This window comes from Promicromonospora sukumoe (assembly GCF_014137995.1).
Taxonomy (GTDB): domain Bacteria; phylum Actinomycetota; class Actinomycetes; order Actinomycetales; family Cellulomonadaceae; genus Promicromonospora; species Promicromonospora sukumoe.
In genome coordinates this window covers 3428118-3485156 of record NZ_JACGWV010000001.1, presented here as the reverse complement: position 1 = coordinate 3485156, position 57039 = coordinate 3428118, and the positions used below count along the sequence as shown (strand labels likewise).

The 57039-nt window shown below is 72.1% G+C and carries 53 protein-coding genes (2 of these 53 running past the window's edge); 26 read left to right on the top strand and 27 right to left on the bottom strand.

All coding sequences use genetic code 11. The annotated features are described in order from the left end of the window. Positions 1–191, bottom strand: partial view of a polyphosphate--glucose phosphotransferase gene (gene ppgK, locus FHX71_RS15425; protein ID WP_182617801.1) — the 5' end (the start) only. 556 nt of this gene lie to the left of the window's left edge; only the first 191 of its 747 coding nucleotides appear in the window; its start codon is at positions 189–191; the stop codon falls past the left edge of the window. A 14-nt stretch (positions 192–205) separates the two neighbouring features. Here ppgK and FHX71_RS15420 point away from each other — a divergent pair, with 14 nt between their 5' ends. Continuing rightward, positions 206–391, top strand: coding sequence for an SPOR domain-containing protein (locus FHX71_RS15420; RefSeq protein WP_182617799.1), 186 nt, complete (start codon positions 206–208; stop codon positions 389–391). 77 nt (positions 392–468) lie between these two features. On the opposite strand, the gene panB is transcribed toward FHX71_RS15420, so the two are convergent. After that, entirely contained in the window at positions 469–1299 is an 831-nt protein-coding gene (gene panB / locus FHX71_RS15415) for a 3-methyl-2-oxobutanoate hydroxymethyltransferase (protein ID WP_182617797.1), read from the bottom strand. 104 nt (positions 1300–1403) lie between these two features. Between panB and FHX71_RS15410 the strand changes: the two genes are divergently transcribed. From FHX71_RS15410 to FHX71_RS15370, 9 genes are all read left to right on the top strand, one after another. After that, positions 1404–2738: a glutamine synthetase family protein gene (locus tag FHX71_RS15410; RefSeq protein WP_182617795.1), complete on the top strand. Its 1335-nt coding sequence runs from the start codon at positions 1404–1406 to the stop codon at positions 2736–2738. 119 nt (positions 2739–2857) lie between these two features. Continuing rightward, positions 2858–6541, top strand: a complete 3684-nt coding sequence (locus tag FHX71_RS15405; RefSeq protein ID WP_182617792.1) for a bifunctional [glutamine synthetase] adenylyltransferase/[glutamine synthetase]-adenylyl-L-tyrosine phosphorylase — start codon at positions 2858–2860, stop codon at positions 6539–6541. Between the two features lie 314 nt (positions 6542–6855). Then, positions 6856–7728 carry an alpha/beta hydrolase gene (locus FHX71_RS15400; protein WP_182617790.1) on the top strand — a complete coding sequence of 291 codons (873 nt, stop codon included), beginning with the start codon at positions 6856–6858 and terminating at the stop codon, positions 7726–7728. Positions 7729–7846: 118 nt separating this feature from the next. Then, on the top strand, positions 7847–9784 hold the full coding sequence (locus FHX71_RS15395; RefSeq protein ID WP_182617788.1) for an elongation factor G: 1938 nt from the start codon (positions 7847–7849) through the stop codon (positions 9782–9784). Positions 9785–9942: 158 nt separating this feature from the next. Beyond that, complete coding sequence (locus tag FHX71_RS15390) at positions 9943–10713, top strand: hypothetical protein (RefSeq protein ID WP_182617786.1); 771 nt, start codon at positions 9943–9945, stop codon at positions 10711–10713. Further along, positions 10710–11252, top strand: coding sequence for a hypothetical protein (locus tag FHX71_RS15385; protein ID WP_182617784.1), 543 nt, complete (start codon positions 10710–10712; stop codon positions 11250–11252). The genes FHX71_RS15390 and FHX71_RS15385 overlap by 4 nt, the downstream gene beginning before the upstream one ends. A gap of 67 nt (positions 11253–11319) precedes the next feature. Continuing rightward, the gene (locus FHX71_RS15380) at positions 11320–12810 is read left to right on the top strand and encodes a hypothetical protein (RefSeq protein ID WP_182617782.1); all 1491 of its coding nucleotides are present in this window, start codon (positions 11320–11322) and stop codon (positions 12808–12810) included. A gap of 88 nt (positions 12811–12898) precedes the next feature. After that, positions 12899–14086: an AAA family ATPase gene (locus tag FHX71_RS15375; protein WP_182617780.1), complete on the top strand. Its 1188-nt coding sequence runs from the start codon at positions 12899–12901 to the stop codon at positions 14084–14086. Positions 14087–14091: 5 nt separating this feature from the next. After that, positions 14092–15300, top strand: coding sequence for a vWA domain-containing protein (locus FHX71_RS15370; protein ID WP_182617778.1), 1209 nt, complete (start codon positions 14092–14094; stop codon positions 15298–15300). Positions 15301–15387: 87 nt separating this feature from the next. On the opposite strand, the gene FHX71_RS15365 is transcribed toward FHX71_RS15370, so the two are convergent. Both FHX71_RS15365 and FHX71_RS15360 read right to left on the bottom strand, forming a co-directional pair. Further along, the gene (locus FHX71_RS15365; protein WP_220489695.1) at positions 15388–15945 is read right to left on the bottom strand and encodes a hypothetical protein; all 558 of its coding nucleotides are present in this window, start codon (positions 15943–15945) and stop codon (positions 15388–15390) included. Beyond that, positions 15942–16241: a hypothetical protein gene (locus tag FHX71_RS15360; RefSeq protein WP_182617776.1), complete on the bottom strand. Its 300-nt coding sequence runs from the start codon at positions 16239–16241 to the stop codon at positions 15942–15944. Before FHX71_RS15360 ends, FHX71_RS15365 begins: the two co-directional genes overlap by 4 nt. Between FHX71_RS15360 and FHX71_RS15355 the strand changes: the two genes are divergently transcribed. Next, entirely contained in the window at positions 16235–17284 is a 1050-nt protein-coding gene (locus tag FHX71_RS15355) for a carbohydrate kinase family protein (RefSeq protein ID WP_182617774.1), read from the top strand. The two genes, FHX71_RS15360 and FHX71_RS15355, sit on opposite strands and share 7 nt — an antisense overlap. Before the next feature lie 16 nt (positions 17285–17300). On the opposite strand, the gene FHX71_RS15350 is transcribed toward FHX71_RS15355, so the two are convergent. The 11 genes from FHX71_RS15350 to FHX71_RS15300 form a co-directional block, all read right to left on the bottom strand. Then, positions 17301–17735: a hypothetical protein gene (locus FHX71_RS15350; RefSeq protein ID WP_182617772.1), complete on the bottom strand. Its 435-nt coding sequence runs from the start codon at positions 17733–17735 to the stop codon at positions 17301–17303. A 42-nt stretch (positions 17736–17777) separates the two neighbouring features. Then, the gene (locus tag FHX71_RS15345; RefSeq protein ID WP_182617770.1) at positions 17778–18797 is read right to left on the bottom strand and encodes a DUF7878 domain-containing protein; all 1020 of its coding nucleotides are present in this window, start codon (positions 18795–18797) and stop codon (positions 17778–17780) included. Positions 18798–19004: 207 nt separating this feature from the next. Continuing rightward, positions 19005–21782 carry a cation-translocating P-type ATPase gene (locus tag FHX71_RS15340; RefSeq protein ID WP_182617768.1) on the bottom strand — a complete coding sequence of 926 codons (2778 nt, stop codon included), beginning with the start codon at positions 21780–21782 and terminating at the stop codon, positions 19005–19007. Between the two features lie 168 nt (positions 21783–21950). Beyond that, positions 21951–22331: a hypothetical protein gene (locus tag FHX71_RS15335; RefSeq protein ID WP_182617766.1), complete on the bottom strand. Its 381-nt coding sequence runs from the start codon at positions 22329–22331 to the stop codon at positions 21951–21953. Between the two features lie 147 nt (positions 22332–22478). Continuing rightward, complete coding sequence (locus FHX71_RS15330) at positions 22479–22664, bottom strand: hypothetical protein (RefSeq protein ID WP_182617764.1); 186 nt, start codon at positions 22662–22664, stop codon at positions 22479–22481. Positions 22665–22858: 194 nt separating this feature from the next. Beyond that, positions 22859–24283 (bottom strand): type I glutamate--ammonia ligase, encoded by a 1425-nt coding sequence (glnA, locus tag FHX71_RS15325; RefSeq protein WP_182617762.1) that lies wholly within the window; start codon positions 24281–24283, stop codon positions 22859–22861. 357 nt (positions 24284–24640) lie between these two features. Beyond that, positions 24641–25378: a DUF4191 domain-containing protein gene (locus tag FHX71_RS15320; protein ID WP_182617760.1), complete on the bottom strand. Its 738-nt coding sequence runs from the start codon at positions 25376–25378 to the stop codon at positions 24641–24643. Between the two features lie 55 nt (positions 25379–25433). Then, positions 25434–26435: a lipoyl synthase gene (gene lipA / locus FHX71_RS15315; protein WP_182617758.1), complete on the bottom strand. Its 1002-nt coding sequence runs from the start codon at positions 26433–26435 to the stop codon at positions 25434–25436. 137 nt (positions 26436–26572) lie between these two features. Further along, positions 26573–27265 carry a lipoyl(octanoyl) transferase LipB gene (gene lipB, locus FHX71_RS15310; RefSeq protein ID WP_182617756.1) on the bottom strand — a complete coding sequence of 231 codons (693 nt, stop codon included), beginning with the start codon at positions 27263–27265 and terminating at the stop codon, positions 26573–26575. 153 nt (positions 27266–27418) lie between these two features. After that, positions 27419–28414 carry a putative endonuclease domain-containing protein gene (locus tag FHX71_RS15305; RefSeq protein WP_182617754.1) on the bottom strand — a complete coding sequence of 332 codons (996 nt, stop codon included), beginning with the start codon at positions 28412–28414 and terminating at the stop codon, positions 27419–27421. Positions 28415–28655: 241 nt separating this feature from the next. After that, on the bottom strand, positions 28656–29369 hold the full coding sequence (locus tag FHX71_RS15300; RefSeq protein WP_182617752.1) for an HNH endonuclease family protein: 714 nt from the start codon (positions 29367–29369) through the stop codon (positions 28656–28658). Positions 29370–29535: 166 nt separating this feature from the next. On the opposite strand from FHX71_RS15300, the gene FHX71_RS15295 reads away from it, so the two are divergent. Together FHX71_RS15295 and FHX71_RS15290 are read left to right on the top strand one after the other, a co-directional pair. Continuing rightward, positions 29536–30624 carry a Gfo/Idh/MocA family oxidoreductase gene (locus FHX71_RS15295; protein WP_182617750.1) on the top strand — a complete coding sequence of 363 codons (1089 nt, stop codon included), beginning with the start codon at positions 29536–29538 and terminating at the stop codon, positions 30622–30624. Positions 30625–30722: 98 nt separating this feature from the next. After that, on the top strand, positions 30723–32177 hold the full coding sequence (locus FHX71_RS15290; RefSeq protein WP_182617748.1) for a serine/threonine-protein kinase: 1455 nt from the start codon (positions 30723–30725) through the stop codon (positions 32175–32177). Positions 32178–32183: 6 nt separating this feature from the next. On the opposite strand, the gene FHX71_RS15285 is transcribed toward FHX71_RS15290, so the two are convergent. From FHX71_RS15285 to lpdA, 3 genes are all read right to left on the bottom strand, one after another. Beyond that, complete coding sequence (locus tag FHX71_RS15285) at positions 32184–33179, bottom strand: TIGR01777 family oxidoreductase (RefSeq protein WP_182617746.1); 996 nt, start codon at positions 33177–33179, stop codon at positions 32184–32186. A gap of 114 nt (positions 33180–33293) precedes the next feature. Beyond that, complete coding sequence (sucB, locus tag FHX71_RS15280) at positions 33294–35105, bottom strand: 2-oxoglutarate dehydrogenase, E2 component, dihydrolipoamide succinyltransferase (protein WP_182617744.1); 1812 nt, start codon at positions 35103–35105, stop codon at positions 33294–33296. Between the two features lie 29 nt (positions 35106–35134). After that, positions 35135–36613, bottom strand: a complete 1479-nt coding sequence (gene lpdA / locus FHX71_RS15275; protein ID WP_376770131.1) for a dihydrolipoyl dehydrogenase — start codon at positions 36611–36613, stop codon at positions 35135–35137. A gap of 237 nt (positions 36614–36850) precedes the next feature. On the opposite strand from lpdA, the gene FHX71_RS15270 reads away from it, so the two are divergent. Further along, positions 36851–37201 carry an oxidoreductase gene (locus tag FHX71_RS15270; RefSeq protein ID WP_182617740.1) on the top strand — a complete coding sequence of 117 codons (351 nt, stop codon included), beginning with the start codon at positions 36851–36853 and terminating at the stop codon, positions 37199–37201. A 132-nt stretch (positions 37202–37333) separates the two neighbouring features. On the opposite strand, the gene FHX71_RS15265 is transcribed toward FHX71_RS15270, so the two are convergent. Continuing rightward, positions 37334–38881 (bottom strand): leucyl aminopeptidase, encoded by a 1548-nt coding sequence (locus tag FHX71_RS15265; RefSeq protein ID WP_182617738.1) that lies wholly within the window; start codon positions 38879–38881, stop codon positions 37334–37336. Between the two features lie 157 nt (positions 38882–39038). Here FHX71_RS15265 and FHX71_RS15260 point away from each other — a divergent pair, with 157 nt between their 5' ends. From FHX71_RS15260 to FHX71_RS15245, 4 genes are read left to right on the top strand one after another with little or no spacing between them, the layout of a single operon-like run. Continuing rightward, positions 39039–39398: a hypothetical protein gene (locus FHX71_RS15260; protein ID WP_182617736.1), complete on the top strand. Its 360-nt coding sequence runs from the start codon at positions 39039–39041 to the stop codon at positions 39396–39398. Continuing rightward, the gene (locus tag FHX71_RS15255) at positions 39398–39826 is read left to right on the top strand and encodes a hypothetical protein (RefSeq protein WP_182617734.1); all 429 of its coding nucleotides are present in this window, start codon (positions 39398–39400) and stop codon (positions 39824–39826) included. Before FHX71_RS15260 ends, FHX71_RS15255 begins: the two co-directional genes overlap by 1 nt. Further along, positions 39823–40920, top strand: coding sequence for a quinone-dependent dihydroorotate dehydrogenase (locus FHX71_RS15250; RefSeq protein ID WP_182617731.1), 1098 nt, complete (start codon positions 39823–39825; stop codon positions 40918–40920). Before FHX71_RS15255 ends, FHX71_RS15250 begins: the two co-directional genes overlap by 4 nt. Continuing rightward, positions 40917–41126, top strand: coding sequence for a hypothetical protein (locus FHX71_RS15245; RefSeq protein ID WP_182617729.1), 210 nt, complete (start codon positions 40917–40919; stop codon positions 41124–41126). The genes FHX71_RS15250 and FHX71_RS15245 overlap by 4 nt, the downstream gene beginning before the upstream one ends. Before the next feature lie 71 nt (positions 41127–41197). Here FHX71_RS15245 and FHX71_RS15240 read toward each other — a convergent pair whose 3' ends face one another. Then, positions 41198–42142 (bottom strand): DUF8817 family protein, encoded by a 945-nt coding sequence (locus tag FHX71_RS15240; RefSeq protein ID WP_182617727.1) that lies wholly within the window; start codon positions 42140–42142, stop codon positions 41198–41200. 44 nt (positions 42143–42186) lie between these two features. Further along, positions 42187–43674 carry a MocR-like transcription factor YczR gene (gene yczR, locus FHX71_RS15235; protein WP_182617725.1) on the bottom strand — a complete coding sequence of 496 codons (1488 nt, stop codon included), beginning with the start codon at positions 43672–43674 and terminating at the stop codon, positions 42187–42189. 61 nt (positions 43675–43735) lie between these two features. Here yczR and yczE point away from each other — a divergent pair, with 61 nt between their 5' ends. From yczE to FHX71_RS15220, 3 genes are all read left to right on the top strand, one after another. Next, a complete protein-coding gene (gene yczE / locus FHX71_RS15230; RefSeq protein WP_182617724.1) occupies positions 43736–44449 on the top strand; it encodes a membrane protein YczE in 714 nt (237 codons plus the stop codon). 93 nt (positions 44450–44542) lie between these two features. Next, positions 44543–45370, top strand: a complete 828-nt coding sequence (locus FHX71_RS15225) for a hypothetical protein (protein WP_182617721.1) — start codon at positions 44543–44545, stop codon at positions 45368–45370. Between the two features lie 9 nt (positions 45371–45379). Continuing rightward, positions 45380–46393 carry an aldo/keto reductase family protein gene (locus tag FHX71_RS15220; RefSeq protein WP_182617719.1) on the top strand — a complete coding sequence of 338 codons (1014 nt, stop codon included), beginning with the start codon at positions 45380–45382 and terminating at the stop codon, positions 46391–46393. A gap of 194 nt (positions 46394–46587) precedes the next feature. Here FHX71_RS15220 and FHX71_RS15215 read toward each other — a convergent pair whose 3' ends face one another. Next, positions 46588–47169: a DUF3043 domain-containing protein gene (locus FHX71_RS15215; RefSeq protein WP_182617717.1), complete on the bottom strand. Its 582-nt coding sequence runs from the start codon at positions 47167–47169 to the stop codon at positions 46588–46590. A 92-nt stretch (positions 47170–47261) separates the two neighbouring features. Here FHX71_RS15215 and FHX71_RS15210 point away from each other — a divergent pair, with 92 nt between their 5' ends. After that, positions 47262–48641: a dipeptidase gene (locus FHX71_RS15210; RefSeq protein ID WP_182617715.1), complete on the top strand. Its 1380-nt coding sequence runs from the start codon at positions 47262–47264 to the stop codon at positions 48639–48641. Between the two features lie 24 nt (positions 48642–48665). On the opposite strand, the gene FHX71_RS15205 is transcribed toward FHX71_RS15210, so the two are convergent. The 3 genes from FHX71_RS15205 to nadA are packed head-to-tail and all read right to left on the bottom strand — an operon-like array spanning position 48666 to position 51100. Then, positions 48666–49211 (bottom strand): acyl-CoA thioesterase, encoded by a 546-nt coding sequence (locus tag FHX71_RS15205; protein WP_182617713.1) that lies wholly within the window; start codon positions 49209–49211, stop codon positions 48666–48668. Between the two features lie 31 nt (positions 49212–49242). Continuing rightward, positions 49243–49872 (bottom strand): DJ-1/PfpI family protein, encoded by a 630-nt coding sequence (locus FHX71_RS15200; RefSeq protein ID WP_182617710.1) that lies wholly within the window; start codon positions 49870–49872, stop codon positions 49243–49245. Positions 49873–49885: 13 nt separating this feature from the next. After that, the gene (gene nadA / locus FHX71_RS15195; RefSeq protein WP_246403223.1) at positions 49886–51100 is read right to left on the bottom strand and encodes a quinolinate synthase NadA; all 1215 of its coding nucleotides are present in this window, start codon (positions 51098–51100) and stop codon (positions 49886–49888) included. A 41-nt stretch (positions 51101–51141) separates the two neighbouring features. Here nadA and FHX71_RS15190 point away from each other — a divergent pair, with 41 nt between their 5' ends. Further along, positions 51142–51720 (top strand): hypothetical protein, encoded by a 579-nt coding sequence (locus tag FHX71_RS15190; RefSeq protein ID WP_182617706.1) that lies wholly within the window; start codon positions 51142–51144, stop codon positions 51718–51720. Positions 51721–51891: 171 nt separating this feature from the next. After that, complete coding sequence (erpA, locus tag FHX71_RS15185) at positions 51892–52245, top strand: iron-sulfur cluster insertion protein ErpA (protein ID WP_108495706.1); 354 nt, start codon at positions 51892–51894, stop codon at positions 52243–52245. Positions 52246–52587: 342 nt separating this feature from the next. Here the strand turns inward: erpA and FHX71_RS15180 are convergent, their stop codons facing one another. After that, positions 52588–52902 (bottom strand): sulfurtransferase TusA family protein, encoded by a 315-nt coding sequence (locus FHX71_RS15180; RefSeq protein ID WP_182617704.1) that lies wholly within the window; start codon positions 52900–52902, stop codon positions 52588–52590. Between the two features lie 60 nt (positions 52903–52962). Then, a complete protein-coding gene (locus FHX71_RS15175; protein ID WP_182617702.1) occupies positions 52963–54234 on the bottom strand; it encodes a cysteine desulfurase family protein in 1272 nt (423 codons plus the stop codon). A 270-nt stretch (positions 54235–54504) separates the two neighbouring features. Between FHX71_RS15175 and ctaC the strand changes: the two genes are divergently transcribed. Together ctaC and ctaD are read left to right on the top strand one after the other, a co-directional pair. After that, positions 54505–55428, top strand: a complete 924-nt coding sequence (ctaC, locus tag FHX71_RS15170; RefSeq protein WP_182617700.1) for an aa3-type cytochrome oxidase subunit II — start codon at positions 54505–54507, stop codon at positions 55426–55428. After that, positions 55428–57039, top strand: the 5' portion of a protein-coding gene (gene ctaD / locus FHX71_RS15165) for an aa3-type cytochrome oxidase subunit I (RefSeq protein ID WP_182617698.1). Its footprint extends 203 nt past the window's final position; the window shows 1612 of its 1815 coding nt (coding positions 1–1612); its start codon is at positions 55428–55430; the stop codon falls past the right edge of the window. The genes ctaC and ctaD overlap by 1 nt, the downstream gene beginning before the upstream one ends.

Here is a 57039-nt window from a genome sequence, read left to right as displayed (position 1 = left end):
ATCGGGACGTCGTCGGGCAGGTGGTAGCCGTCGACGAGCTCCGCGAGCACGTCCGCCACCGCCTGCGGGGTGGACGGTTGCGGGGTCGGGATGCGGGTGCGCTTCTCCGCGTAGTCGCCCGCCACGAGATCGACGGGCGCACCCTTGATCCCCGAACCTCCGATGTCTATGCCGAACGCCAGGTCGCTCATGTCAGGATCGTCTCATGAGCAACGAGGAGCAGTACTGGTACAACACCGAGACCGGCGCGGTCGAGGTGGGACGCCGTTCGTCCTGGTCGCACCTGATGGGCCCGTACGGCACCCGCGCAGAGGCCGAGGCCGCGCTGCAGAGCGCCAAGTCACGCAACGAGTCCTGGGACAAGGACGACGAGGACTGGCGCAACAAGTAGTCCCGCCCGCCCCAGGCGCGGCACCACGTGTCAGACGTACAGATCACCCGGGTGACCTGTACGTCTGACACGCGCGATCACTTCTCGAACGAGTGCTCCGCGTCCGGGAACGACGCGTCCTTGACCTCGGAGACGTAGTCCTCCGCGGCCTGCTGCAGCGCCGCGCCGAGCTCGGCGTACCGCCGAGCGAACCGCGGCGACCAGTCGGTCATCCCGGCCATGTCCGTCCACACCAGGACCTGGCCGTCGCAGTGCGGCCCTGCGCCGATGCCGATGGTCGGGATGCGCACGATCTCGGTGATCCGCGCGGCGACGTCGGTGGGCACCATCTCCAGCACGACGGCGACGGCGCCGGCCTCCTCGACCGCCTTCGCGTCGTCGGCCAGCCGCTCGACGGCGTCGTCGCCCCGGCCCTGCACGCGCGGCCCGCCCAGCAGGTTCTCCGACTGCGGCGTGTAGCCGAGGTGCGCGACGACGGGGATGCCCGCGTCGGTGAGCGCCCGGATCTGCGGGGCGGAGCGGACGCCGCCCTCCAGCTTGACGGCGTCGGCGCCCGTCTCCTTGAAGATCCGCACCGACGTCTCCAGGGCCTGCTGCGGCCCGGCCTCGTAGGAGCCGAACGGGAGGTCGATCACGACGAAGGCGCGCTTCGTGGCCCGCGCGACGGCGCGGGCGGCGGGGATCATGTCGTCGACGGTCACGGGGATCGTGCTCGTGTGGCCGTGCATGACGTTCCCGATGGAGTCGCCCACGAGCAGGATGTCCATCCCGGCCGCGTCGAAGATCGCGGCGGTCACCGCGTCGTACGCGGTGAGCATGGCGAGCTTCTCACCCTTGGCCTTGGCCTCGGCCAGGTGATGCACGCGGACCCTCTTGGGACCCTGAGTGGGCGAGGTGTGGGCGGACATGGTCCTCCTGTGGTTCGAACGGCCTCGGTGCCGCTGGAAAGCCTACGACCGGTCGTCCATGCTCGGTACACGCACCTGTAACAGGTTTAGTGCAAGATGGGCCCATGGACAGGCAGCAGGAGTTCGTGCTCCGCACGGTCGAGGAGCGCGACATCCGCTTCATCCGGCTTTGGTTCACCGATGTTCTCGGCGTGCTGAAGTCGGTAGCTGTGGCACCCGCCGAGCTCGAGTCGGCGTTCAGCGAGGGCATCGGCTTCGACGGCAGCGCCATCGAAGGTCTCACCCGGGTCTTCGAGGCCGACATGGTCGCGAAGCCGGACCCGACCACCTTCCAGGTGCTCCCGTGGCGCGGCGAGCGGCACGGTACGGGCCGCATGTTCTGCGACATCCTGACGCCGGACGGGGAGCCGTCGCTCGCGGACTCGCGCAACGTGCTCAAGCGCACCCTCGCCAAGGCGAGCGACCGCGGGTTCACGTTCTACACGCACCCCGAGGTCGAGTTCTACCTGTTCAACCAGCTCACCAAGTCGGACCCGAAGCTGGAGCCGGTGGACCAGGGCGGGTACTTCGACCACCTGGCCCGGGGATCGACACACGACTTCCGCCGCGCCGCGATCACGATGCTGGAGTCCATGGGCATCTCGGTCGAGTTCTCGCACCACGAGGCCGGCCCCGGCCAGAACGAGATCGACCTGCGGTACGCCGACGCGCTGACCACCGCGGACAACCTCATGACGTTCCGCACCGTGGTCAAGGAGGTGGCGCTCGAGCAGGGCGTGTTCGCCTCCTTCATGCCCAAGCCGCTGGCCGACCAGCCCGGCTCCGGCATGCACACGCACGTCTCGCTGTTCGAGGACGACCGCAACGCGTTCTACGAGCCCGGCGCCCAGTTCGAGCTGTCCAAGACGGCGCGCCAGTTCATCGCCGGCCTGATGGTGCACGCGGGTGAGATCACCGCCGTCACCAACCAGTACGTCAACAGCTACAAGCGGCTCTGGGGCGGGCAGGAGGCCCCGAGCTACGTGAGCTGGGGCCACAACAACCGCTCCGCGCTGGTCCGCGTGCCGATGTACAAGCCGGGCAAGGGCAACTCCGCGCGCATCGAGTACCGCGCGCTGGACTCCGCCGCCAACCCGTACCTCGCGTTCGCCGTGATCCTCGCGGCCGGCCTCAAGGGCATCGAGGAGGGCTACGACCTCCTGGACCACACCGAGGACGACGTCTGGGAGCTGACGCCCGCCGAGCGCCGCGCGCTGGGCATCGCGCCGCTGCCGCGCGACCTCGACGAGGCCATCCAGTTCATGGAGAAGTCCGAGCTCGTGGCCGAGACTCTCGGCGAGCACGTCTTCGACTACTTCCTGCGCAACAAGCGCGAGGAGTGGGAGGCGTACAGCGCCCAGGTGACGCCGTTCGAGCTCAAGCGGTTCCTGCAGCTCTGACGTTCGCAGGGCCGGGCGCGCGTCGCTGGTCGAGCCTGTCGAGACCCTGGTCCCGGCCGGCTCGGCCGACGCGCGTTCAGGGGGTGCTCCGTGCCCGGCCCGCGACGTAGGGTCGGGGTGTGCAGAGCCGCCGACCCGAGACCCTGACGACCCACCTGATCCGGGCCGGTTTCGCCGACCTCACCCGGTCCGCCTCGCTCTGGCGGGACCCCGACCTGGTCGCCGTCCTGGACAGCAGCCCCCAGGGCAACGGCGGGGCGGGCCGCACCGCCGGTCCCGACCGTGGCGCCGTCGTGCTGGAGCCCGCGGCCGTGGCGCTCCTGCGGTCGCTCGCCGCCGTCGCCGACCCCGACCTCGCCCTGCTCCAGCTCGTCCGCCTCGCGGCGGCCGCACCGGACAGGCTGCGCCCGGTCCTCGCGTTCGGGCCCGACGACGCCGCCGCCGACCGGGCTGCTGCTGACCGGTCCGCGGACCGTGCCGGGGTCGGCAGCTCCGCCGACCGTTCTGGTGCCGACCGCCCGACGTCGGGCAACGGCTCCGGGAGCGGGTCTGGCAACGGCTCGGGGAACGGGTCGAGGAACGGCTCGGGGAACGGGACCGGAAACCCAGCCAACGGAGCCTCCGACAACGGCGGGTCCGAGGACGACGAGGCGCCCCGCCCGACCGCCCGCGACCGGCTGCTGCGCGTGCTCGGCTCGTCGTCGGCGCTCGGCGACGAGCTGGTCCGGCACCCCGTGCTGCTCGAGCTGATCCTCGGCCTCACCCCGGGCACCGGCGTCCCCGCCGAGTCGGTCCGCGCGGAGCTGCTGCGCGCGGTCGACGCCGACCCGGGGTCCGCCGAGCCGGTCGCGGGCACGCAGGCGTCCGCGGACCCGTCGGGGGCCGCGCCGGGCGGCACGGCCCCCGGAGGTACGGGGCCGGGCGGCACCGCGCCGGGCAGCACTGCGCTGGGCAGTACGACGCTGGGCGGCACCAGCCCCGTGGGGGGTGCCTCGCCGTCGTACACGGACCGCCTGCGGCGCGCCTACCGCGCCCGCCTGCTCCGGATCGCCGCGACCGACGTGACCGCGCCCGACCCGCGGGCTGTGCTGCCCGCCGTCGCGGCGGCGCTCGCGGACCTGGCCGCGGCCGCGCTGGAGGGCGCGCTCGCTGTCGCGCGCTCCGAGGAGGAGGACCACGCCGCCGGCGTGCGGCTGGCGGTGCTCGGCATGGGCAAGACGGGCGGCCGGGAGCTGAACTACATCTCGGACGTGGACGTGATCTACGTGGCCGAGCCGGGCGTGCTGTCCGACGGCGCGCCGGCCTGCGACGAGGACCACGCCCTGCGGGTCGCGACGCGGCTCGCGGGACGCCTCGCCCAGGTGTGCTCGGGGGCGTCGGCGGAGCCCGCGCTGTGGCAGGTCGACGCGGCGCTGCGGCCTGAGGGCAAGCAGGGGCCGCTCGTGCGCACGCTGGCCAGCCACGTCGCGTACTACGAGCGCTGGGCAGTGACCTGGGAGTTCCAGGCGCTGCTCAAGGCTCGTCCCGTCGCGGGCGACCTGGGACTGGGTGAGGCGTACACCGCCGCCGTCGGGCCGCTGGTGTGGCAGGCCGTGGAACGGCCCAACTTCGTCGAGGACGCCCGGGCGATGCGCAAGCGCGTCGAGGACAACGTGCCCGTCGCCGAGGCCGACCGGCAGATCAAGCTCGGCAAGGGCGGGCTGCGCGACGTCGAGTTCACGGTGCAGCTCCTGCAGCTCGTGCACGGGCGCGCGGACGAGGACATCCGGTCGCGGACGACGCTCGACGCCCTGGCGGCCCTGTCGCGGGGCGGGTACGTGGGGCGTGAGCACGCGCGCCGGATGGGGGAGTGCTACCGGTTCCTGCGGGCGCTGGAGCATCGCGTCCAGCTCTTCCGGCTGCGGCGCACCCACCTCATGCCGACCGCCGAGGCGGAGCTGCGCCGGCTGGCCCGCGGGCTGGGGTACGGCGGCGCGGACGACCTGGTCAAGACGTGGCGGTCCGTGCGGCGCGAGGTGCGTGACCTGCACGAGGCCGTCTACTACCGGCCGCTCCTGCCGGCCACCGCGCTGCTGTCGACGGGCGAGGCGTCGCTCGCGCCGCGCGCGGCCATGGCCCGGTTCGCGGCGATTGGCTACCGCGACCCGGCCGGCGCGATGCGGCACGTCCAGGCCCTGACCGACGGCGTCTCGCGGCGCGCGGCGATCCAGCGGCAGCTCCTCCCGGTGCTCCTGGGCTGGTTCGCCGAGGGCGCCGACCCGGACGAGGGGCTCCTCGCCTTCCGCAAGCTGTCGGACACCCTGGGCTCCACGCACTGGTACCTCCGGCTGCTGCGCGACTCCGCGGAGGCGGCCTCCCGCCTGGCCCAGGTGCTGTCGTCGTCGCGGTACCTCGCGGACGCGATCGGCAAGTCGCCGGAGTCGGTGCGCTGGCTGGCGCAGACCGAGTCGCTCGCGCCGCGCGGGGCGCGCCGGCTGGCCGCCGAGGCGGACGCGCTGCTCGGGCGGGCCCAGGAGGTGGACAACGCCACGATCGCGCTGCGCGCCCTGCGCCGGCGCGAGCTGGCCCGGACCGGCGTCGCCGAGGTGCTGGGCGAGCTCGGGCCCGTCGACGCCGCGAAGGCCATCTCGGACGCCGCCGACGTCGTCCTGGCGGGCGGGCTGCGCATCGCCGAGCACGAGGCGCGGGCCGAGCGGAAGGTGGCGCGCGGGGACGAGCCCGCCCGGCTGCTCATCGTCGCGATGGGCCGGCTCGGCGGCCAGGAGATCGGCTACGGCTCCGACGCGGACATCATGTTCGTCTACGAGGCGGTGGGCGGAGCCGGTGACAAGGAGGCCAACGACTACGCCCTGACGGTCGCGAAGGGCATGCGGCGCATCCTGACCGCCGTCGGGCCGGAGCCGGGCCTGCCCGTGGACGCCGACCTGCGGCCCGAGGGGCGCAACGGGCCGCTCGTGCGGTCCTTCGAGTCCTACGTGAAGTACTACGGCCGCTGGTCCTCGCCCTGGGAGGCGCAGGCGCTGCTGCGGGCGCGTGCCCTGTCGGGCACGCTGAGCGTGGTCGCGGCGGGCGGGCCGGACGAGGGCGCGGTCGCGGCGTCGCTGGCGGACGGTGGGGGTGCTGGTGGTGCTGCTTCTGCTGGTGGTGCTGGTGCTCCTGGCGCTGGGGTTGCTGCCGACGGGACTGATGCTGGTGCCGATGCTGTGGGAGCCGATGCCGTGGGGAGCGAGCTCGACCTGGGTCCGGGCGCCGAGGGCGGCCGGTCGCTGGGGGCGCGCTTCACCGAGCTCATCGACCCGCTGCGCTACCCGGAGGGCGGCCCCGATGCCGCGGTGCTGCGGGAGGTTCGGCGCATCAAGGCGCGCGTCGAGTCCGAGCGGCTGCCCCGCGGTGCCGACCCTGCGCGGCACCTGAAGCTGGGCCGGGGCGGGGTGTCCGACGTCGAGTGGACCGTCCAGCTCCTCCAGCTCCAGCACGCGTTCGAGGTGCCGGGCCTGCGCACCACGGGCACCGTCGCCGCGCTGACGGCGGCCAACGAGGCCGGCCTGCTGACCGACGACGACGCCGAGGTGCTGCACGAGGCCTGGGTGCTCGCGTCGCGGCTGCGGTCGGCGATCGTGCTGTGGTCCGGGCGGACGACGGGCGCCGGCATCGACATGCTGCCGCACGACAGCCACGCCCTGACCGGGATCGCGCGCCTGCTCGGCGACGTCGGCACGGGCCCGGAGCTCGAGGAGCTGTACCTCCGCGTCGCCCGCCGCGCCCGCGCGGTGATGGAGCGGGTGTTCTACGGCGCGGAGTAACGGCGGCCCCCTCTCCGCGCGGAGGAGCCGGGGCGCCGGCTGTTGACCACAGCAGTTCCTGCCACCGATCCACCGTCCGGTGTTGACCACAGCAGTTGCTGCCAAGATCGGGCCGCCGCTGGCAGCAACCGCTGTGGTCAACAGCGGCCGGTCGCCGGGGTCCGGGCTCCGGCGCCAGGTGAGCGCGGGTGTAGTTGCGCTCTGGCCGGTGATACCGCCACTGGACCCGCGCTCATCTGCTCTGCCGGGACGGCAGCCCGTCACAGGCCGGAAAAGGGTGGGACCCGAGTACGGGCGGTCGTTAGCGTGGCGGCGTGGCCGCTCCCGTTCCGTTCCGACCGCTGCCGGTCGACCTCGACGACGTCCGGTACGAGCTCGGGCCCGACTCCCGACGGCGCCCCGAGGTTCCGCCGGGCCGCACCGTCGAGCTGCGCCTGGACGACAGCGCCGTCTACCCCGGGACGACGCGCCGCGTGTGGCTCCACGTGCCCGCCGGCCTCGCTGCCGACGCAGACCCCGCCGGGCTCCTCGTGTTCCAGGACGGCTGGTGGTACCTCGACCCCGAGGGCGACGTTCGCGGCGGCATCGTGCTGGACAACCTGGTGCACGACGGCGCGATCCCGCCCACCATCGGCGTCTTCGTGGACCCCGGCGTCTTCCCGGACCTGGCGGACCCCGCCGCGCGCAAGAACCGCAACACCGAGTACGACGCCGCCGACGACCGCTACGTCACGTTCCTGCTCACCGAGGTGCTCCCCGAGGTCCGCCGCAGATATGCCGTGACCGACCACCCGGACCGCTGGGGTGTCGTGGGCGGCAGCAGCGGCGGCAACTGCGCCTTCACAGCGGCGTGGCACCGGCCCGACCGGTTCGGCGGCGTCGTCGGGTTCCTGTCCAGCTTCGCGCAGATGCCGGGCGGCAACCCGTACCCCGCCGCGCTGGCCGCCGAGCCGCGCAGACCGCTGCGGATCTTCCTCCAGGCCGGGCACCGGGACCTCGGCTGGGACCGGCCCGAACGCAACTGGCTCGCCGAGAACCTGCGGGTCGGCGCGGCGCTCGCCGTGGCCGGCTACGACTTCCGGCTCGTCCTCGGCGACGGCGGCCACAACCCGAACCACGCCGGCGTCCTGCTGCCGGACGCCCTCCGCTGGCTCTGGCGGGCGTCCCCCGCGGGACCTGCCGGATAAACCGTTGCCTTCACGCCCGTCGGGAGGGCAGGGTCGGGGGCAACCCGAGAGATTGGAACACCGATGACAGCTGTCACGCCCCGTGCCCTGACCCACCTGACCACGGACGTGACTGCCTTTGTCGTACCTCAACCTCGGGATCGTCGCCCATGTCGACGCCGGTAAGACCAGCCTGACCGAACGCCTGCTGCACCACTCGGGCGTGATCGACCGCCCGGGCAGCGTGGACCGCGGCGACACCACCACCGACTCGCTCGCGCTGGAGCGTGAGCGGGGCATCACCATCCGCGCGTCCGTGGCGTCGTTCCCCGCGGGGGACGTCACCGTCAACGTGCTCGACACCCCGGGCCACCCCGACTTCATCGCCGAAGTCGACCGCAGCCTCGCCGTGCTCGACGGCGCGGTGCTCGTGCTGTCCGCCGTCGAGGGCGTGCAGGCGCAGACCCTCGTGCTGATGCGCGCCCTGCAGCGGCTGCGGCTGCCCGTGATCGTGTTCGTCAACAAGATCGACCGGCGCGGGGCGCGCCCCGACGCGGTGGCCGACGCCGTCGCGCGCCGCCTCAGCCCCGACGTCCTGCCCGTGCAGCGGGTGCTCGGCGCGGGCACGCCCGGGGCCCGCGCGGAGCCCCTGCCCGACGACGGCCTGCGGGCCTGGCTCGCGGACGAGTCCCGCCGAGGCACCGCACATCCGGTGCTGTTCGGGTCGGCGGCGACCGGCGTCGGGGTGCCGGAGATGGTCGCCGCGCTCGGGACGTACCTTCCCGTCGTGGCTGACGGCGGGGGAGCGACGGCGCTCACGAACGAGGGTGCCTACGATGCCCACGCCGCTGACGCTGCCGAGTCCTGCTCGGACGCAGCGTCGTCTGTGGATGCTGCGGGAGCGCCGTCCGCCGTCGGACCAGGAGCCGACGCGCCGTCCGGCGTCGTCTTCGCGATCGACCGGGAGGACGGGCGCAAGCGGGCTTTCGTCCGGATGCGGTCGGGCGTCCTGCGGGTCCGCGACCGCGTCGACCTGCGGCACGGGAAGTCGGAGCGGATCACCGCCCTGCGCGTGGCGAACCGCGGCACGCTCGAACCGCGGTCGACGGCGGAGGCCGGGCAGATCGCCGTCGTGCAGGGACTGGCGACGGCGCGGGTCGGGGACGTCGTCGGGCCGGAGCGGCCGGGGGACGAGCGGGGGAGCCAGTTCCCGCCGCCGTCGTACGAGACGGTGGTGGACGCCGCGCCCGGTGAGCGCGGGCGACTGTACGCGGCGCTGTCCGAGCTGGCAGAGCAGGACCCGCTGATCCGGGTGCGACGGCGCGACGAGGAGATCACCGTGTCGCTGTACGGGGAGGTCCAGCGTGAGGTGCTGGCCGCGATCCTGCAGCGCGAGTACCGGGTGGACGCGCGGTTCGGCACGGTGCGGACGGCGCGCACGGAGCGGCTGGTCGGCGCCGGGCACGCGGTCGAGATCAAGAAGCAGGACGGGAACGAGTTCCACGCCACGATCGGGCTGCGCGTGGAGCCCGTGGCCCCGGGCAGCGGCGTGACGTTCGAGCTGGAGTGCGAGCGCGGGTCGATGCCGCCCGCGTTCTTCGACGCGACCGAGGACACCGTGCGCCGCGAGCTGGCCCGCGGGCCCCTGCACTGGCCGGTCCCGGACGCCCGCATCGTGATGACCCACTCGGGCTACTCGCCGCGGCAGAGCCACATGCACCAGAAGTTCAACAAGGCGATGTCGAGCACGGGGGCCGACTTCCGTGGCCTGGCGCCGCGGGTGCTCGCCGCCGCGATCCGCCGCGCGGGGACGGTGCTGTGCGAGCCGGTGCACCGGTTCGTGATCGAGCTGCCGGAGGACACCGTCGGCCCGGTCGCGTCGCTGGTGGGCCGGCTGGGCGGGGTGCCGTTCGAGTCGCGGGCCGGGAGCGGAGGGATCGTCGTCATGCGCGGCGAGATGCCGGCTGCGGCTGTGGCGGCCTTGCAGCGGGACCTGCCCGGCCTGACGCACGGGGAGGGCATGTGCCGCACGGAGCACGACCGCTTCGAGCCGGTCCGGGAGGCGGCGCGGGCGTGAGCCTATCTGGGTGGTACGGGCGGCGCGGGGCTGGTGCGCGGCGTCGGCGGCGCATATCGGACCATGCAGTTGCTGCCAGGATGAGCCCGGTCCTGGCAGCAACTGCATGGTCCCAAATGTCGGGCCTCGGCCGTCGACCACGTGTCACACTCACGCCCGTGAAGAACTGGGTGCGTGCCACAGATCCGCGAGCCTCGGTCGCCTGGCTCGACGGGCTGGAGGATGCGCTCACGGGCTACTGGGCGCCGCCCGGATACGCCGACTCGACGTGGATCCTCCATGCGATGTACCAGAACGAGGCGCTCGCGGGGCTCGGCACGCACGACGACGTCGAGAAGGACCTCGTAGGGCGGGGGCTCGCGCAGCCGGACGTGGTCAGTGGGATCGACCTCACCGCTTCGACGATGGATACGGGCACACCCCTCGGTTTCGTCGAGCGCCCGGGTCCGGAGTGGAGCCGATTGCGCTGGCGAGAGCGCTTCGGTCCGTCGATGGCCGAGCAGCTGGCCGAGAGAAGTTACCCGCCCAACGACCTGGCCCTCCGAACGGGCGCGTCCTGGTCCGCGTCGATTGCCGCGCCCCCGGAGGGTTCCATGGACGAAGCGAGCCTGATGGCACTGGTCGACGTCCTCGCGACGATCACGGGAGGGGCTCAGGACGCGCCGATCACCGCGTTCTACGGAGAGGTTCCGGCGAACGACTACGAGCAACCCACGGCCTTCACCGGGCCGCTCGGCGCGCTCCGTGAGCTCACGGACACGCTCGACGCGACGCCGTCGAACCTTTGGCCGGCTGACCGGTCGTGGTTCGTCCTGACAGACTGGGACATCACCTCGACCGGCATCTGGGGGACCAGGCAGACGATCGATGCGGTGCGACGGCATCCCGACCTGGAGACCATCGACTGGACGCGCGGGGCGACGTCATGACCTCCTCGCAGGGAGACGCGCAGGCCCAGACCAGGGCCGGGCTGACGCCGCGCGGCGCAGCCGTGTTCACCGACATCGCGGGGGCGGTCGGCGAGCACGGCGTCGACGTCGAGGACGAGCACGCCAGATGGTTCGTCTACTGGAAGGCGGCACCGGAGGCGAGTCTTCGCGCCTTGCTCCTCGAGGTCGTCGGCGAGGGCGAGCAGCTCCAACGCCCCGTGGTGACAGAGGTGCTCAAGTACGTGGACGACGTCGAGGGCGAGCGATGGGTCGGCCTGCTCGCCGGTGAGGACCGCGAGTTCGCCGAGCGGCGGAGACGAGAGTGGGCCCTCATTCGTGAGCTCGAGACGCGGCCGCGCACCCTTTCCGGCGAAACCGCGGCTCTCTCACCGTGGTGCCAGCGACGCCTGATCGAGCGGATCTCCGACGACGTCGTCCTTCGGGACCTCGCCGAGCACGGCGCTTCCCGGAAGATCAGGCACATGGCTCGGGAAAGGATGCGCCTCCGGAAGCTACCCGCCGAGCATCCGGCCTGCTAGCCTCCCTCCCGATGATGACCTTCACGATCGCCAGATTGGGGGTCCGGTACACCGAAGGTGAGTGCTGATGCACTCATCGAGGTCGACCGAGAACCTCCGGCTCCTTTCCTGGCAGCGGGTACGTGAGTACGCCGCCCCGCCGCCGATGATCGAGACCGCGACAGCCCGCCGCCTGGTGGGTGACTGGGCAGGCGCGTGCGCGGCCGCACGCGTGGACGTCGACGTGGACCTGCGTCGCCTCCGTCGTGCGTACGGCACCGAACTTGTCGCGGCCGTCCGGGCGGACCTGCGCCAGCTCGTGCCCGACCTGCTGCGCTGGCACATGCCACGGGTGATGCCCGGCGGTCTGCTGCGGCCTGACACCACCAGCACGCTCGCCCGGTACCCCCTGCCCGACGGCGGGGCGGGGCACCTCGTCGTCCGCACGCCACCCGCCTGGGCGTCCGGACCGCAACGGATGATCCTGGCCTGGTGGGACGTCGCCGACCGGGCCACGCCGCACCCGGACCGCCGGTTCCGGCTCGACCTGCACCGACACCTCTGGGATGCCCGGCGCAGCGCTGAGCTGGTCGAACGTGCGGGTCCGGCGTCGGGCGCCTCCGTCTCGGACGCTTCTGTGCCGCTCGCCCCGGTGCCGCTGAGCGGCGTCCCGGACGACTGGGCGGTGACCAGGTGGCCGGCAGAAGCCGCCCTTCTCGTGGCATCGGACGGCGTACCCCGGGGCGGCATCACCGTCCGGCTCGGCAGGCGGCGTCTGGTGCTTCGCGTCCACGCCGACGGCGTCCCGCAGGCCCCGACGTCGCGCGACCTGGCGGCCCTGTTCGACGTCCCGTCCCGACCCGGCACGTCCCCGACCGGCGTCTCCTGGACCGGCACGGCGCGTGCGCCGAGGCACGGACGCCCACCGTCCCCCGGGACCGCAGTGCTCCCCGACGCCGCGACCTGGGTGCCGCCCGACGCCCTGCTCCTCCGGGCAGGCCTGGTCACGCCCGGCGACCTGCACCCGCTGGTCGCCGACGCGCTGGCACCCGGCAGCACCCGGCGAAACAGTGTCGCCCCCGCTCCGGGCATACGACAGGTCGAATGCCGCGGCGAGACACACCGGCTCACGGTCGTCGACGGCGTTCTCACCGCCCTCGACCACGCCCCGGACGAGATCGGGCACGAGGAGCTGCTCGCCCAGCTGGGCGGGACACCCCTGCCGTGCCTCCACGTCATCGACCAGCTGCATCGCGCCCCGACGGCGCTCGCGGACGTCCGGGCACGTCTCGACCACGGCGACGTCGGCTCCGCCCTGGCCGCGGTCGAGGACCTGCTCGGTCCCGAGGCCGTGCTCAGGGCCGGCGACCTTCAGGACGAGCTGACCGCAGTGGCGGAAGGACGGGTCGCGTACGGCGCGTACCGGGCGGGACTCCTGCCGGCTCTGCTCGACGCCGATCCCGAGATTCCGGCAGGCCGGGGAATCCGGTCCGATCTGGCCTTCCGCGCATCTCTCGTCGCCGTCCCACGCGGTCGGCGTGACTGGCATGCCCGCCGCTTCCTCGTGGCGACCTACTGACATCTCCTGCCCGGACCTCTCCTGCCCTGACCCTTCCGGCCCTGGCCTCTCCAGCGCCGGCCGGACCTCTACCACTCACAGGTGACCCATGACTTCTCAGCTCTCCGTCGCATCCGACCTCCTGACCCTGCTGACCGGCTCGACGACCGAGCCACGCCCCGACGCCCAGCTCACCGGGCTCACACTGGCCGTGACAGCCGACGTCCCCGTGCTCCTGTGGGGCGAGCCGGGCGTCGGCAAGACCTCCGCGATCACGCAGCTCGCCGACTCGCTGGGGTTGCCCCTGACCACCGTCATCGCGAGCGTGCACGAGCCGTCCGACTTCAACGGCCTGCCCGTCGTCGGCGACGATCCGGCGCGCCTCGGCGTGCCCATGGCCCCGCCGGACTGGGCGGTCCAGCTGGCGGATGCCGGCCGGGGCCTGCTTTTCCTCGACGAGCTGTCCACCGCGCCGCCGGCGGTCCAGGCCGCCCTGCTGCGTGTCGTCCTGGAACGCCAGGTCGGCGCCCTCCGGCTGCCCGACGGCGTCCGCATCGTCGCCGCGGCCAACCCGCGCGGGTCCGCCGCCGACGGGTGGGAGCTCAGCGCCCCGCTGGCCAACCGGTTCGTCCACCTGCCGTGGCGGCACGATCCCGACGTCGTCGTACGGGGCCTGGGCGGTACCTGGCCGAGCGCCGTCCTGCCGCGGCTGGACGCGGAGCGGCTTCCCGACGCCGTGGCGTTCGCCCGGCGGGCGGTGTGTACCTTTCTGGAGGCGCGCCCGGCGCTGATGCACCAGCTCCCGACCAGCGAGACTCGCCGTGGCGGCGCGTGGCCCTCACCGCGCAGCTGGGAGACGGCATTGCGGCTCATCGCCTTCGCCACGGCGGCAGGAGCGGACCGCGACGTGCTCTCGCTGCTGGTCAAGGGTGCCGTGGGGGACGGGCCGGGCTTCGAGCTGCTCGCCGCGATCGACCGGCTTGACCTGCCCGATCCCGAGACCCTCCTCGCCGATCCAGCCTCGGCGGTCCTGCCCGAGCGCGGGGACCTGCGGCTGGCCGTCCTGGACGCCGTCGTGCTCGCGGTGAAGAAGCGGCCGGACGAGGACCGGTGGGCCGCGGCGTGGGAGGTGCTCGTGCGCGCGCTGGAGACGGGGGCGCCCGACCTGCTGGTGACGCCCGTCATGACGCTCTCCACGCTCCGTCGGCCGGACTGGGCCGTGCCCGCCGCGATCGGACGGCTTGCCGTCGCGGTGCCGCTGGGCAAGCAGGCCGGACTGCTGCCCGCGGGGGCGTGACGACCATGGACACCGAGAAGCTCTACGCGGCCCGGCTCAGGGCCTGCCACCTGCGTCCATACCTCGCGACCGCGCTGTTCGCCCTGGAGGTGGTGCCGACCCGGACCGTGCCGACCATGGCGGTGGACCGGAGCTGGCGCTGCTACGTCTCGCCCCTGTTCGTGGACCGGACGCCGCTGGACGAGCTCGCTGCCGTCTGGGTGCACGAGGTCTCCCACCTGCTGCGGGACCATCACATGCGGGGCAACCGCATCGTCGGGGTGCGCACCGGAGCCGAGGCGCGGAGCCGGCGGTTCCGGATCAACCTCGCGGCCGACTGCGAGATCAACGACGACGGCTTCGACGCCGACCTGCCCCTGCCGGCCGGGGCCGTGACGCCGGCCGCGCTGCACCTGAGGCCCGGCCTCCTGCTGGAGGAGTACGTTGGCGACATCAGCCCCGGACCCCTGACCGACCCGTACGCCTGGCACGACTGCGGCAGCGGTGCCGACGGGCGCGACCGGGCCTGGGACCTGGGGGAGGGCGGCTCCCACGGCCTGACCGAGTCGGAGCGTCAGTCGGTCAGGTTCCGGGTCGCGCGCGGGATCGTCGGCGCGCCCGGCGACGCGCCTGACGGCTGGCGGCGCTGGGCCAACGACGTCGTCCATCCGCCGCAGCCCTGGCGCGACCTGCTGGGCGCTGCCATCCGCTCGGCGGTGACCAGCAGCGGGGTCGGCGACAGCCACACCTACGGGCGCCCAGGCCGCAGGAGCGCGTCGCTGCCCGGGGTGATCCTGCCCAGCCTGCGGCGCAGGCCCCCGCAGGTCAGCGTGGTCATCGACACCTCCGGATCGGTCAGCGACGACGAGCTCGGCAGCGCGCTCCTCGAGGTCTCCGCGATCCTGAAGGCGTTGGGCGGGCGACGCGACCTGGTGACCGTGCTGTCGTGCGACGCGGCTGTGCACACAGCAGGGCGCATCTGCCAGGCGGAGGGCATCCCGCTGGTTGGTGGCGGGGGCACGGACCTGACGACCGGAATCACTGTGGCCCTCCGCAGGTCCCCGAAGCCGGACACGCTCGTCGTCCTGACCGACGGCCAGACGGCGTGGCCGTCCGCGCCTCCGCCGTGCCGGACGGTGATCGGGCTGTTCTCCCGGCCGAGCCGGTGGCACGAGGAGAGCCCGTACGTCCCGCCGGTACCGCCGTCGTGGGCCCGGGTGGTGCGCATCGGCTGATCCTCGGGCCCGGCGGCGGTGCCAACGCCGCGTATCGGGCATGCAGTTGCTGCCAGGATGAGGCCAGTCCTGGCAGCAACGGCATGGTCAGTGGTGGCCGCGGGACCAGGAACGGTACTCGGGGCCGGGTCTCCCGAAGCCGAGTCCGTTCTCGTCGAGAGCGGTGTAGACGAGAACCTGACCGTGCTCGAACGTGATACCCACGGCGACCATGCCGTTCGCCAGGTCAGGTCCGAGCCACTCGAGGAGCTCACCGGCGGCGACCCGCTGACCATGCAGGCGTCGCAGGTCCGGAATCGCGTCATCTCGCCAGACGAGTTCGCTCTCCGGCCAGGTCACCGGAGCCAGGGCGTCGATCGTGCCCCAGGTGATCGAGAGCTCGTCGAGCTTGTGGTGCTGGACCTCCAGCTGTTCGTCCCCGAAGTCGAACACCACCGGGGCGTCGGCGAACCACGAGCCAGCCTGGACGTCCCACAGCACCCACGCGTGCTTGAGCGTCCGGCCGAGCAGTGCGGTCAGGCGCGCGCCGTGCGTCGAGGCGACCGCCTCGATCCCGCGCTGGCACACCGGCCAGTAGTCCCCGATCCCGAAGAGTCCGTCCCAGGACGATGACTCGCCGGAGCCTGTGGAGCCTGGAGAGGTCATTCGTGCTCCGAGCGCCCGGCGAGCACCTGGCCGAGGCTGATGTCAGGCCACTTGCGCCACACCCTCCGTCTCCGACCACGCACCGTCAGGTCAGCCCGTTCGCCCTGCTCCGCGTCGTGAGACCCGAGGGCGATGACCAGGGCCTGCCGGTCCGCGTGCCGGTTCGCGCGGTTCACGAACGCCTTGTTCCGCGGGATGTTCTTCCGCGACGCCTTCGAGTTCTCGCCGTAGTTGTTGCGGCGGTCGTTGAGCAGGCTGAGCTGCTTCTTCTCCTGAGGAGTCCTCCGTCGTGGCACAGCTGGACGCTACCTTTCCGGCCGGCCCGGCCGACACTGGAATACTCGCGCCCATGTGGCGTGCGTACCTCCTCGTCGGGTCGTCGACGGCCAGTCTGAGCGAGCTGTCCGTGGCACTCGGCCCGTCGTCGGGCGACTCTCACTCGATCGGGGATCTACCCCGTCGGCCACGCCGAATTCCGGCACATGTGAAGGTTCCGCCGCCCAGACCGTTCGACTGGTCCAAGTGGACTCATCGTCTGTGGTGGCGTGCCTCCCGGCACGCGGGAGTGGACGGGATCACCCGTGCCATCGAGGCGCTCCCGGGCGACCTCGCTGACCGTCTGCGTTCACGCGCGGATCTCGGCGACGCGGTACGGCTCGTTGTCGTGCAGGACATGGACGGGCGGGACCCGCACGGAGCCCGAGGCTTCTTTCTCACGACTGAGGCACTGGCCTGGCTCGCGCGCGCCGGTGCGACCCTGGACATCGACCAGTACGCCGACCTCGTCGGCGAGCCCGACGAGGTGGTGGCCGGATACCGTCCGCGGCTCGACCTCGACTGGTGGCGGGACTCGATGGCTGCATCGCTGCGCCTTCTTGAGGTACGGTCACGCGAGCACGAAGAAGAAGAGACACCGGGCGTCAGCTTCGTCAGAGCAGCCTCGATGGAGCGCAAGGCGGTACTTCCGCCGGGGACTCCGGACTCTCTCGTGGCTCTGTATGAGGCCGTCGACGGGGTCTCAATCGTCTCCGTCGACGACGGCTACGTGATCCACCCGGCCGCATGGCTCAACGAGGCGAGCGAGCGGGGACATCCGGAGCGGGTCGTCGCTGACGGTGCTCACGCGGACGTCGTGACATTCGGTTCGGACGGCGTCGGTGGCTACTTCGCACTGGCGGTTGACGGCGGCCACGTGCTGTACGTTCCGCCGACGGAGGACCGTGAGGCGGTTCCGACCGTGGGCGCCGGAGGCGTCCGTGAGGTCGCGGCCGATCTCGACGCCTTCCTGCGTCAGCTGCTGGACGTCGTCGACGCTCATGTGGAAGGCCTACCTGCGTAGCCGGACCGCCTCCTCGTCAGCCGACCGCGACACCGAGCGCTTCGTCCGGGAAGACGAGTCCACCGTCTCTGACCTCCCGTGCGTCCGTACGCGGGTGGCCCACCGCCCTCCACAGGGCGTGGCCTGCGGCATACCGGACGTCGCCCGGGAATGTGTCCACGTTCGACGTCTGGATCGACGTCACGACGGCGAAGAACGCGGAACCACCGGGGAGCGCGTCGAGCGCCCGCACAGCGCCATCGACCGCCTCTTCGACCAAGTCGCTATCGGTGTCAAGGGCGTACGCGAACGCCCCGTATGAGTCGAGACGCCAGGCGAAGGGCGCCGTCCCGGCGGAGACGGCGTTCGTCGTGGCGGGTTGAGCGGCCACCACGACGTGGGCGTAGTGGAACAGCTTGTGGTGCATGTGCCGCAAGCGGTATTCGCCGACGACGAACGACGGCTCGGTCATAGCGACTGACCGTGCGTGGCGTCGGAAGGACTCATATCCGCCTCAGACCCCGGTGGGGAAGAATCGGGCCCCGTCGACCGGGATCGCCACGAGACTTCCGATCACGCTCGCGGGCGGGAAACCAGTCATCTCGACCATCGTGACCGCGGGTCCGGACCGGAGGACGAGGATGCCGTCCGGATCGAGCCTTTCGGCCAGTCCCCGCAGCCATGAACGGTGGTCGCTGTCGGCGCGTGGCTCCGAGGTCGCCCCGAGCACGACGTCGCCCCACTCGCACTGGCGGTCTGTCTCGACCTCGATGTCGACCGTGGCTCCGACCTGGGGCCGCGGCCCGACCCACGACCCGTGCAGCCGTCCGGCTGGACCGTCCACCACCACGTCCGACGTCGTGCCCTCTCCGGTCGCCACGACGGTCACCCGCATCCCCAGCACTCCCGTCCTGCCATCGTTCTCAACGATGTCATGAAGCCGCTGGTCCACCGGACCGATCCCCCGGACGGCGTCCACTACGAAGGCCTTGGCGTCGGCCAGGGACATGTCGAAGGCGCGGCTCATGGCCAGGATCGCGGTGATCATCGAGCCGGTGGCCTCCCGGACTGCGACGGCTGTCGCCAGCTTGACCATCTCGACGAATGCCCGGACCTCCGTGTGCACCACCGGCCATGGCCGCGGCACCGTGGTGGTCCGCGCATACCGGGACCCGATCGTCCACCCGCTTCCGGTGTCGACGATCCGCACGGCTCCGGGGACGTCGTAGGACATGGAGTCGAACGAGAAGTCGTGGCGCGGCTCGTCGGACTCCGGGGCCCACAGCTCGAGCGCTCGTGCCAGTTCCGCCACGGGGAACGCTCGCTCGGCGAAGACGACGGCCGCGCCTTCACGAACCGAGAAGTCAGCCTCTACGTCGAGCAGAACCTCTGCGCCGGTGAACGCTGTCAGCCCGTTCCTGGCTCGCAGGAGTTCGATACGACGTGGCAGGTCGGGCGCGCCCACGGTACCGAAGCGCAACAACGCCGTCGGCTCGTCGGGGACCTGCACCATCACCACCAGTCCCTTCGTCATGAGGCAGCGGGAGCCGCTCGCCCCGGATCATCTCAGACCGGAGCACCTGATCCAGGGCCGTGGTCGGGTGCCGGAGCCGGGCTGCGCGGGTACATGAAGGAGGGGCGAGGCAGACGGTGCAGGACGACGCCGTAAACAGGGCATGCAGCTGCTGCCAGGATCTGCCCGGTCCTGGCAGCAACTGCATGGTCACTACCAGGCTCCCGGCTATGCCGTCGGCGCCACCCCCGATGGGGGAGCCGCCGCCACCACCCGCGCCACCCCGCCCCGACCCTCCCGCCGGCGCAGGAACACCTTGATGATCTCCTCGACCACCAGCAGGCTCAGCGCCAGCGCGATGCACAGGCCCCACTGCTGCCCGTCGAGGTCCGTGGTGCCGAAGACCTGCTCCAGCAGGTCGATCGTCGTGATCGTGACGATCGCCAGCAGCGCCAGCCCGTAGCGCCGCAGCTGGGCGACGCCGGGCAGCGCGTCGCGGTCGAAGATCGTGCCGGTCTGGTCCCGCGAGAGCAGGCCCGCGATCACGTGGAACAGCGACAGCGTGGTGAGCAGCATCGTCGCCGCGACGATCGGGCCGCTCAGGCCGAGGCCGAGCTGGTACGCCACGAGCGCCCCGGCGGTCATCACGGCGCCCTGGACACAGAGCCGGATCCAGGCCGTCCGGGACAGGACCGGCGCCCCGACCGGGCGCGGGGGCCGGTCCATCAGGCCCTTGGTGGCCTGGTCGAAGCCGAGCGCGATCGCGATCGGGATGTCGACGACCATGTTGAGCCAGAGGATCTGCAGCGGGTTCAGGGGAGTGCCCGCCGCGATGTTCAGGATGCCCGCGAGCAGGAAGATCGCGATGTACGCGACGAGCGTGGACATCTGGAAGCGGAGGTACTTCACGAGGTTGTCGTAGAGGCTGCGGCCGTAGGAGACGGCGTTGACGATCGTCGCGAAGTTGTCGTCGGTCAGGATCATCACCGCGGCCTCCTTGGAGACCTCGGTGCCGGTGATACCCATCGCGACGCCGATGTCCGCGGCCTTCAGGGCGGGCGCGTCGTTCACGCCGTCGCCCGTCATCGAGACCACGTTGCCCGAGCGTTTGAGCAGCTGCACCAGCCGGATCTTGTCCTCGGGCGCCACCCGGGCGATCACGCCGATGCCGTCGAGCTGGGCCAGCAGCTCGTCGTCGGTCATCGCGGCGAACTCGCTGCCGGTCAGCGCCCGACCCTCGATTCCGAGCTCCCGGGCGATCGCGGCGGCGGTGGTGGCGTGGTCGCCCGTGATCATCCGGACCCTGATCCCGGCCGAGCGGCACTCGGCGATCGCCGTCCTGGCCTCGGGGCGCGGCGGGTCCACGATGCCCACCATCGCCAGCAGCGTGAGCTCGCTGACCAGGGAGATCAGGTTTCTGGGACCTGATCGTGCGGCGTCGAAGACCGTCGGGTCGACGTCGCGCTGCGCCACGACCATGACCCGTTCGCCGGAGTTGGCCATCCGGTTGTTCGCGTCCAGCGCCAGGCTGCGGTTCTGGTCGGTGATCGGCACGACGACGCCGTCGGGCGACCGGTAGGCGGCGCCGCGCGCGATCAGCACGTCGGGGGCGCCCTTCACGTAGCAGCGCACCACGGGGCGTCCGTCGTCGTCGGTCATGTCGTGGAAGGTGGCCATGAATTTGTACTCGGAGTCGAAGGGCACCTCCGCGAGGCGCGGGAAGTCCCGCCGCGTCTCGGCGATGTCCAGGCCGCCCTTGGCGCCGAGCACGATCAGGGCGCCCTCGGTCGGGTCGCCGATCAGGCTCTCGCCGTCGAGCACCGCGTCCGCGCAAAGCACCATCGGCAGGAGGTACGGGTCGAGGTCGATGCGCGAGCCGCCGACGTGCCTGATCTCGCCGACGGTGCCGTATCCCTCGCCCGTCACGGTGAAGACGTTCTGGCCGGGGATCGCCAGCTCCCGGGCAGTCATCTTGTTCAGGGTCAGGGTGCCGGTCTTGTCCGAGCAGATCGCCGACGTCGAGCCGAGCGTCTCCACGGCGGGCAGCCGCTTGACGATCGCGTTGCGGCGCGCGATCTCGCGGGTGCCCATGGAGAGCAGCGCGGTGACGACGGCGGGCAGCCCGGTCGGGATGGCGGCCACGGCCAGCGCCACGCCGGTGATGAACAGCGTGTCGAACGACTCGCCTCGGATCAGCCCGAGCACCACCACGAAGACCAGCGCGACGGCGGCGATCGACGCGATGATCCGGGACAGGCCGTCGAGCTGCTTCTGCAGCGGCGTCTTGTCGGTCTCCGTGCTGGCCAGCAGGTTCGCGATGTGACCGATCTCGGTGTTCATGCCCGTCGCGGTGACGACCAGCTCGCCACGGCCCCGGGTGACCGAGGTGTTCATGTACGCCATGCAGGTCCGGTCGCCGAGCGGGACGTCGTCGCCGGGCACCGGGTCGGTCGACTTGCTCACCGGCAGGCTCTCCCCGGTGAGCGCGGCCTCCTCGATCTCCAGGGTCGCGGCCAGCGTGATCCGGCCGTCCGCGGGCACGCGGTTCCCGGCCTCGACGAGGACGACGTCGCCCGGCACCAGCTCCCCGGCATCGACCTCGACGGCCTGGCCGTCACGCCGCACGCGCGCGACCGTCTTCATCATCTGGGCCAGCGCTGCGACGCTCTGCTCCGCCTTGGCCTCCTGCCGCAGGCCGATGACGGCGTTGAACAAGGTCAGGCCCGCCAGCACCAGCGAGGTGCCGATGTCGCGGGTGACCAGGAGGTTCACGACGGCGGCGACCAGCAGGACGATCTGCATGAAGTCGCGGTACTGCCGACCGAACGCCTGGAGCGCCGACTCCTTCTTCGCGGCGGCGAGCCGGTTCGGCCCGTACATCTCCAGCCGACGACCCGCCTCGGCGACACCGAGCCCCTCGACCACGTCGACGTGGAGCCGGTTGGCGACCTCGATGGCGTGCGTGGACGCCGGGTCCACCGAGATCCGGCCGATGGTCCGCGACATCGTCGCCTCCAGCGCGCTCTCTCGGGCGCACCCCCAGCCAGGCGACGCCTCGTCCGCACGCCCCACGATGGCCGACGGCGGCCGGTGCGGCCTCCCCCGAAACGGGCGACCGTGCCTGGCTGCGCCGCCCGACGGGATGTACACCGGGCCGGGGACGCGTTCGCTTGCTCAGCGCCGGAGAACCGAGAGGTGCTCGATCGGCGGTAGCCCGGTCAGGGTCCTGTCGTCCCAGGTGTGGTAGTCGAGGTAGGACAGGAGGCCGCCGTGGGCAAGCATGATGACCGAGCCGTAGAACGTGCCGTCCGCGTCGATGACCGACAGCTCCTGGAGGATCGGACCGTTCGGCAGGTCGGCGCGCGCGACACCGGGTTCGGTGACGGCGACGTCGTAGGACCCGCACCCGCAGCCGCACGTCGCGACGACCTGGACGTGTTCCGCCTGAGCACGTAAGTCTGCCGCGCCGGGGAAGTCGCCGCTGAGCAGCAGGTCGAGGATCGCGCGCTCGTGCTGTGTCAGGTCCCGGGCATCCGGCACCGTCGAGTTGTCCACTCCCGAACGATAACGACGTCGGCCGAACTGGCTGTGACCACAGCAACCGCTACCAGTTGACCACAGCGGTTCCTGCCAGCAGGAGGCCCCTCGTGGCAGCAACTGCTGTGCCCGACGCCGCCCGTCGGCCGGGTCAGCCGCGTCGGATCACGGCGGCGGTTCGGTGGTCGTCTGCCGCAGGCCCTTGGCCAGCGCGCCGATGCTGCGCGCCAGATCGGCCAGCGCTTGCGTCGTCGTCTCGTCGGGCCCGGTCAGTCCGGAGAGGCGGCCGTATGCCTGGCCGGCCCAGTCCTCCGCTGACTTGAAGCTGCTCATTGCCTCGTCGATGCTCATGTTTCGACGATGCCACGCCGCCCTGATTCGGCACTCCGGGGCCGGGGTGAACTACGCCGGCCACTGGGTCGGCGGGCCCTTGATCTACTACACCCGAGCACGAGAAACGGCGGCCGACCTGCACGACGTCGCGAGACGAAGTGCAGGTCAGCCGCCGTTCCGGGGCATCTCAGCAGGTCACGAGGGACCGACTGTCAGATGTCGTAGTACAGCTCGAACTCGTGCGGGTGCGGCCGCAGGCGGATCGGGTCGATCTCGTTCTCGCGCTTGTACGCGATCCAGGTCTCGATCAGGTCCTCCGTGAACACGTCACCGGCGGTGAGGTACTCGTGGTCGGCCTCGAGCGCGTCGAGCACGCCACCGAGCGACGTCGGCACCTGGGCGATCTGCGCGTGCTCCTCGGGCGGCAGCTCGTACAGGTCCTTGTCGACCGGGGCCGGCGGCTCGATGCGGTTCTTGATGCCGTCCAGGCCGGCCATCAGCATCGCGGAGAACGCCAGGTACGGGTTCGACGACGGGTCCGGCGCGCGGAACTCGATGCGCTTGGCCTTCGGCGACGTACCCGTGATCGGGATACGGATCGAGGCGGAGCGGTTGCGGGCCGAGTAGACGAGGTTCACGGGAGCCTCGAAGCCCGGCACCAGGCGGTGGTACGAGTTCACCGACGGGTTGGTGAAGGCGAGCAGCGACGGCGCGTGCTTCAGGATGCCGCCGATGTACCAGCGAGCCAGGTCGGACAGGCCGCCGTAGCCCTTCTCGTCGTAGAACAGCGGCTCGCCGTTCTTCCAGAGCGACTGGTGCGAGTGCATGCCCGAGCCGTTGTCACCGAAGATCGGCTTCGGCATGAACGTGGCCGACTTGCCGGCCTCGAACGCGACGTTCTTGATGACGTACTTGAACTTCATCAGGTCGTCGGCGGCGTGCAGCAGGGAGTTGAACTTGTAGTTGATCTCCTGCTGGCCGGCGGTGCCCACCTCGTGGTGCGCGCGCTCGACGGAGAGGCCGACCTGGGCGAGGGTCTTGACCATGTCGTCGCGCAGGTCCGCGAAGCGGTCGCTCGGCGAGGTGGGGAAGTAGCCGCCCTTGTAGCGGGTCTTGTACCCGAGGTTGCCACCCTCCTCCTCGCGGCCGGTGTTCCACGCGGCCTCGACGGAGTCGATGGAGTAGAAGCTCTCGTTCGCGGCGGTCTTGAAGCGCACGTCGTCGAACACGTAGAACTCGGCCTCGGCACCGAAGAAGACGGTGTCGGCGATGCCGGTCGACTTCAGGTAGGCCTCGGCCTTGGCCGCGATGTTGCGCGGGTCGCGGGCGTAGGCGTCACCCGTGAACGGGTCCACGATCGAGAAGTTCACGATCAGGGTCTTGGCCTTGCGGAACGGGTCGATGTACGCCGTCGCGACGTCCGGCACGAGCTTCATGTCGGACTCGTGGATCGCCTGGAAACCGCGGATCGACGAGCCGTCGAACATGAGGCCCTCGCTGAAGGCGTCCTCGTCGAACTGCTCGACCGGGATGTTGAAGTGCTGCGTAACGCCCGGCAGGTCGATAAACCGGACGTCGACGAACTCCACCCCCTCGTTGCGGGTGAAGGCGATCGCCTCCTCGGCGTTCTTGAACATCTGCGCTCCTTGCTCGCTCGATAAGTTCAGGGGGAGTCCGTCGGACCATGCCCGGGACGAGCTGGGCACTGTCGCTCGCGGATCGCCACGAACCTATGGGCAGGTGGTTTCTCTCTGGTTACTGATTGTTGCGGGGATGTTTCTCGGGCCTCTCGGCCGTGTAACCCCGGGGAGATGTGCTGGTCGAGACTCCGGCAGCGATCCCCAGAGTGCCAGAACTCACATGGCGTGGCCCGGCGGCGTCCGTCCATCGGACGGATGAAAGGACGGGTGAAAGGAAGGCAAAGGGGCGCCTCCCGGTGGAGAGGCGCCCCTTCACGATGATCGCTTGACGGCTGCCCGACGGCGGCGGCCGGGTCAGCGACCGCGCATGCCCTTGCGGTCGGGACGCGCGCGGGTCGGGTCGATGCCCTTGGGGATCGGCAGCTTCATGCCGCCGATCGCCTTGAGGCGCTTGCTGATCTCGGCCACCTCGGCGCGGGTCAGCGTCGACTTCAGCTTGGTGACGGCGCGCGCGACCTTGGTCAGCGGCACCTGCCCCTCGCCGTCGCCGCACTGGATCACCGTGACGGGCACGTTGGACAGGATGCGGCTGACCCGTTTGCGCTCCTGGTCGAGCAGGCGCGTCACGCGGTGCGACGGCCCCTCGGAGACGAGCACGATGCCGGCCCGGCCGACGCCCCGGAACACGAAGTCCTGGTTCCGGGCGTCGACGGCGACGGGCTCCTCCTCGAAGGTCCAGCCGCCACGCACGGTGCCGAGCGCGGCCCGGGCCGCGCCGGGCTGACCGGCGATCTGCGTGTACGCGGCCTTCTCGGCGCTGCGCGACAGCACGAACATCGCCGCCAGCACGGCGAAGGGCACGCCGATGACGAGCGCGTACACCCACGGGCCCGCGAGGACACCGATGAGCAGCGCCACCGCCACCACACCGACGAACGCGGCGAGCATCCACCAGGTGACGAGCGGGTTCTGCTTGCGGGTCATCTTGTAGACGTCCCACAGCTGGTGATACCAGCGGCGCTTCTTGGGCTTCTTCTGCTTGGTGACGGACGCGTCGTCGCGCGCTTCGCCTCCGGACGAGGTTCGGGCCATGGTCATCGATTCTAGTGCGCTGCGAGCGGTCGGCGTGCCGGGCCGGCGAGCCGGGTCAGCGGGCCAGCAGGCTCGCCGCCTCCTGACGGGAGGTGGTGGGCTGTGCGAGGTGCGACAGCGCCTCGGGGATCGGGCGGCCGTGCTTGGTCATCGCCTGGCCCCACAGCCGGCCCGCGCGGTAGGAGGAGCGCACCAGCGGCCCGGCCATGACGCCCAGGAAGCCGATCTCCTCGGCCGCCTCGGACAGCTCCACGAACTCCTCGGGCCGCACCCAGCGGTCCACCGGGTGGTGCCGCAGCGACGGGCGCAGGTACTGGGTGATCGTGATGATGTCGCAACCGGCGTCGTGCAGGTCCTGCAGCGCCTGCTTGACCTCGTCGATCGTCTCGCCCATGCCCAGGATCAGGTTGGACTTGGTGACGAGGCCGGCGTCGCGGGCCCGGGTGATGACCGAGAGCGACCGCTCGTAGGTGAACGCCGGGCGGATCTGCTTGAAGATGCGCGGCACGGTCTCGACGTTGTGCGCCAGCACCTCGGGGCGGGACTCGTTGACGGCGTCGAGCAGCTCGGGGATGGCGTTGAAGTCCGGGATCAGCAGCTCGACGCCGGTGCCGGGGTTCAGCGCGTGGATCTGGCGGACGGTCTCCGCGTAGAGCCAGGCGCCGCCGTCGGCCAGGTCGTCGCGGGCGACGCCGGTGACGGTCGAGTACTTCAGGCCCATGGTCCGCACGGACTCGGCGACGCGCCGCGGCTCGTCCTTGTCGAAGTCGGCGGGCTTGCCGGTGTCGATCTGGCAGAAGTCGCAGCGGCGGGTGCACTGGTCACCGCCGATGAGGAACGTGGCCTCGCGGTCCTCCCAGCACTCGAAGATGTTGGGACAGCCGGCCTCCTCGCACACCGTGTGCAGGCCCTCGCCCTTGACGAGCGATTTCATGTCGCGGTACTCGGGCCCCATCACCGCCCGGGTCTTGATCCACTCGGGCTTCTTCTCGATGGGCGTGGCCGAGTTGCGCGCTTCGATGCGCAACATACGTCGGCCTTCAGGTGCGATGGTCACGCAGATCCCTCCCAGGTCAGCGGGTTCGCCCACCTTATGCCTCGGGCGCCCGGCGTCGCGCGGCCGTCGGGCGGCCCGCACGTGTCGTTCGTCACGGTGGGCCGGACGGTCGATCAGGCGGTCGATCAGGCTGTCGGTCAGACGGCCGCGGTGACCGGTTCGGACGGCGCGGCCGCCCGCGCGAGCAGCGGCGTGAGGCGCTCGATCAGCGCCGCCTCCAGGAGGGGCCGCACCTCGTCGACGGTGACCTGCCGGCCGAGCTCGGCGGTCAGGGACGTGACGTCGGCGTCCTCCGCGGGGATGCCGCAGGGCACGATGTGGTCGAACGCGGCCAGGTCGGCGTCGCAGTTCAGGGCGAGGCCGTGCATGGTGACGCCCTTGGCGACCCGCGCCCCGATGGCGCAGATCTTGCGCTCCAGCCGGGGGTCCGCGACGTCGGGGGAGTCGGCGGCGACCCACACCCCGGAGCGGCCCTCGACGCGCATGGTCGCGAGGCCGAACGCGGTGCACACGTCCATCACGGCCTGCTCCAGCGTGCGGACGTACTCGACGACGTCGAACGGCTTGGCCAGCTTGATGATCGGGTAGGCGACGATCTGCCCCGGCCCGTGCCAGGTGATCTTGCCGCCGCGGTCCACCTTGACGACCTCGGTGCCGTCGGTCGGGTACTCGTCGCGGTGCGTGCGCGCCCCCGCCGTGTAGACGGACTGGTGCTCGAGGAAGAAGACGGTGTCGGCCAGGTCCTCGCCGCGGACGCCCTCGTGGGTGCGTCGCTGCAGGTCCCAGCCCTCGTGGTACTCGACGTGCCCGGTGAGGTGTCGGATGTCCATGCGCGCAAGCCTAAGCCCGCCCGTCGGGCCCGCAGGAGGCGGCCCCGGCTGACCGGGATTCAGCAGGCTGGATACGGCCGTAACTGGCCCGTTGACGGTCGCAGGCAGCCTGCTGAACCAACCTCAGTCCGGCTCGGTCCGGCTCGGCCGAGCTCAGTCGAGGTGGATGTCCGCAGGACGAGCCGGCGGTGGGGACTGGGCCGGGAGGTCCTTCAGGTGGGCGACGACGACGGCGCCGATGCCGCCCGGGCGGTCGTTGTCCGCGGGCTTGAAGCGCAGCAGCACCACCTTGTCGGTCGCCAGCAGCCGGTTCTGCCGAGGCGCGTCCTTGACCAGCGCTTCCGGGGTGGAGTGCGGCCCGACGCCGTCGATCTCGACGACGAGCCACCGCCCGTCGCGCAGGCGCCAGCCGAGGTCGCACCGGCCGAGGAACTGGCCGCCCCGGCGGAACACGACCTGGAGCCGGTGCGGGGGCACGTCGTGATCGACGCAGGAGAGCCGCGCCCGGGTCTCCGCGGGCGACTCGTCGCGGCCGTCCGCGAGGCTCAGCCGGTCGACGGCCTCCACGGATCCACGGCGTCCGTGCAGCAGGCGCTCGACCTCGGCGAGCCTGGCGTCGTCGATCAGGTTCTTGTTGAGGGCGCTGCTGACCACGGCGACGCCGTCGTCCCGGGAGAGGCCGGGCAGGGCCTGCGCCAGCGCGTACTCGATCTTCGCGATACGCCAGTCGCCGTACCGCTGGGACGCGAAGTTCCCGTACTGGCGCACGAGTACGCCGTCCCGCCCTTGATGGCGAGTGCCTCGGGGGAACGAGATCTCGGGGTCGATGCGCCGAGGCAGGCCTGCGACGCCGTGCAGGGCGAGCGCCGCGGACCCGACGGCGGCCGTTCCCGGCCAGACGAGCAGACCCTTCACCGCGGACCGGCGTCGGAGGTGGTCGAAGTAGTCGTCCCGGACCCGCTTGCCCGGTTCCACGGGATCCGTGTCGAGCACCCGGCCGCCCTCCGTGCGCCAGACGCCGCGGTCGACGAGCCGTCCGATACGCCGCCGGTCGACGCCGGCGGCGTAGCACTGTCGCACGGAGACGAGGCCTTCCTGGCGGGCGGCGAGGTCGTGCAGCACCTGGGGGACCGCGGTGAGCGAACGCATGCGGCGATCAGATCACCGCGGGCCCCGCCGTCGACGCCGCGCGGGCCACCCCTGTGCACAACCTCGCCGAACCCCACCCTGTGGTCGCGCTACCCCTCAGCTGCCGCCATGGCTGGCGTCGGTCAGGGCAACGCTGCTGAGCTGGATTCAGCAGGCTGAGGACGACCGCATGTGGTCCGGTAGCGGTCGCCGATCTCCTGCTGAACCACAGTCAGCAAGCGGATGCCGGAAACGAGCCCCGTCAGGAGGCCGGGAGGGGCTCCGACGGGCAGCTCGTCAGCACGTCCTCCATGGCGTCGTGCTCGGCGGGCGTGACCCACAGCTCGTACTTGGCCTTGACGGCGATCTGCCGGGCCACGTACTCACAGCGGAAGGCCTGGTTCTCGGGCAGCCACTCCGCGGCGTCCTTCGCGCCCTTGCCCATGTTGGCGGGGCCGTCGGAGGCGATGAGGTTCAGCGGGTCGTTCGCGATCTCGACGCGCTTGTCCTTGTTCCAGTCGGCGGCACCCGTGGTCCAGGCGTTCATCAGCGCGACGACGTGGTCGATCTGCACGTCGCCCGAGCGCTCACCGCGCTCGAACTCGATGGTCTCGCCGGTGTACGGGTCGTCCAGCGTGCCGGAGGCGACCTGGCACGAGTCGCCGTCGGTCAGCACGAAGTCGTCGAGGTCGCGCTGGAGCATGTCGTTGCGGGTGTCGCAGCCGTTGTCGTCGACGTCCTGCCAGGCGCTGCCGAAGTCGGACTCGCGGTCGTAGCCGTCCTCGGTGGCGGCGTCCTGCACCGTGAGGACGTCCAGCGTCGCGAGGGCCGAGCCCTCCGCGCCCTCGGCGGGGGCGACGTCGTCGCCCAGGGACTTGACGACGAAGTTTCCGGCCAGCACGAGCGCCGCGACGGCGATGAGCACGAGCTGCAGGGTCTTGCGGGTCTGGCTGGACTTCTTGGCTGTGGCGGACACGAGCCCCTCAATCTGTCGGCCGGTGGTCCGGACCGCAGATGGCCGGACAAAGTCTTAGAACGTGCGAAACGTACCTCTTGCCCCAGTCTGCCAGAGTTGTGTTACGGGGATTTAGCGGCTGACCAGTAATCTCGCGTCGCCGCGTCCTCCGGGGCACCATGGGGCCATGGCACTTCGGATCGGGATTGTCGGCTACGGCGGAGCGGGCAGGCAAATTCACGCCCGACTGGCGCGAGCTGCGGGTATGTCGGTAACGGCGGTGGTCGCGCGCGACTCCGGACGGCGCGTCCAGGCGGCCGGCGACTGGCCGGGCGCACGGCTGTTCAACGACCTCACGTCGATGCTCCTGGAGCCCTGCCTCTACGACCTGGTCGTGATCGCCAGCCCCTCGTCGCTGCACGCCGAGCACGCGAACGCCGTCTCCGTGGCGGGCAAGCCCTTCGTGCTGGACAAGCCGATCGCGACGACGGCGGCCGAGGCGCGGCGGGTCGTCGCCGCGGCGTCGGCGTCGGGCACGCCGTTCACCGTGTTCCACAACCGGCGCTGGGACCCGGAGCAGCTCACGCTCAAGGCGCTGCTGGACCGCGGCGACCTCGGCAAGGTGCACACCTTCGAGCGGCACTGGGAGCGCTGGCGGCCCAAGCCGCAGCAGCGCTGGAAGGAGAACGACGTCGTGGGCGGCGGGCTCCTGCTCGACCTCGGCCCGCATCTCGTGGACTCCGCCACGCAGCTCTTCGGGCCGGTCGTCTCCGTGTACGCCGAGACGCGGACGCTGTCCACGCCCACCGAGGACGACGTCTTCCTCGTGCTGCACCACGCCGCGCCGGGCACCCGGCCGGGCCCGGTGCCGGGTCGTGCGGCGGCCGCCGACGTGCTGTTCGGCGTCGAGCCGCCCGCCAAGGGCGTGGTCTCGCGGTTGTGGGCGGGCTCGCTGGTCGGCGCGCCCGGCCCGCGCACCCGCGTGCTCGGGGACGGCGGCGCGTACCTGGTCCACTCCTTCGAGGCCGACGCCTCACCCTTCGACGTGCTCGACGACGACCAGCCCGAGGGTACGCACGGCTGGCTCACCCGCGGCCGCGAGCGGACGGCCGTGCCGCAGCCGCGTGGCGGGCACGGCGACTTCTACACCGCCGTGGCCGAGTGGCTCGCCGGCGAGGCGGAGGTACCGGTCGATCCGGCCGACGCCGTCCGGACCGCGGAGGTGCTGGACGCGGCCCGGGTCTCGGCAAAGGAAGGGCGGCTCGTCGACGTGTGAGTCCCTCGGCGGACCCGGGAGTTCACCCACAGGGCGTCGGATTCGGCAAATCCTGTGGATAAAGAGCGGGCCTCGATTCACGGAGTTCTCATGAACGGGTGCACTACATCGAATCCGCGGAACTGGTCCGCGTAGCCGTCCCCATGGAGGCTGCGTCACGGGACCTCCTGGTGCGCCGCCTGGACACCCTCGCGACACTGGACCACCCCCATCTCGTGCCGCTCATCGCCATCTCGCCGAACGGGCCGGACAACCTCGACGTCCGGCTGTCCCGGACCGGGGCGGTCGACCTGCCGACGGCCGTCGGCTCGCGCGGTCCGCTGACCGCCGCCGAGGGCGCGGGCATCACCGTCGCGATCGCGCAGGCACTGGCCGCGCTGCACAGCGTGGGCCTCGTCCACGGCGGCGTGCGGCCGACGGACGTGCTGCTGCGCAGCGACGGCAGCGCCATGCTGCGCCCGCGCGTCACGCTGCCCGAGCACAGCGACGACCCGGTCGACGTCACGTCCCTGGCCACGCTCGTCGAGTCGGTGCTGGGCTTCCCCGGCCCGAGCCTGGACTCCAAGGCCGACCAGGCGCTGCGGGCCGTCCTGGCCCGCGCCCGGGCGGAGGACCCGCGCGACCGGCCCGAGCCGGGCACGCTCGCCGCGCTGGCGGACGTCGCCGTGCAGACCGAGCCCGTCCGGCTCCCGGACGCCTCGGCGCTCGTCTCGGCCGCCATCAGCGGCCCGGTGCCCATCGCGGGCCACGTGCCGCTGGGCGCGCACACGCCGTCGCCCTGGCGGTCGGCGGCCAGGACGCTGACCGGCTCGATCGCCGCGGTGGACGCCCGTTCGTGGGCGACCACCGCGCGACGCCGGGCGACGCTGCCGGTCTCGGGCCGGGCAGCCACGGCGCGGCCGGGCGCCAAGGCCGAGCAGCCGCGCGCGCTGGCGGGCTCCGTGCTCGCGTCGGTCATGATCGCGGCCGGTGTCGTCGCGGGGATCTCCGCGGGCATCACCGCCATCCCCGAGGCGTTCGGCGGCGAGGAGCCCGCCGTCGCGGCGCCGTCGCCCGACTCGGCCGCTCCCGCGTGGGGCGGCGGCATCAACCCGGTGAGCAACGCCAAGGACCCGGCCGGGGCCGCCGTCGAGCTCACGGAGCGCCGCCTCGCGCTGCTCGCGGGCGCCGTGTCCGACATCAGCACGGTCAACCTGGAGGGCTCGCCGGCCTACGTGGCCGACCAGAAGATCCTCCAGGAGCTCAAGCAGAACAAGGCGCAGGTGGTCGGGGCGTCGGCGGAGATCCAGTCGACCGAGGTCGTGACGCAGGGTCCGGGTGCCGCGACGGCCGTGCAGAGCGCGACCACGACGTCGAACAAGACCGAGACGTCGGACAGCACCGAGGGCAAGAAGAAGCAGGTCATCGAGGCGGTCGTGCGGATCGAGTACACGATCACCGCGCACCTGCAGGTCTCCGCCGACGGCGAGACCGCGGTGCCCGCGTCGAAGGAGCAGGCCGACCTCACCCTGGTGTGGACGCCCGGCGGCTGGCGGGTCTCCGAGGTGCGCTGACCCGGCTCAGCCCCTCGCCGCGACCCAGCGCGCCGCCTCCTCGGGGGCGGCGTGCGTCCAGGCGAAGCCCGTCCGGCTCAGGACGGCGGGGACGACCCTCTGGGAGGCCACCAGGTCGGCGGCGAGCTGACCGACCGCGATCCGCAGCGCGAACCGCGGCACGGTCAGCGCCGCCGGGCGGTGCAGGGCCTTGGCGAGCGCGCGGGTCAGCTCCCGGTTGGTGGTGGGCTCGGGCGCCACGGCGTTCACGGGTCCGCGCACGTCCGCGCCGATGACGTGCCGGATCACCGCGACCTCGTCGACGAGCGTGATCCAGCTCCACCACTGCCTGCCGCTGCCGAGCGGCCCGCCGACGCCGAGGCGCAGGAGCGGCAGCAGCCTGCCGAGCGCCCCGCCCGAGGCCCCGAGCACGATGCCGCTGCGCAGCCAGACGACGCGGGCCCCGGCGTCGGCGGCGGGTGCCGTGGCGTTCTCCCAGGCCTTGACCAGTTGCGCGAGGAAGTCGTCCCCGCGCTCCGACGCCTCGGTCAGCACCTCGTCCCCGCGGTTCCCGTATGCGCCGGTCCCCGAGGCGTTCACCAGCACCGGCGGGTCGTCCAGGCGCGCGATCGTGCGCGCCAGCAGGCTCGTGGTGGTGGTCCGCGACCCCAGGAGCTTCTGCCGGTAGGCCGGGGTCCAGCGGTGGTCGCCCACCCCGGCGCCGGCCAGGTTCACGACGGCGTCCGCGCCCTCCAGCGCGGCCGGGGCGAGTTCGCCCGTGCGCGGGTCCCACAGCACCTGGCGCACTGCGGGCGGGTCGGTCGCGGCGTTCGTGGGGTTCGTGCGGAGCGCGCCGTCGTCGGACGAGCTGGTGCCGCGCGGTCCCGTGCCGTCACCCGACCCGGTGCCTCCCGAGCCGGTGCCGCGGCGCACCAGGCGCCGCACGCCGTGCCCCCGGGCGACGAGGTCCGCGACGAGCGCGGAGCCGATGAAGCCGTGCGAGCCGGCCACCGCAACGTCCATGCCGCGAATCTAACGCGCGGGGCGCCGCTCAGAAGGGTGACGTACAGACGGCTGTGGCCGGTCCCGGAACCCGGGACCGGCCACAGCACGGCACTACCTACCTGACGAGGTTCGTCAGAGACCGACCTCGGCCTCGAACGCGCCCTCCTCGATCCGGTTCTTGATCGCGGTGAGGAAGCGCGCGGCGTCCGCGCCGTCGACCAGGCGGTGGTCGTAGGACAGGAAGATGTAGGCCATCGAGCGCACCGCGATGCTCTCGTTGCCCTCGCCGTCCGTCACCACGACCGGGCGCTTGGTGATGGTGCCCGTGCCCAGGATGGCGGCGTGGCCCAGCGGCACGATCGGCGTGTCGATCAGGGAGCCGCCCGAGCCGGTGTTCGTGATGTTGAACGTGCCGCCCGACAGCTCGTCCGGCGTGACCTTGTTCGCCCGGGTGCGCGCACCCAGGTCCTGGATCTGCCGGGCGATGCCCGCCAGGTTCAGGTCACCGGCGTTCTTGATGACCGGGACCACGAGGCCACGCTCGGTGTCGACGGCGATACCGACGTTCTCCGAGCCGTGGTAGGTGATCTCGCCCTTCTCGGTGTCGATCGTGGCGTTGATCTTCGGGTAGGCCTTGAGCGCCTCGACGGCGGCCTGCGTGAAGAACGGGAGGAACGTCAGCTTGGCGCCCTCGCGCGCGGCGAACGACTCCTTGGCCTTGGCCCGGAGCTTCGCGACGCGGGTCACGTCGACCTCCAGGACCGTGGTCAGCTGGGCCTGCGACTGGACCGCCTCGAGCATCCGCTCGGCGACGATCTTGCGCAGGCGCGACATCTTCTCCGTGGTGCCACGCAGCGGCGACACCTCGAGCTTGGTCGCGGCCGGAGCGGCCTTGCCCGGAGCGGCAGCGGCGGGCGCCGGAGCGGCCTTGGCCTCGGCCGCGGCGAGCACGTCCTCCTTGCGGATACGGCCACCGACACCGGTACCCGTCACCGTGGCGACGTCGACGCCCTTCTCCGCGGCGAGCTTGCGCACGAGCGGGGTCAGGTACGAGCCGCTGCTGCGGCCGGCGGCGGGCGCCGGAGCAGCGGGCGCGGCGGGAGCCGGAGCCGGAGCGGCGGGCGCCGGCGCGGCCGGAGCCGGGGCAGCGGGGGCCGGAGCAGCCGGTGCGGGCGCGGCGGCCTGGGCCGGCAGCGGGGAGTCCGCGGCGGGGTCCGGGACCGGGGTGGCCTCGGCCGGAGCCTCGGTCTTCGGCGCCTCGGGGGCCGGAGCGGCCGGAGCCTCGGCCGCCGGAGCGGCGGCGCCGGAGCCCACGCGGGCCAGGATGGCGCCGACCTCGATGGTCTCGTCCTCCTTGACCAGGATCTCCTGGAGCGTCCCGGCGACGGGCGACGGGATCTCGGTGTCGACCTTGTCGGTGGAGACCTCGAGCAGGGGCTCGTCGACGGCGACGTCGTCACCGACCTCCTTGAGCCAGCGCGTCACGGTGCCCTCGGTGACGGACTCGCCCAGGGCGGGCAGCAGCACGTCGGTGCCACCGCCGGCCGGGGCGGCTGCCGGAGCAGCGGCGGGAGCCGGTGCGGGCGACTCGGCGGCGGGGGCCGCGGCGGGCGAGGCCTCGGCCGGCTCGGGAGCCGGCTCGGCGGCAGGCGCCTCGGCGGCGGCCTGCTCGGCGGCGGGAGCGGCGGGGGCGTCGCCCGAGCCGGAACCGTCGCCGATGACGGCGAGGGTGGCACCGACCTCGACGGTGTCGTCCTCCTGGACGAGGATCTGCTCGAGGACGCCGGCGATCGGCGACGGGATCTCGGTGTCGACCTTGTCGGTCGACACCTCGAGCAGCGGCTCGTCGACGGCGACCTCGTCGCCGACAGCCTTGAGCCAGCGGGTGACAGTGCCCTCGGTGACGGATTCGCCGAGGGCCGGCAGCTGCACGTTCTCAGACATGACCTGTGGGGTCTCCTTTGTCGTTATGGTCAGTTGTGGGCGTGCAGAGGCTTGCCGGCCAGTGCCATGTGTGCCTCTCCGAGTGCCTCGTTCTGGGTGGGATGTGCGTGGACGAGCGAGGCGACGTCCTCAGGGAACGCCTCCCAGCCGACGATGAGCTGGCCCTCGCCGATCAGCTCGCCCACTCGCGAGCCGATCAGGTGCATCCCGACCACGGGTCCGTCCTTGCGGCGCACCAGCTTGGCGAAACCCTGGGTACCCAGGATCTTGCTCTTGCCGTTGCCCGCGAGGTTGTACTCGATGGTCTCCACCTGGTCCGGGCCGTACAGCTCGGCGGCCCGCGCCTCGGTGACGCCGACCGACGCCACCTCCGGCTCGCAGTAGGTGACGCGCGGGATCGTAGCCTCGTCGATCTGCGCGGGCGACAGGCCCGCGATCTGCTCGGCCACGAAGATGCCCTGCGCGAAGCCGCGGTGGGCGAGCTGCAGGCCGGGCACGATGTCGCCGACGGCCCAGACCTGTCCGCCGGCCGGCGTCGCGACGCCGGTGCGGAGCAGCTCGTCGGTCAGGACGAACCCGCGGTCGACGCGCATGCCGGCGGCCTCGTAGCCGAGGTCGGCGGTCCGCGCACCGCGCCCGACGGCGACGAGCAGCAGCTCGGCGTCGAACGTGGCGCCCGACTCCAGCTCGACCTGGACGCCGTCGTCGGACTGCTTGACCTGGGCGAAGCGGTCGCCCAGGGAGAACTTGATGCCCCGCTTGCGGAACGCGCGCTCCAGCGCCTTCGAGAGCGCGACGTCCTCGTTGGGGACGAGGTGGGGGAGCGCCTCGACGATCTGCACGTCTGCGCCGAAGGACTTCCAGACGCTGGCGAACTCCACGCCGATGACGCCGCCGCCGAGCACCACGACGGACTTCGGGACGGTGTCGAGGGTGAGCGCCTGGTCGGAGGTCAGCACGCGGCCGCCGAGCTCCAGGCCGGGCAGGGTCTTCGCGTACGAGCCGGTCGCGAGCACCACGTGGGTGCCGGTGAGGCTGCGCGTGGCGCCGTCCGCCGCGGTGACCTCGACGACGCCGGGGGAGGCGAGCGTGCCGTGCCCCTCGACGACGGTGATCTTCCGCGAGGCGATCAGCCCCTGCAGGCCCTTGTACAGGCCGGCGACCACGGAGTCCTTGTAGGCGAGCACGCCGGGCATGTCGATGCCGTCCAGCGTGGTGCGGACGCCGAACTGCGCGCCGTGCGTGGCGGCGTCGGCCACCTCGGCGGCGTGCAGGAGGGCCTTGGTGGGCACGCAGCCGACGTGCAGGCAGGTGCCGCCGAGCTTGTCCTTCTCCACGAGGGCCACGCTCTGGCCCAGCTGCGCGGCGCGGAGGGCGGCCGCGTAGCCGCCGCTTCCCCCACCGAGCACGACGACGTCGTACGTGTCCGGGTTGTCATGCGTAGGCAAGTGCTGGCTCCTCAGGGATGGCGGAGGTGACTGCGACTGCTGCGCGGGTTGGCGCCGCATGCCATCTTGACACTTCAGCGGGCGTGGCCCCAATCGTGCACCCCGTCTGTCGGGTGTGACCGTGGCGACATTGACGGCCCGGAGGCCCTGTGACAGGACCGCGACGGGACCGGGACAGGACCGACGGCGGCCGGAACCGGCATGTTGCCGGGCAAGACGTCGGCAGAAGGTGCGAGTTTCCTGCGATGTGCGTGGAGATGCCTAGGACACTGCCGGTCTCGCTAGTACCCTCGTTGCATGCCCCGCCAGTCCCGTAGCTCGCTCGCGCGCTTCTTCCAGCGCCGTTCCACGCCCGGCAGCGGATCACGCCCCGCCGGCAACGACGCGCGCCGCCAGACACTGGCGCACCTCGGTGAGTTCATCGGATCCCGCGTCGGTGTGGAGGCCTATGTGGAGCCCCCGACCACCGACATCCCCAGCACCATCCTGCTCGTCGCGAGCACCGGGGAGTGGACCCGCCGCCGGGTGCCGGACGAGCGCACCGCCTTCGACATCGCGAACCAGCTCGGCGTGCCGGTCTACAACGTCCGGTTCACCGGCTACCCCCAGCGCATGCGCGACTGGAACAGCGCGCAGCGCAAGAAGTGACCCCGCCGAGGTAGAACCTCAGCGAGATAGAACTCCAGCGAGATAGAACTCCAGCGAGATAGAACTCTGGCGAAGCAGCAGCTGCTGCTTCGCCAGAGTTCTATCTCGCCACGGTTCTACTTCGCTGTGGTTCTACTTCGCGGGAAGAGCCGCCGCGGCCGCCGCCCGGCCCTCGACGAACGTCAGCAGGGTGCGGACGCCGACCCCGGTGCCGCCACCCGACGTGTAGCCGTGCGCGCCGCCCTCGTTGAAGGCCGGCCCGGCGATGTCCAGGTGCGCCCACGGGTGGTCGCCCACGAACGTCCGCAGGAACAGGCCGGCGTTGAGCATGCCGCCCCAGCGCGGGCCGGAGTTGGCGACGTCGGCCACCTTGGACTTGATGTTGGCCGTGAGCTCCTCCGGGAGCGGCATCGGCCAGAACAGCTCGCCCGAGGCGTCGGCGGCGGCCTTGACCTCGTCGCGCACGTCGTCGCTGCCCATGACGGCGGACGTGCGGCTGCCGAGCGCGACCATCTGGGCGCCCGTGAGCGTGGCGATGTCGAGCACCACGTCGTGGCCGTCCTCGACGGCGGAGACGAGGCCGTCGGCCATGACGATGCGGCCCTCGGCGTCGGTGTTCAGCACCTCGACGGTCTTGCCGCCGTAGATGGTGATGACGTCGGCGGGGCGCTGGGCGTTGCCGCCCGGCATGTTCTCGGCGAGGCAGAGGTAGCCCGTCACCGCGACCGGCAGGTTCAGCTTCGCGGCGGCGACCACCGTGGACAGCACGGCGGCGGCACCGGCCATGTCGGACTTCATGGCCTCCATGCCCGCGGCCGGCTTGATCGAGATGCCGCCGGAGTCGAAGGTGATGCCCTTGCCCACGAGCGCGATCTTCGCGCCGGGCTTGGCCGGCGTGTACGCGACCTTCACCAGGCGCGGCCCGCGCGACGAGCCCTGGCCGACGGCGGTGAGGCCGCCGTAGCCGCCCGAGGCGAGCTGCTTGTCGTCCAGCACCGTCACCTTGAGGTGCTTCACGTCCTTGGCGGCGGCCTTCGCGGCGTCGGCGAACGTGGCCGGGTACAGCTCGTTCGGCGCGGTGTTGACCAGGTCGCGGGTGGCGTGCACCGCAGCGGCGAGGATCGCGGCGCGCTCGGCGGCGAGCTTGGCCTTGGCGTTCTTGTGCAGTGGGGTGAGGATCTCGATCGCGGCGACCGGGTCCTTGCCGTTCTTGGCGGCGTCCTTCCCGGCGGCCTTCGGGGCAGCCTTGCCGGAGGTGCGGTACCGGTTGAAGGCGTAGGCGCCGAGCAGGGCGCCCTCGGTGACGGCCGTGATCTCGGCGTCGTCGGAGGCGGGCAGCGCGATGGCGGCGGACTTGAGGCCCGCGAGCTCGCGGGTCGCGGCGCCCGCGGCGCGCCGCAGCGTCTCGGTGGCGAAGGTGCCGTCCTCGGCGCGCTCGCCGAGGCCGGTCAGCACCAGGACGTCGGCGGCGAGCTTGTCGCCCGCAGGGATCTTGCGGACCTCGTCGCGCGCGCCGGTCACACCGAGCTGGGGTGCGAGCGTCTCGAGCTGCGTGAGCAGGTCCGTGGGGAGCTGGTCGGACACGACGGCAACGCCGTCCGACGTCTGGGCGGTCGCCACTACGAGCGCTTCGGCCTTCACGGCGGTGGGATTCTTGCTGGAGAGGGTCACGTCGGTCACGCAGCCGATCGTATCCCGGGCCCCTGACCGCCCGTCCGGCGGTAGCTCCGGCAGCGGTCGGCCACCTGCCCGGCAGCCCGCCCGCCCCCCGATCGAGGCGCAGGTCACGCACGATCCGATTGCCGCCCCACGGGGGCTGCCCGGTAGTCTGCAGGACGTGATCCTTGCCCTCCTGCTCCTCGTGGTCGCGCTCTGCGTGGTCCTGGCCGGGTGGGCCGGCTGGTTCGTCGCCCGCGACCGCGCGGTGATCCTGAACCAGCTCTGGGGCGGTGCCGTGATCGAGGTCGTCCTGCTCGTGCAGGGCGTCGTCGCGATCGTCCAGGGTGCGGGCGGTGGCGGTGCGAGCGACCCCCTGCTGTTCTGGGGCTACTTCGCCACGACCCTCGTGATCTTGCCTGTGGCCGCCGCGTGGGCCTTCGCCGAGCGCAGCAAGTGGAGCTCGGTGGTGCTGCTCGTGGCGTCGCTGACGGTGGCCTTCCTGGAGTGGCGCATGTGGCAGATCTGGACGGGGGCCTGATGACGGAACCGACAGCCGGACGACGGACCGGGCGGGGCTTCGGCCGCGTGCTGGTGACCGTGTACGGCATCCTGGCGTTCGCGGCCCTGGGCCGCTCGTCCTACGAGCTCGTCGTGAAGTTCGGCGAGGCGCCGGTGGCCTACACGCTCTCGACGCTCGCGGCCGCGGTGTACGTGGTCGCGACGTTCGCGCTCGCGATCGGCACGCCCGCCTGGCGGGTGACCGCCTGGATCACGGTCGGGATCGAGGCCGTCGGCGTCGTCACGATCGGGGCGCTGTCCCTTGCCGACCCTGACGTCTTCGGCGAGTCGACCGTCTGGTCCGGATTCGGCCAGGGCTACGGTTACGTGCCCCTGGTCCTGCCCTTCGTGGGCCTGTGGTGGCTGTGGCGGACGTCGCGCAGCACGTCCGAGGAGAGGACTGCATGAGCTGGCCGTACTCGTTGTTGTTCAACGGCGTCTTCCGCCGGATGGACCCGGAGCGTGCGCACGAGATCGCGTTCTCGCTGATCGAACGTGCCGGGCAGGTGCCGGTCCTGCGCGACATCGCGCAGGGCGCGCTCGCCCCCTACCTGGGCCAGCGTGCCGGGGGACCGGGCAGCGTGCGCCTCTTCGGCCGCGTCGTGCCCGCGCCGTTCGGCCTGGCCGGAGGCTTCGACAAGAACGCGCGGGCGGTCCGGGGCCTGACGATGCTCGGCTTCGGGTTCGTCGAGATCGGCACCGTCACCGCCCGGCCGCAGCCCGGCAACGACAAGCCGCGCATGTGGCGTGAGCTCGACGTGCGGGGCGTGCGCAACCGGATGGGCTTCAACAACGAGGGCGCCGCGGCCGCCGCGGACCGGCTCCGCGCGCTGCGCCGCACCGCGGCGGGCCGCGCGATCGTCGTCGGCGCCAACATCGGCAAGTCCAAGGTGACGCCGCCCGAGTTCGCCGCGGGCGACTACGCGACGTCGGCCCGGCTGCTGGCCCCTTGGGCGGACTACCTCGTGGTCAACGTGTCGTCCCCGAACACGCCCGGCCTGCGCGACCTGCAGGCCACGGAGTCGCTGCGCCCCATCCTCGAGGCGGTGCGCGCCGCCGCCGACGAGGCCACCACGGGTGCCGCGGTGGGCCGGGGCACGGGCCGCCGCATCCCGCTGCTGGTGAAGATCGCCCCCGACCTCGCGAACGAGGACGTCGACGCCGTCGCCGACCTCGTGCTGGAGCTGGGGCTGGACGGCGTGGTCGCCGTCAACACGACGATCGGCCACGACCGCGGGCCCGGCGGGCTGTCCGGCCCGCCGCTGCTCGGCCGGGGCATCGAGGTCGTCGCGCGGCTGCGCGAGCGCCTCGGGACCGGCCCCGTCATCATCGGCGTGGGTGGCATCACCCGGGCCGACGACGTCCGCGCGTACCTGCGCGCGGGCGCCGACCTGACCCAGGGCTACACGTCGTTCGTCTACGAGGGGCCGCTGTGGGCGTCGGAGATCAACCGCGCCCTGACCCGGTCGGCCGGCTCGACGGCTAGTGGGAGGTACGAGTGATCCGTCCGCAGTGGGAGTGGGCCCTGGACGACGCCGAGGGGCGTCGCCTGACCGAGCCCGTCACGCCCGTCTTCACCGCGCAGTACGACGCCGAGCAGTGGCTCGGTGAGCATTGGCGCGAGCTGTCCGCGGCCGGCGCCGTGCAGGCGAGCCTGCTGCACGACGGCACGCAGGCCGCGCCGGGCGTGGAGCTGCGGATTCCCTGAGGCCGCCCGGCCCGCCGGGGTCTTCTGGACGACGTCGGACACCTCGGCGCCGGACAACACCTCGGTGCCGCTCATGGCACGGGCAGGACCGCCCGCGACTCCGTGAGCGCCACGTCGGCGACGTTCCGGTCGGCGGGCGCCAGGTCGGCCGCGGCGAGGTCCGCGAGGCGTTCGTGCGCCGACCGCGCCGCCTCCGGGTCCCCGGTGCGCACGCACAGCTCGACGAGGTAGGCGAGCGCCGGCGCCAGCTCGGCCACGGGCACGCCGGTCGCCGTCGGGTCCGCGGTTCCGGCTGCGGTGCCGGCCGCGCGGCGCAGCGCCCCCGCGAGGATCTTGCGCGCCTGCGCCGGGTCGCCCTGCGAGTCCGCGAGCACGACGGCGGTGTCGAGCGCCCTGGCGACCGGCCCGCCCCCGGGCGTCGCGCTCCAGGGGGCGACGTCGGTGCCGGCCGGGGCGGGACCTGCGGCGGCGTCGGGGTCGCCGTCGGCGTCCCCGCTCGTGCCGGACGGCACCACGTGCGTGACCCGCACCCAGTTCCCGGCGGGGTCGATCAGGCTGAACCCGGACAGCCCGGCGTTGTTCGCACGACGCCGCGGGCGCGTGATCCGGGGGAACCCGGTCACCGGCAGCCGTCCGAACCGTTCCCGCAGGCCCGCGGCGAACAGGTCGTGGACGGGCTCGGTGTCGGGGACGGCCACGGCGCACGTCGAGTGGGACTGCTCGGGGTCCCACTCGGGCATCTCGTAGTAGTGCAGCACGATCCCGCCGAGCTCCAGGGCCACGTACGGGTTGGGGCGGCGCTGCCGGTAGGTCACCGTCAGGCCCAGGCTCGTCCAGAAGTCGGCCATCTCGTCGACGTCCGCGCAGGGCAGCATCGGGACCATGAACGCGGTGGCCGCCACGGCCCGCGCCCGGGCGGCGATGTCCCCGCTCGTGTCCCGGTCGGTGCCGGGTGCGGTGTCAGGTGCAGTGTCAGGCGCGGCGGCAGATGCGGAGACGTGCTCGGTCTCGGTCATCGCCTCAGTCTGTCACCGGCCTGCTCATTGACCGGCCTGCTCGTTCACCGCCGCTGCCTGCCCGACGGCGCGACCCGGCTCCAGGCCCGGGCCAGCCGGGGCACGGCGTCCGCCAGCTCGGCGGGCGACCGCGTGAAGGTGATCCGCACCCGGGACGCGGAGCCGGTGGCCTCGGGGCTGAAGATCGGTCCGGCCGCGACCAGCGCGCCCTCCGCGGCCGCCGCCGCCGCGAACGCCTGCGCGACGGGCCGGCCCAGGTCGGCCCAGCAGAACAGCCCGCCGCGCGGCGTCGGCACGTCCCAGGTCGGGAACGTCTCCCGCAGCCGGTGGACCAGCAGGTCGCGGCGCTCGCGCAGCATCCGGCGCCGCCCGGCCATGACCTCCTCGCGGCGGCCGAGCAGCTCGGCCACGGCGAGCTGCTCCAGCACGGCCGTGGCGATGTCCGCCGACTGCCGCGCCCGCGCGAGGTGCGAGATCACCTGCGGGTGCGCCCGCACCCAGCCCACCCGCAGCCCGCCCCAGAACGCTTTGGAGGCCGAACCCACCGACACCACGTGCGGCGACGTGCCGTCCCCGGCGAACGCCGGCGGCATCTCCCCGTCCGACAGGTTCAGCTCGACGAGCGTCTCGTCACCCACGACGGTGACGCCGTACCGGTCGGCGATCTCCCGGACCGCCGCACGCTCGTCGGCGGACATCACGGAGCCCGTCGGGTTCTGGAAGTCCGGCACCAGGTACACGAGCCGCGGCTGGGCGCGGCGCACCGTGGAGGCGAGCAGGTCGACGTCGAACGGTACGGCGGGGACGCCGACCACCCGGCCCCCGGCGTCGCGCATGGACTCCATCGCGTGGAAGTAGGTGGGCGACTCCACGACCGCCCGGTCGCCCGGGTGCAGGTGGGTGTGCGCGAGCAGGGCGATGGCCTGCTGGGCGCCGGTGGTCACCAGGATCTCGTCGGCCGTGGTGGGGACGCCGCGCTCGCGGTAGCGGGCGGCGACCGCCTCGCGCAGCGGCGCCAGGCCGTGCGGCTCGTACCCGCCCGAGTCGAGGTAGGCGGGCAGGCCCTCCAGGGCCCGCGCGAAGGCGTCGTGCAGCTCGGGCGGCGCGGGCGGCGTCGCCTGCCACAGGTCCAGGTGCCCGACGACGGACGGGAGACCCGCCGACGTCGTGGCCCGCAGGGCGTCGCGGGCCACCGGGGCGTCACCGCCCGCCGGTCCGCCCAGGGCGGGGTCGACGGAGCGCTGCGGCAGGGTGGTGACCGAGCCCGACCCGACCCGGCTGACCGCGAAGCCGAGCTCGCGCAGCCGCGCGTAGGCGCCCGACGTCGTGGTGCGCGACACCTTGAGGGTGGCCGCGAGCTCCCGCTCGCTGGGCAGCCGGGTGCCGGGGGCGACCGTGCCGGACAGGACGGCGGCCCGCAGCGCGTCGGCGAGGGCGATGTAGGCCGGCCCGCCCGCGTGCCACGAGCCCAGCAGGCGGGCGGTCGTGGCGGGGGAGAGCTGGCGCAGCACAGTGGGGGACGCGACGGACATAGGGGCCACTCTTCCGCGATTGGCCCTGGATGACAAGGCCAATGGACCGCACCATGGGACCATGACGACGACCACCGGCCGCCCGGCCGAGCCCGCCCCCGCTGACATCCCCGTTCCAGGGCTCGAAGCCCCGGCGCTCGACCCGGCACCGGTCGTCGCGCGCGTGCTCATGGGGCCGGTGCGCCGCGGCGTCCAGCTCCTGCTGGGGCTCGTCGGCTTCGGCGTCGCCACCGCGATGATGCTCCACTCGGGGCAGGGCGCGATGCCGTGGGCCGTGCTGGACCAGGGCATCGTGGGCCGCACCGGGCTGCCGTACGGCTGGGTCGTGCTCGGCGTCGGCCTGCTGGTCATGCTCGCGTGGATCCCGCTGCGCCAGAAGCCGGGCATCGGCACGGTCGCGAACATCATCGTGATCAGCCTGGTCATCGACCCGGCCCTGTGGGCACTGGACCGGGTGCTGCCCGAGCCGGCGCTCGCCACCGGGATCGCGCTCGCCCTGGGCGGCACGGTCCTCCTCGGGATCAGCACCGCCGCCTACGTGGGCGCACGGCTGGGGCCGGGGCCGCGCGACGGCCTGATGACGGGGGCGGTGCGCCTGACGGGCTGGCCCGTCTGGCTGGTCAAGACCGCCATCGAGGTCACGGTCGTGGTGATCGGGGTGCTGCTCGGCGGCACGTTCGGCTGGGCGACCGTCGTGTTCGCCTTCGGCGTCGGCCCGGTGGTGCAGGTCGCCGCGCGGTGGCTCGCGCCGTCGGGCCTGACTGAGGGCCACTGACCGCGAGGTTCACTGACGGCGAGGGCCACTGAAGCGGGCCGACCAGGCGCGGCTTTCGTGGCGCCCGGGGCAACCACCCTCCACCATGAGGGCATGACCAGCCACGACGTCGTCCCGCCGACGCGACTCCGCACGTTCCTGCCCGGCCTCGTCTCCCGGATCGCGTTCGGCGCGCTGCTCGTCGCGCTCGTGGTCCGGCTGACGGGCGACGTGGAGCCGTGGGGCGAGGACGGGCTCACGCCCGCGGTCGTGGCCCACCTCCTGCTCCTGCCGCTGCTGGCCCTGACGCTGTGGGCGGCCTCGGGAACCCCCGGGACGAGCGGGCGGCCCCGCCCCGTGGTCCTGACCCTCGTCGCCCTGGCGCTGGGCTACCTGGGCGACCCGGTGGTCGCCGGCACGCTCCTGTCCGGGGTGTGGGAGGCGCTGATGGGCAGCATGGAGCTCGAGGGCATCGTCTACCAGGCGATGATGCTGGTCGCGGTGCTCGCGCTGGCGCTGGTCGCGCAGACCCTCGCGTTCCGGGGGTGGCTCGGCGCGGGGCGTCTGTACCGCCTGGCCGGCGCCGCCTGCTGGGTCGTCGGCGTCGCCGCCGTCGCGGTCGTCGTCTCCGGGCTGCTGCACCTGGACCTCGCCGAGTACGTGGTCGGGGCGGTCACGGCGGGCGCGGCCTGGTGCGTCGCGGTGGCGTTCCTGGAGGTGGCGGCCTGGCGGGTCGACCGCCTCGCGGGCACCGGTGCCCTGCTGCACGTCGCGACGGCGGTGCTCGCCGCCGCCGGACTCCTCGTGGGCGACTCGGAGGGCGTCTACCTGGCCGTCCTGCGCCTGTCGGCCGTGGTCTACGTCGCCGGGCAGGCCCTGCTCGCCGCCGGCCTGCTGCGCACGCTGCGCCGGGACTCGAATCGATTCGAACGCCTGGCATAGGCTGCCGTCATGGTCAACTATCGGTACCTCGGCAACAGTGGTCTCAAGATCTCCGAGATCACGTACGGCAACTGGCTCACCCACGGCTCGCAGGTCGAGAACGACGTCGCCACGGCGTGCGTCCGCGCCGCCCTCGACGCCGGCATCACCACGTTCGACACCGCCGACGTGTACGCCAACACCGTCGCGGAGCAGGTGCTCGGCGACGCGCTGCAGGGCGAGCGCCGCGAGTCCCTGGAGATCTTCACCAAGGTGTACTGGCCCACCGGGCCCAAGGGCCCCAACGACGTCGGCCTGTCGCGCAAGCACATCATGGAGTCCATCAACGGCTCCCTGTCGCGCCTCGGCACCGACTACGTCGACCTGTACCAGGCCCACCGCTACGACGTGGAGACCCCGCTCGAGGAGACGATGCAGGCGTTCGCCGATGTCGTCCGGCAGGGCAAGGCCCTCTACATCGGCGTCTCCGAGTGGTCCGCCGACCAGATCCGCGCCGGCGCCGCGCTCGCCAAGGAGCTCGGCTTCCAGCTCATCTCCTCGCAGCCCCAGTACTCGATGCTGTGGCGCGTCATCGAGGACGAGGTCGTGCCCGCCTCGAAGGAGGTCGGCGTCTCGCAGATCGTCTGGTCGCCCATGGCCCAGGGCGTGCTCTCCGGCAAGTACCTGCCGGGCCAGGCCGCGCCGGCCGGCTCGCGCGCCACGGACCAGAAGGGCGGCGCGCAGACCATCAGCCGATTCATGAGCGACGAGACCCTGACCGCCGTGCAGAACCTCAAGCCGGTCGCCGACGAGCTGGGCCTGTCCATGGCGCAGCTCGCCGTGGCCTGGGTGCTGCAGAACGACAACGTGGCTGCCGCGCTCGTGGGTGCCTCCCGCCCCGAGCAGGTCGCCGAGAACGTCAAGGCGTCGGGCGTCACCATCCCGGCCGAGCTGCTGAAGCAGATCGACGAGGCGCTCGCGGGCGTCGTCGAGCGCGACCCGGCCAAGACCTTCGAGGGCATGCCGAAGAAGCGCCCGGCCTGACGCACTCCCCGTCTCGCCGAAGTAGAACCGCAGCGAGATAGAACTGCAGCGAAGTAGAACTGCAGCGAGATAGAACTGCAGCGAAGTAGAACTGCAGCGAGATAGAACTGTGGCGAGGTAGAACACCCGGCAACCGCCAGGGTTCTACCTCGCCACAGTTCTACTTCGCCGGGGTTCTATCTCGGCGAGGCGGGTCACTCCGGGTAGTTGCCGCGCTTCTTGCTCATCGGCTTGGGCAGCCGCGACCGGCGCAGCTGGTAGGCGCGCGTGATGGTGTACATCAGCAGGCCGCGCGGCACCTCGCCGAACTTGGCCGTCAGGCGCTTCTTCAGCGAACGCCAGAGCAGCCACGCGTCGATGATCGTCAGGAACAGGAACCCGTACAGGCCGAGCATCACGAAGATGCTGAGCTGCGGGTACTGCTGCGTGAAGAACGTCGCGAAGAGGAAGATGAACGCGACGGGCAGGAAGAACTCGCCCAGGTTCCAGCGCGCGTCCACGAAGTCGCGCACGTACCGGCGCACCGGACCCTTGTCCTTGGCCGGCATGTAGCGCTCGTCGCCGGTCTGCATCGCCTGGTAGGCGCGCTCCCGGTCGACGCGCGACTTCTCGCGCTGCGCCTTGCGCGCGGCCCGGCGGTCGTCCGGGACGAGGGGGCGCTTGTTCGCGGCCTGCGCGACGTTGCGCTTCGGCGTGGGGCGGCCCTTGCCGGCGGCGGTCTGCGTCTCGTCGGACGCCGGAGTCACCTCGGTCGGGGAGTCGCCCACGGGGGTCACGCCGTCTGGAGTCGAAGTCTTGCTGCGGGAGAACACCCTCCCAGCCTAATCGCTCCCGGCACCGGCTGGTTGCGAGCCGTTAACGTGGGGCAGTGACCACCGATACATCCGCTGCCCTCCGGGCCCGCGTCGCCGAGCTGTTCCCCGCCCTGCAGGCCGACCTCGAGGCGCTCGTTCGCATCCCGAGCGTCTCGGCCGCCGCGTTCGACCAGGCGCACGTCGCCGCCAGCGCCGACACCACGGCGCAGCTCCTGCGCGACGCCGGCCTGCCGGACGTCCAGATCCTGTCCGCCCCGCGCCCCGACGGCACGCCGGGCGCGCCCGCCGTCGTCGCGCGCCGGCCCGCGCCCGAGGGCGCGCCGACGGTGCTCCTCTACGCGCACCACGACGTGCAGCCGCCGGGCGACCCGGCGACCTGGGACACCGACCCGTTCGAGCCCACGCAGGTGGGGGAGCGCCTCTTCGGCCGCGGCGCCGCCGACGACAAGGCGGGCATCGTGGCCCACCTCGGCGCCCTGCGCGCCCTCGGCCTGCCCGACGGCGCGGACCTGCCCGTCGGCGTCACGGTGTTCCTGGAGGGCGAGGAGGAGTCGGGCTCGCCGTCGTTCCGGGCCTTCCTGGAGCAGTACCGCGACCTGCTCGCGGCCGACGTCATCGTCGTGGCCGACTCCACGAACTGGAAGGTGGGCGTGCCCGCCCTGACGACGTCGCTGCGCGGCCTGGTCGACGGCGAGATCGAGCTGCGCGTGCTGGACCACGCCGTGCACTCCGGCATGTTCGGCGGCGCCGTGCTGGACGCCGTCACCCTGATGTCCCGGCTGGTGGCGACGTTCCACGACGAGGCGGGCGACGTCGCGATCGACGGCCTGGTCAGCGCGCCGGAGCCCGAGGTCGACTACTCCGAGGCCGAGTTCCGCGCCGACTCGTCGCTGCTCGACGGCGTGTCCCTCGCGGGCACCGGCACCCTGTCCGGTCGCCTGTGGGCCAAGCCCGCGCTGTCCGTCATCGGCATGGACGTCACCTCGGTGGCCGAGGCGTCCAACACGATCGCGCCGCGCTGCTCGGCCAAGATCTCGCTGCGGCTCGCGCCGGGCCAGGACCCGGCCGCCGCGGACGCGGCCCTCGCCGCCCACGTGGCCAAGCACGCGCCGTTCGGCGCGCAGGTCACGTGGCGCTCGGGCGAGCAGGGCAAGCCGTTCCTCGCCGCGGGCGACACGGCCGCCATGCGGGCGGCGCGCGCCGCCTTCGCCGAGGCGTGGGGCACCCCGCCGGTCGACGTCGGCGTGGGCGGGTCCATCCCGTTCATCGCGGACCTGCTCGAGGTGTTCCCCGACGCCGCGATCCTCGTGACCGGCGTCGAGGACCCGGACTCGCGGGCGCACGGCGCCAACGAGTCGGTGCATCTGGGCGAGCTGCGGAACGTCGTCCTGGCCGAGGCGCTGCTGCTGACGAAGATCGGCGAGGGGCTCTAGGCCCTCAGCTCTGTCCCGCCCCGGCTAGATCTTGGCGGAGGGCTCGCGCGGTGCCACGTCCAGCGCGCGAGCCCACGCCGCCACGTCGGCGGGCAGCTCGGGGGAGGGCAGGTCCTCGCCCGTCGCGTCCCGCACCACGTCCAGCGCGGAGATCCGGTTGCCCTTGCGGTCCAGGAACCGGCTGGCGACGATGCCGCGGGCACACAGCTTGTCGCCGCGCGTGAACACCTGCTCCAGGTAGAAGACGCGCTCGTCCCAGCCCAGGATGCGGGTCGTGATCTCGAACCGTTCGAACGGCTGCAGCGACCGGCGGTACTTCATGGTCGACGCCGCGACCACCGGCGCCCAGCCCTTCTGCTTGGCGACCGGGAACATGCCGAGGTCGGCGATCTGGTTGTTCCGGGCCACGTCCATCATCTGCAGGTACGTGCCGTTGTTGACGTGCAGGTAGGAGTCGAGGTCCAGGAGCCCGACGCGCATCCGGGTGACGGAGGGGTCGAGCAGCGTCTGTCCAGGGCGGGCCTTGCGGGGGAAGAGTCCGGACCAGGTGAGCTGGAGCATGCGAGCCATGTGCCCGAGGTTATACCGGGAACCGGCAGTATCAGATACCCGGTCCGGTCCCTGGTCCGGGCGCGCCGAGCGCCGTCGGCGGGTGCTGGATAGCGTTGCGCACCGACCGGGCCACCGCCGTCGTCTCCAGGCGTTCGACCAGGTGCAGCGCCATGTCGATGCCCGCGGAGACACCGGCGGAGGTGACCACGTCGCCGTCGTCCACGTACCGCGCCTCGGTGTCCACGAGGACGCTCGGGTCCAGGTCGGTGAGCTCGTCGTAGTGCTCGTGGTGCGTGGTGGCCGGCCGCCCCGCGAGCAGCCCGGCCGCGGCCAGCGGCAGGGCGCCCGTGCAGACGCTCGCCATGATCGGGGTCTGCCTGCGGATCTGCCGCAGCCACTCCAGGTGCCCCGGCTCGGCCAGCAGCGGCCGGGTGCCGAGGCCTCCGGGGTAGACCAGCACGTGCAGCGGCCCGACGTCGTCCGCGCCGTGCGCGGGCAGGATGCGCAGGCCCTTGGCGAGCCGCACTCCGGAGCCGTCCCAGGAGAACGTGCTCACGGTGGGCCGCACCTGCGAGTGCGAGCCCCACTCGGCGAAGACCTCGAAGGGCCCGACGACGTCGAGCTCCTCCGCCCCGTCGAAGACGAAGATCCCGATCCGTAGCCCGCCGTTGCCGCTCACACGCTCAGCCCGGTCAGATTCCGGGAAGGGCCAGCATCTGGTCGAGCGCCACCCGCGCCCAGTGGGCGTCGTCGGCGTCCACGACGATCCGGTTCACCATGCGCCCCTCCACGAGCGACTCCATGGCCCACACCAGGTGCGGCAGGTCGATCCGGTTCATGGTGGAGCAGAAGCACACCGTCGAGTCGAGGTAGTGCACCTGCTTGTCGGGGTGCGCCCGCGCGACCCGGCGCACGAGGTTCAGCTCCGTGCCGATCGCCCACGAGGAGCCGGGCTCGGCCGCCTCGAGCTTCTTGATGATGTATTCGGTCGAGCCCACGTAGTCGGCCGCGGTGACGACCTCGTTCTTGCACTCCGGGTGCACCATGACGTTGACGCCGGGCACCGCCGCGCGGATGTCGGTGACGTTCTGCTCCGAGAAGCGCCCGTGCACCGAGCAGTGGCCGCGCCACAGGATCATCCGCGCGTCGCGCAGCTCCTGGTCCGTCAGCCCGCCGTTCGGCTTGCGCGGGTCGAAGACCACGCACTCGTCCAGCGACATCGCGAGCTCCAGGACCGCGGTGTTGCGGCCCAGGTGCTGGTCGGGGAGGAAGAGCACCTTGCCGGTGCCGTCGACGCCGCCGACCTGGTCGAACGCCCAGCGCAGCGCGACCTCGGCGTTGGAGGAGGTGCACACGGTGCCGCCGTGCCGCCCGGTGAACGCCTTGATGGCGGCCGACGAGTTCATGTACGTCACGGGGATCGTGGAGTCCGCGATGCCGACGTCCTGCAGCACCGCCCAGGCCTCCTCGACCTGGCCGATCGCGGCCATGTCGGCCATCGAGCAGCCGGCCGCGAGGTCCGGCAGCACGACCTGCTGCTGGTCGGAGGTGAGGATGTCCGCGCTCTCGGCCATGAAGTGCACGCCGCAGAACAGGATGAACTCGGCCTCGGGGCGGGCGGCCGCCTCGCGCGCGAGCTTGAAGGAGTCACCGGTCACGTCGGCGAAGTCGATGACCTCGTCGCGCTGGTAGTGGTGGCCCAGGACGAACGCGCGGGTGCCCAGCGCGGCCCGTGCGGCGCGCGCCCGGTCCACGAGGTCCGGGTCGCTCGGTGCGGGCAGCTCGCCCGTGCACTCCACGCCGCGCTCGGAGGCCAGGTCACGCCCCTGGCCGAGCAGCAGCAACGGGGACGAGGCAGGCTCGGAGAAACCGGAGTATTCAGCCAGCAGGGTGCTCACGGTCACCATCATGACACGCGGTGGTGACAGGCAGTCAGGACGGTGCCACGATGCGTCTCGTGCACGTGCTGCTGCTTGCCGAGACCCTGCCCGACGCCGAGCGACTGGCCTCCGCGTGGCATGCCGCCGCGCCGCACGCCGGCACCGACGCGCGCGAGGTCCGGGTACCCGGGGCCGTCGCGGCGCGTGCGGGCGGTCCGCCTGTCCCGCCGCCCGACGACGCCGCGAGCCGCGGCGTGCTGCTGGCCGGACCCGCGATCCCGGTGGGGCGGCCCGCCGCCGTCGGGCCGCAGGACGCGGGGCTCGCGCACCCGGGGCCGACGGCGCCCGGGCCCGCCTCCTCGGCCCTGCCCCGGGCGGAGGGCGCGGCGCTGACCGAGGCCGCCGCGCGCGCCGACGTCGTCGTGGCGTACGTCACGCTGCTCGACGGCGAGGGCCTGCACCGGGGGGTCGTCGTGGAGGCCGCGGCGGCCGCCGCGCCGCACGCGGTCCCCGTGGTCGTGGTCACGGAGCGCAGCAAGGTGAGCAGGCGCGAGTGGTCGACGGCGGGCCTCAGCGGGGTGCACGAGGTCGCCGACGGCGACGTCGCCCGCGTGGCCCGGACCTGGTCGCCCGGCTGGGCGCGCTGACCCGGCGGGCCCCGCGGGCGGCGCTCCGCACCCCGGACGGTGATGGGCGCACGCGGTACGTGGGCGTACGATCTGAGAACAGACCGGCACGCGGGAACAGACGGACCAGCCGATGGGTTAGGGACGTTCAAGGATCGACTACCGGTATGTCGAACACGATCGGGAGATGACATGACCGACACCACCACGGACATCGGTACCCACGGCGTCAACGTCACCGACGTCGCCGCGGGCAAGGTCCGTAGCCTGCTCGAGCAGGAGGGCCGCGACGACCTGCGCCTCCGCGTCGCGGTGCAGCCGGGTGGCTGCTCCGGGCTGATCTACCAGCTCTACTTCGACGAGCGGGTGCTCGACGGGGACGCTCTGCGCGACTACGACGGCGTCGAGGTCGTCGTGGACAAGATGAGCGTGCCGTACCTCGAGGGCGCCACGATCGACTTCAAGGACACCATCGAGCAGCAGGGCTTCACGATCGACAACCCGAACGCGGGCAGCGCATGCGCCTGCGGCGGGTCGTTCTCCTGATCGCAGCCTCCCGCTGAGCGACGTTCTCGGCGCGAAGGGCCGGTCACCCCACGGGGTGACCGGCCCTTCGTGATGTCCTGGCTCCTTTGGTGGGAGCGGGGTGTGCGAGATCGGTCCGTTGCTCCGAGACCGGTCGGATGCACTGAGACCGGTCGGTCGCACTGAGATCGGTCGAATGCACTGAGACCGGCCGGTTGCACTGAGATCGGTCGGTTGATCGACCGATCTCGACGCAGAAGACCGATCTCAATACCTGGCGGTTTGTCCCCTCTCCTTCGAGACCTAAGTTTCTTCGCTCTGAGCCGCTCCAGAGCGAAGAAACTTAGGTCTCGAAGGAGAGGGTCAGCCGAGGCGGACGGTCACGGCCCAGCCGTCCCAGCCCTCGTCGGCGGTTTCGTCCCAGCCCTCGTCGCCGGGCGTGTTGTCGGCTCCGGCATCGCGGCCCTCCTCGCCCGGGCTCCCGGAGTGGTGCTCGCGGGTCGCCACGTGCTCGTGGCCGCGCATGCGGCACCAGGCGGGCACGTCGTGCTTGGCGGCGGGGTCGGTCGACAGCACGGTCAGCTCGGTGCCCGCCGGCAGGCCCTTCGCGGCCGCGGCGAGCCGGATCACGGGCAGCGGGCAGCGCAGCCCGCGGGCGTCCACCAACGTGTCAGACACACAGGTCACTCTAGTGACCTGTGTGTCTGACACGTGCAAGGGAGTCGTGCGTGGGGAGAGTTACAGGCCGCCGACGCCGAGCATCTCGCGGACCCGCGACACGGCGCCCGGGAGCACCGCGCAGAACCGCTCGACCTCGTCGGCGGTGGTGGAGCGGTCCAGGGCGATCCGCACGTTGCCGTGCGTGAGCACGCCCATCGCGGCCAGCACGTGCGACGGCTCCAGCGTGCTCGCGGTGCACGCCGAGCCCGACCCGACGGCGAACCCGTGCCTGTCCAGCTCCGTCACGAGCGCCTCGCCGTCCACATAGAGGAACGAGAACGTGGCGACGTGGGGGAGGCGTCCGTCCGGGTCGCCCACCACCTCGACGTCGGGGATGCGGGACACCTCGGCCCGTACCCGCTCCACCAGTGCCCGACGACGTGCCTCCTGCGCCACCCGGTCGGACTCGACGGCCTGCAGCGCCACCGCCGCGGCGAACGCCAGGGGCACGCTCACGCCGCCGGGGGCCCACGGGTCCTCGTCCTCGGGTCCTACGGGCGCCGTGCGCACCCGGTGCCGGACGGCGAGGACGCCGACGCCGGCCGGGCCGCCCCAGTCCGCCGGGTCCGCGGCCAGCAGGTCCCAGGTGTCGGGCACCGCGACGTGGCCCACGCTCGCCCCGGCGTCGACCAGCAGCGGGACGCCGGCTTCGCGGGCGGCGTCGTGCACCGCACCGACCGGCTGGACCGTGCCCACCTCGCCGTTCGCGTGCTGCAGCGCGGCCAGCGCGACGCCGGGCGCCCCGACTGCCGCGACCATGGCGTCCACGTCGACCCGCCCGAGCCGGTCGACGGGCACGGGGGCGGCGGGCCTGCCTGCGGCATCCGCACCTTCCGTGACACCCGCGCCTCCGGCACCACCCGACGCCAGGCTCGCCGCGTGCAGGACGGCGGCCCGCTCGACGGCGCTGACGACGACGGCGGAGCCGGCGCGCCGTCGGGCAGCCGCGGCCGCCGCGACCGCCGTGTGGAGGGAGGCGGTGTGGCTGGGCGTGAACCGGACCTCCTGCGTGCGTGCGCCGAGCACGGCGGCGACCGCCTCGCGGGCGCCGTCGAGCAGCCGCGCCGCGCGCCGGCCCTCGGCGTGCAGGCGGCGGGGGTCCGCCCAGCCGTCGGCGAGGGCCTGCTCGAACGCCTGCCGGGCGAGCGGGTGCCACGGGGCGCGCCCGCCGTTGTCGAGGTAGACCCGCTCCGGGGTACCGGAACCTCCGGGCCTGCCGGAACCTCCTGGCCTGCCGAGACTGCCGGAACTGCCGGGCTCACCGGGGTTCCCCGGGGTGGCGTGGCTCACACGTCCTCCTGCTGCTGGTGCCGTCCGTCTGATCCTCGCACCTGTCGTGACGGGCCCTCGCGGCGATCGTTCTGACACGACCTGGGCGGGTGTCCTGAACAGCGCCGACGTGTGCCCCGTGTGCGGAGTGCGTCACGTTCCGCGAGGTCCGTTCCGGGCATCATCAGGCCCCGGAGCGCGCTAGGCTGCATCCCATCGAGGACGAAGGTTCTGCGTGGAGCTCGGGAGGAAACCGGTGCGACGCGCCGGACGAGACGTGAAAGGCCTCCCTTGCACTCGAAGTCACCTACCCGCACCCGGCGGGCCATCCTGCGTGCGTCGGCTCTAGCCGTCGCCGTCGCAGTGCTGGCCTCTGGCTGCGCAAGCGAATCCGTCCAGCGCGGATACCTGCCCGGCTACAGCGACGGGGAGGTGACTAACCAGACCGGTCGCATCACCGACCTGTGGGTGGGCTCGTGGATCGCAGCCCTCGCCGTGGGCATCGTGACCTGGGGCCTGATGCTGTGGTGCATCGCGGCCTACCGGAAGCGCAAGGACGACCACCAGCTCCCGGTGCAGACGCGCTACCACCTGCCGCTCGAGCTCATGTACACGGCCGTGCCGATCATCATGGTGCTCGTGCTGTTCTGGTATACCGACCGCGACGTGACGGCCATCAAGACCGTCGACGGCACCGCGACCGAGCACATCCAGGTCGTCGGCAAGCAGTGGAGCTGGGACTTCAACTACCTCGACGCCGACGTGTACGACTACGGCGAGCACGAGGCGGACCCCGGCAGCGTCACGGCCGAGGACGAGCTCGACGGCGCCGTCGGCACCTCGACGTCCTTCCCGACGCTCTACCTGCCGGTCAACGAGACCGTCGAGTTCACCCTCGACTCGCGCGACGTCATCCACTCCTTCTGGATCCCCGCGTTCCTGTACAAGCAGGACATGATCCCGAACCGGACCAACACGTTCCAGGTGACGCCGACCCGCGAGGGCACGTACGCCGGCAAGTGCGCCGAGCTCTGCGGTGAGTTCCACTCCGGCATGCTCTTCAACGTGAAGGTCGTGTCCGCCGAGGAGTACGACGCCCACATGGCGGATCTCGCGGCGAAGGGGCAGACCGGCTCGCTCGGCATGGACCTCGCCCGCACGGCCGGCCCGGTCGACAACCCGGCGGAAACCACGGAAGAGGAGGCTGGGCACTGATGGCCGCAGCGACCACGACCGAGCTGATCCCGGGCCTGGCCCCCGGGCGCCAGACGCTCGGCCGGACGATCATCAAGTGGATCACCTCCACTGACCACAAGACGATCGGGTACCTCTACCTGATCACGTCGTTCATCTTCTTCTGCATCGGCGGCCTGATGGCCCTGCTGATCCGGGCGGAGCTGTTCGAGCCGGGCATCCAGCTCGTGCAGAGCAAGGAGCAGTACAACCAGCTCTTCACGATGCACGGCACCGTGATGCTGCTGCTGTTCGCCACCCCGCTCTTCGCGGGCTTCGCGAACGTGATCATGCCGCTCCAGATCGGCGCGCCCGACGTCGCGTTCCCGCGCCTGAACATGTTCGCCTACTGGCTGTTCCTGTTCGGTGGCCTCATCACCACCGCCGGCTTCCTCACCCCGCAGGGTGCCGCGTCGTTCGGCTGGTTCGCGTACGCGCCGCTGTCGACCACGACCTACAGTCCAGGGTTGGGTGGAGACCTCTGGGTCTTCGGCCTGGCACTGGCCGGTTTCGGCACGATCCTCGGTGCGGTCAACTTCATCACCACGATCATCACGATGCGCGCGCCGGGCATGACCATGTTCCGGATGCCGATCTTCACCTGGAACACGCTGGTCACCAGCCTCCTCGTGCTGATGGCCTTCCCGCCGCTGGCCGCCGCGCTGTTCGCGCTGGGTGCCGACCGTCGTCTCGACGCGCAGATCTTCAACCCCGAGAACGGTGGCGCCATCCTCTGGCAGCACCTGTTCTGGTTCTTCGGGCACCCCGAGGTCTACATCATCGCCCTGCCGTTCTTCGGCATCGTGTCCGAGATCTTCCCGGTGTTCAGCCGCAAGCCGATCTTCGGCTACACGGGCCTGGTCTACGCGACCATCGCCATCGCCGCGCTGTCGGTGACGGTGTGGGCGCACCACATGTACGTGACCGGCGCCGTCCTGCTGCCGTTCTTCGCGTTCATGACGATGCTCATCGCGGTACCGACAGGCGTGAAGTTCTTCAACTGGATCGGCACGCTCTGGCGAGGAAAACTCACGTTCGAGACGCCGATGCTCTGGTCCATCGGCTTCCTGGTGACGTTCCTCTTCGGTGGCCTGACCGGCATCATCCTGTCGAGCCCCGCCCTGGACTTCCAGCTCTCCGACTCGTACTTCGTGGTCGCGCACTTCCACTACGTGGTCTTCGGCACCGTCGTGTTCGCGATGTTCGCCGGGTTCTACTTCTGGTGGCCCAAGATGACCGGCCGCATGCTGTCGGAGCGCCTGGGCAAGGTGCACTTCTGGATGCTGTTCGTCGGCTTCCACACCACGTTCCTCATCCAGCACTGGCTGGGTGTCGAGGGCATGCCGCGTCGTTACGCGGACTACATGCCGCAGGAGGGCTTCACCTGGGAGAACCAGGTGTCCACGATCGGCGCGTTCATCCTCGCCGCGTCGACCCTGCCGTTCCTCTGGAACGTCTACATCACCTGGCGCAAGGCGCCCAAGGTGACGGTCGACGACCCGTGGGGCTACGGCCGCTCCCTGGAGTGGGCCACGTCCTGCCCACCGCCGCGGCACAACTTCTCCTCGCTCCCGCGCATCCGCTCGGAGTCGC

Coding starts and splice junctions, on each gene's coding strand:
- FHX71_RS15420 (WP_182617799.1), top strand. CDS start 206: ATGAGCAACGAGGAGCAGTACTGGTACAACACCGAGACCGGCGCGGTC.
- panB (WP_182617797.1), bottom strand. CDS start 1,299: ATGTCCGCCCACACCTCGCCCACTCAGGGTCCCAAGAGGGTCCGCGTG.
- FHX71_RS15410 (WP_182617795.1), top strand. CDS start 1,404: ATGGACAGGCAGCAGGAGTTCGTGCTCCGCACGGTCGAGGAGCGCGAC.
- FHX71_RS15385 (WP_182617784.1), top strand. CDS start 10,710: ATGACCTCCTCGCAGGGAGACGCGCAGGCCCAGACCAGGGCCGGGCTG.
- FHX71_RS15380 (WP_182617782.1), top strand. CDS start 11,320: ATGCACTCATCGAGGTCGACCGAGAACCTCCGGCTCCTTTCCTGGCAG.
- FHX71_RS15375 (WP_182617780.1), top strand. CDS start 12,899: ATGACTTCTCAGCTCTCCGTCGCATCCGACCTCCTGACCCTGCTGACC.
- FHX71_RS15370 (WP_182617778.1), top strand. CDS start 14,092: ATGGACACCGAGAAGCTCTACGCGGCCCGGCTCAGGGCCTGCCACCTG.
- FHX71_RS15365 (WP_220489695.1), bottom strand. CDS start 15,945: ATGACCTCTCCAGGCTCCACAGGCTCCGGCGAGTCATCGTCCTGGGAC.
- FHX71_RS15350 (WP_182617772.1), bottom strand. CDS start 17,735: ATGACCGAGCCGTCGTTCGTCGTCGGCGAATACCGCTTGCGGCACATG.
- FHX71_RS15345 (WP_182617770.1), bottom strand. CDS start 18,797: ATGACGAAGGGACTGGTGGTGATGGTGCAGGTCCCCGACGAGCCGACG.
- FHX71_RS15340 (WP_182617768.1), bottom strand. CDS start 21,782: ATGTCGCGGACCATCGGCCGGATCTCGGTGGACCCGGCGTCCACGCAC.
- FHX71_RS15330 (WP_182617764.1), bottom strand. CDS start 22,664: ATGAGCATCGACGAGGCAATGAGCAGCTTCAAGTCAGCGGAGGACTGG.
- glnA (WP_182617762.1), bottom strand. CDS start 24,283: ATGTTCAAGAACGCCGAGGAGGCGATCGCCTTCACCCGCAACGAGGGG.
- FHX71_RS15320 (WP_182617760.1), bottom strand. CDS start 25,378: ATGGCCCGAACCTCGTCCGGAGGCGAAGCGCGCGACGACGCGTCCGTC.
- lipB (WP_182617756.1), bottom strand. CDS start 27,265: ATGGACATCCGACACCTCACCGGGCACGTCGAGTACCACGAGGGCTGG.
- FHX71_RS15305 (WP_182617754.1), bottom strand. CDS start 28,414: ATGCGTTCGCTCACCGCGGTCCCCCAGGTGCTGCACGACCTCGCCGCC.
- FHX71_RS15295 (WP_182617750.1), top strand. CDS start 29,536: ATGGCACTTCGGATCGGGATTGTCGGCTACGGCGGAGCGGGCAGGCAA.
- FHX71_RS15285 (WP_182617746.1), bottom strand. CDS start 33,179: ATGGACGTTGCGGTGGCCGGCTCGCACGGCTTCATCGGCTCCGCGCTC.
- sucB (WP_182617744.1), bottom strand. CDS start 35,105: ATGTCTGAGAACGTGCAGCTGCCGGCCCTCGGCGAATCCGTCACCGAG.
- lpdA (WP_376770131.1), bottom strand. CDS start 36,613: ATGCGGCGCCAACCCGCGCAGCAGTCGCAGTCACCTCCGCCATCCCTG.
- FHX71_RS15270 (WP_182617740.1), top strand. CDS start 36,851: ATGCCCCGCCAGTCCCGTAGCTCGCTCGCGCGCTTCTTCCAGCGCCGT.
- FHX71_RS15255 (WP_182617734.1), top strand. CDS start 39,398: ATGACGGAACCGACAGCCGGACGACGGACCGGGCGGGGCTTCGGCCGC.
- FHX71_RS15250 (WP_182617731.1), top strand. CDS start 39,823: ATGAGCTGGCCGTACTCGTTGTTGTTCAACGGCGTCTTCCGCCGGATG.
- FHX71_RS15240 (WP_182617727.1), bottom strand. CDS start 42,142: ATGACCGAGACCGAGCACGTCTCCGCATCTGCCGCCGCGCCTGACACT.
- yczR (WP_182617725.1), bottom strand. CDS start 43,674: ATGTCCGTCGCGTCCCCCACTGTGCTGCGCCAGCTCTCCCCCGCCACG.
- yczE (WP_182617724.1), top strand. CDS start 43,736: ATGACGACGACCACCGGCCGCCCGGCCGAGCCCGCCCCCGCTGACATC.
- FHX71_RS15225 (WP_182617721.1), top strand. CDS start 44,543: ATGACCAGCCACGACGTCGTCCCGCCGACGCGACTCCGCACGTTCCTG.
- FHX71_RS15220 (WP_182617719.1), top strand. CDS start 45,380: ATGGTCAACTATCGGTACCTCGGCAACAGTGGTCTCAAGATCTCCGAG.
- FHX71_RS15205 (WP_182617713.1), bottom strand. CDS start 49,211: ATGGCTCGCATGCTCCAGCTCACCTGGTCCGGACTCTTCCCCCGCAAG.
- nadA (WP_246403223.1), bottom strand. CDS start 51,100: ATGGTGACCGTGAGCACCCTGCTGGCTGAATACTCCGGTTTCTCCGAG.
- FHX71_RS15190 (WP_182617706.1), top strand. CDS start 51,142: ATGCGTCTCGTGCACGTGCTGCTGCTTGCCGAGACCCTGCCCGACGCC.
- erpA (WP_108495706.1), top strand. CDS start 51,892: ATGACCGACACCACCACGGACATCGGTACCCACGGCGTCAACGTCACC.